The organism is Amycolatopsis sp. NPDC114504, assembly GCF_055633595.1.
On record NZ_JBVKDU010000003.1, the window covers coordinates 1,344,772 to 1,399,908 of the forward strand.

General features: G+C 69.8%; 57 protein-coding genes and 1 pseudogene (2 of these 58 cut by a window edge). 31 read left to right on the plus strand and 27 right to left on the minus strand.

Translation table 11 applies throughout. The features are described from left to right. Positions 1-197: the final stretch of a MarR family winged helix-turn-helix transcriptional regulator gene (locus tag ACZ7PG_RS27810; protein ID WP_470241992.1), read on the plus strand. The gene continues 268 nt to the left of window position 1, outside the view; only the last 197 of its 465 coding nucleotides appear in the window; the start codon falls outside the window, past its left edge; it ends in the stop codon at positions 195-197. Between the two features lies 1 nt (position 198). On the opposite strand, the gene ACZ7PG_RS27815 is transcribed toward ACZ7PG_RS27810, so the two are convergent. Genes ACZ7PG_RS27815 through ACZ7PG_RS27825 form a run of 3 tightly spaced genes read right to left on the minus strand, consistent with a single transcriptional unit; the run spans position 199 to position 1,994 of the window. Next, positions 199-558: a PLDc N-terminal domain-containing protein gene (locus ACZ7PG_RS27815; RefSeq protein WP_470241993.1), complete on the minus strand. Its 360-nt coding sequence runs from the start codon at positions 556-558 to the stop codon at positions 199-201. A gap of 60 nt (positions 559-618) precedes the next feature. Next, positions 619-1,275: a cytochrome P450 family protein gene (locus tag ACZ7PG_RS27820; protein ID WP_470241994.1), complete on the minus strand. Its 657-nt coding sequence runs from the start codon at positions 1,273-1,275 to the stop codon at positions 619-621. A 44-nt stretch (positions 1,276-1,319) separates the two neighbouring features. After that, positions 1,320-1,994, minus strand: a complete 675-nt coding sequence (locus ACZ7PG_RS27825) for a GNAT family N-acetyltransferase (protein ID WP_470241995.1) — start codon at positions 1,992-1,994, stop codon at positions 1,320-1,322. Positions 1,995-2,046: 52 nt separating this feature from the next. Between ACZ7PG_RS27825 and ACZ7PG_RS27830 the strand changes: the two genes are divergently transcribed. After that, positions 2,047-2,889 carry a PaaX family transcriptional regulator gene (locus tag ACZ7PG_RS27830; RefSeq protein ID WP_470241996.1) on the plus strand — a complete coding sequence of 281 codons (843 nt, stop codon included), beginning with the start codon at positions 2,047-2,049 and terminating at the stop codon, positions 2,887-2,889. Here the strand turns inward: ACZ7PG_RS27830 and ACZ7PG_RS27835 are convergent. Next, positions 2,876-3,271: a RidA family protein gene (locus tag ACZ7PG_RS27835; RefSeq protein ID WP_470241997.1), complete on the minus strand. Its 396-nt coding sequence runs from the start codon at positions 3,269-3,271 to the stop codon at positions 2,876-2,878. The two genes, ACZ7PG_RS27830 and ACZ7PG_RS27835, sit on opposite strands and share 14 nt — an antisense overlap. A 67-nt stretch (positions 3,272-3,338) precedes the next feature. Between ACZ7PG_RS27835 and ACZ7PG_RS27840 the strand changes: the two genes are divergently transcribed. Then, entirely contained in the window at positions 3,339-5,681 is a 2,343-nt protein-coding gene (locus ACZ7PG_RS27840) for a bifunctional salicylyl-CoA 5-hydroxylase/oxidoreductase (protein ID WP_470241998.1), read from the plus strand. Then, positions 5,678-6,844: an acyl-CoA dehydrogenase family protein gene (locus ACZ7PG_RS27845; RefSeq protein ID WP_470241999.1), complete on the plus strand. Its 1,167-nt coding sequence runs from the start codon at positions 5,678-5,680 to the stop codon at positions 6,842-6,844. Before ACZ7PG_RS27840 ends, ACZ7PG_RS27845 begins: the two co-directional genes overlap by 4 nt. Here the strand turns inward: ACZ7PG_RS27845 and ACZ7PG_RS27850 are convergent. The 9 genes from ACZ7PG_RS27850 to ACZ7PG_RS27890 all read right to left on the minus strand — a co-directional run bounded on the left by ACZ7PG_RS27850 (position 6,789) and on the right by ACZ7PG_RS27890 (position 16,865). Next, positions 6,789-7,415 carry a DUF2306 domain-containing protein gene (locus tag ACZ7PG_RS27850; protein ID WP_470242431.1) on the minus strand — a complete coding sequence of 209 codons (627 nt, stop codon included), beginning with the start codon at positions 7,413-7,415 and terminating at the stop codon, positions 6,789-6,791. The two genes, ACZ7PG_RS27845 and ACZ7PG_RS27850, sit on opposite strands and share 56 nt — an antisense overlap. A 44-nt stretch (positions 7,416-7,459) precedes the next feature. After that, complete coding sequence (locus ACZ7PG_RS27855; RefSeq protein WP_470242000.1) at positions 7,460-8,179, minus strand: DUF2306 domain-containing protein; 720 nt, start codon at positions 8,177-8,179, stop codon at positions 7,460-7,462. Positions 8,180-8,303: 124 nt separating this feature from the next. After that, a complete protein-coding gene (locus ACZ7PG_RS27860; protein ID WP_470242001.1) occupies positions 8,304-9,707 on the minus strand; it encodes a GH1 family beta-glucosidase in 1,404 nt (467 codons plus the stop codon). A gap of 41 nt (positions 9,708-9,748) precedes the next feature. Next, positions 9,749-10,744, minus strand: coding sequence for an ABC transporter ATP-binding protein (locus tag ACZ7PG_RS27865; protein ID WP_470242002.1), 996 nt, complete (start codon positions 10,742-10,744; stop codon positions 9,749-9,751). Next, the gene (locus tag ACZ7PG_RS27870) at positions 10,741-11,724 is read right to left on the minus strand and encodes an ABC transporter permease (protein WP_470242003.1); all 984 of its coding nucleotides are present in this window, start codon (positions 11,722-11,724) and stop codon (positions 10,741-10,743) included. The genes ACZ7PG_RS27865 and ACZ7PG_RS27870 overlap by 4 nt, the downstream gene beginning before the upstream one ends. Position 11,725: 1 nt before the next feature. After that, positions 11,726-12,706, minus strand: coding sequence for an ABC transporter permease (locus ACZ7PG_RS27875; protein ID WP_470242004.1), 981 nt, complete (start codon positions 12,704-12,706; stop codon positions 11,726-11,728). Continuing rightward, on the minus strand, positions 12,703-13,719 hold the full coding sequence (locus ACZ7PG_RS27880) for an ABC transporter ATP-binding protein (RefSeq protein ID WP_470242432.1): 1,017 nt from the start codon (positions 13,717-13,719) through the stop codon (positions 12,703-12,705). The genes ACZ7PG_RS27875 and ACZ7PG_RS27880 overlap by 4 nt, the downstream gene beginning before the upstream one ends. 78 nt (positions 13,720-13,797) lie before the next feature. Next, positions 13,798-15,471, minus strand: coding sequence for an ABC transporter substrate-binding protein (locus ACZ7PG_RS27885; RefSeq protein WP_470242005.1), 1,674 nt, complete (start codon positions 15,469-15,471; stop codon positions 13,798-13,800). Positions 15,472-15,677: 206 nt separating this feature from the next. Beyond that, positions 15,678-16,865 (minus strand): ROK family transcriptional regulator, encoded by a 1,188-nt coding sequence (locus tag ACZ7PG_RS27890; protein ID WP_470242006.1) that lies wholly within the window; start codon positions 16,863-16,865, stop codon positions 15,678-15,680. A 132-nt stretch (positions 16,866-16,997) separates the two neighbouring features. On the opposite strand from ACZ7PG_RS27890, the gene ACZ7PG_RS27895 reads away from it, so the two are divergent. The 6 genes from ACZ7PG_RS27895 (at position 16,998) to ACZ7PG_RS27920 (ending at position 25,199) form a co-directional block, all read left to right on the plus strand. Beyond that, complete coding sequence (locus ACZ7PG_RS27895) at positions 16,998-18,233, plus strand: ROK family transcriptional regulator (RefSeq protein WP_470242007.1); 1,236 nt, start codon at positions 16,998-17,000, stop codon at positions 18,231-18,233. A gap of 480 nt (positions 18,234-18,713) precedes the next feature. Further along, complete coding sequence (locus ACZ7PG_RS27900) at positions 18,714-19,949, plus strand: family 16 glycosylhydrolase (RefSeq protein WP_470242008.1); 1,236 nt, start codon at positions 18,714-18,716, stop codon at positions 19,947-19,949. Positions 19,950-20,134: 185 nt separating this feature from the next. After that, positions 20,135-21,094: an RICIN domain-containing protein gene (locus ACZ7PG_RS27905; RefSeq protein ID WP_470242009.1), complete on the plus strand. Its 960-nt coding sequence runs from the start codon at positions 20,135-20,137 to the stop codon at positions 21,092-21,094. Next, complete coding sequence (locus ACZ7PG_RS27910; RefSeq protein ID WP_470242010.1) at positions 21,091-22,956, plus strand: ricin-type beta-trefoil lectin domain protein; 1,866 nt, start codon at positions 21,091-21,093, stop codon at positions 22,954-22,956. Before ACZ7PG_RS27905 ends, ACZ7PG_RS27910 begins: the two co-directional genes overlap by 4 nt. Next, the gene (locus ACZ7PG_RS27915; RefSeq protein WP_470242011.1) at positions 22,953-24,317 is read left to right on the plus strand and encodes a ricin-type beta-trefoil lectin domain protein; all 1,365 of its coding nucleotides are present in this window, start codon (positions 22,953-22,955) and stop codon (positions 24,315-24,317) included. Before ACZ7PG_RS27910 ends, ACZ7PG_RS27915 begins: the two co-directional genes overlap by 4 nt. Before the next feature lie 222 nt (positions 24,318-24,539). Next, the gene (locus ACZ7PG_RS27920) at positions 24,540-25,199 is read left to right on the plus strand and encodes a DNA alkylation repair protein (RefSeq protein WP_470242012.1); all 660 of its coding nucleotides are present in this window, start codon (positions 24,540-24,542) and stop codon (positions 25,197-25,199) included. On the opposite strand, the gene ACZ7PG_RS27925 is transcribed toward ACZ7PG_RS27920, so the two are convergent. Continuing rightward, a complete protein-coding gene (locus ACZ7PG_RS27925; RefSeq protein WP_470242013.1) occupies positions 25,200-25,931 on the minus strand; it encodes a GntR family transcriptional regulator in 732 nt (243 codons plus the stop codon). Positions 25,932-26,045: 114 nt separating this feature from the next. On the opposite strand from ACZ7PG_RS27925, the gene ACZ7PG_RS27930 reads away from it, so the two are divergent. From ACZ7PG_RS27930 to ACZ7PG_RS27950, 5 genes are read left to right on the plus strand one after another with little or no spacing between them, the layout of a single operon-like run. Further along, the gene (locus ACZ7PG_RS27930; RefSeq protein ID WP_470242014.1) at positions 26,046-27,290 is read left to right on the plus strand and encodes an MFS transporter; all 1,245 of its coding nucleotides are present in this window, start codon (positions 26,046-26,048) and stop codon (positions 27,288-27,290) included. A 10-nt stretch (positions 27,291-27,300) separates the two neighbouring features. Then, on the plus strand, positions 27,301-28,095 hold the full coding sequence (locus ACZ7PG_RS27935; RefSeq protein WP_470242015.1) for a putative hydro-lyase: 795 nt from the start codon (positions 27,301-27,303) through the stop codon (positions 28,093-28,095). Between the two features lies 1 nt (position 28,096). Next, on the plus strand, positions 28,097-28,846 hold the full coding sequence (locus ACZ7PG_RS27940; RefSeq protein ID WP_470242016.1) for a LamB/YcsF family protein: 750 nt from the start codon (positions 28,097-28,099) through the stop codon (positions 28,844-28,846). Next, complete coding sequence (locus ACZ7PG_RS27945) at positions 28,843-29,454, plus strand: 5-oxoprolinase subunit B family protein (protein ID WP_470242017.1); 612 nt, start codon at positions 28,843-28,845, stop codon at positions 29,452-29,454. Before ACZ7PG_RS27940 ends, ACZ7PG_RS27945 begins: the two co-directional genes overlap by 4 nt. After that, positions 29,451-30,284, plus strand: a complete 834-nt coding sequence (locus tag ACZ7PG_RS27950) for a 5-oxoprolinase subunit C family protein (RefSeq protein ID WP_470242018.1) — start codon at positions 29,451-29,453, stop codon at positions 30,282-30,284. Before ACZ7PG_RS27945 ends, ACZ7PG_RS27950 begins: the two co-directional genes overlap by 4 nt. 15 nt (positions 30,285-30,299) lie before the next feature. Here ACZ7PG_RS27950 and ACZ7PG_RS27955 read toward each other — a convergent pair whose 3' ends face one another. Beyond that, positions 30,300-30,479: a hypothetical protein gene (locus ACZ7PG_RS27955; protein WP_470242019.1), complete on the minus strand. Its 180-nt coding sequence runs from the start codon at positions 30,477-30,479 to the stop codon at positions 30,300-30,302. Then, positions 30,472-30,825, minus strand: a complete 354-nt coding sequence (locus ACZ7PG_RS27960) for a hypothetical protein (protein ID WP_470242020.1) — start codon at positions 30,823-30,825, stop codon at positions 30,472-30,474. Before ACZ7PG_RS27960 ends, ACZ7PG_RS27955 begins: the two co-directional genes overlap by 8 nt. Before the next feature lie 76 nt (positions 30,826-30,901). Here ACZ7PG_RS27960 and ACZ7PG_RS27965 point away from each other — a divergent pair, with 76 nt between their 5' ends. After that, positions 30,902-31,483 carry an ArsR/SmtB family transcription factor gene (locus ACZ7PG_RS27965; RefSeq protein WP_470242021.1) on the plus strand — a complete coding sequence of 194 codons (582 nt, stop codon included), beginning with the start codon at positions 30,902-30,904 and terminating at the stop codon, positions 31,481-31,483. 22 nt (positions 31,484-31,505) lie between these two features. Here ACZ7PG_RS27965 and ACZ7PG_RS27970 read toward each other — a convergent pair whose 3' ends face one another. The 5 genes from ACZ7PG_RS27970 to ACZ7PG_RS27990 form a co-directional block, all read right to left on the minus strand. After that, entirely contained in the window at positions 31,506-32,483 is a 978-nt protein-coding gene (locus ACZ7PG_RS27970; protein WP_470242022.1) for a hypothetical protein, read from the minus strand. Between the two features lie 860 nt (positions 32,484-33,343). Beyond that, entirely contained in the window at positions 33,344-33,970 is a 627-nt protein-coding gene (locus ACZ7PG_RS27975) for an alpha-ketoglutarate-dependent dioxygenase AlkB family protein (RefSeq protein WP_470242023.1), read from the minus strand. Between the two features lie 247 nt (positions 33,971-34,217). Further along, a complete protein-coding gene (locus ACZ7PG_RS27980) occupies positions 34,218-35,276 on the minus strand; it encodes a zinc-binding dehydrogenase (protein WP_470242024.1) in 1,059 nt (352 codons plus the stop codon). 46 nt (positions 35,277-35,322) lie between these two features. Next, entirely contained in the window at positions 35,323-35,667 is a 345-nt protein-coding gene (locus ACZ7PG_RS27985) for a transcriptional regulator (protein WP_470242025.1), read from the minus strand. A 72-nt stretch (positions 35,668-35,739) separates the two neighbouring features. After that, the gene (locus ACZ7PG_RS27990; RefSeq protein ID WP_470242026.1) at positions 35,740-36,558 is read right to left on the minus strand and encodes an LLM class flavin-dependent oxidoreductase; all 819 of its coding nucleotides are present in this window, start codon (positions 36,556-36,558) and stop codon (positions 35,740-35,742) included. Between the two features lie 160 nt (positions 36,559-36,718). Between ACZ7PG_RS27990 and ACZ7PG_RS27995 the strand changes: the two genes are divergently transcribed. Further along, the gene (locus ACZ7PG_RS27995) at positions 36,719-37,216 is read left to right on the plus strand and encodes a hypothetical protein (protein ID WP_470242027.1); all 498 of its coding nucleotides are present in this window, start codon (positions 36,719-36,721) and stop codon (positions 37,214-37,216) included. A gap of 28 nt (positions 37,217-37,244) precedes the next feature. Here ACZ7PG_RS27995 and ACZ7PG_RS28000 read toward each other — a convergent pair whose 3' ends face one another. Both ACZ7PG_RS28000 and ACZ7PG_RS28005 read right to left on the minus strand, forming a co-directional pair. Next, entirely contained in the window at positions 37,245-37,928 is a 684-nt protein-coding gene (locus tag ACZ7PG_RS28000) for a metal-dependent transcriptional regulator (RefSeq protein ID WP_285476768.1), read from the minus strand. 39 nt (positions 37,929-37,967) lie between these two features. After that, entirely contained in the window at positions 37,968-38,408 is a 441-nt protein-coding gene (locus ACZ7PG_RS28005; RefSeq protein ID WP_364622494.1) for a GNAT family N-acetyltransferase, read from the minus strand. A 55-nt stretch (positions 38,409-38,463) separates the two neighbouring features. Between ACZ7PG_RS28005 and ACZ7PG_RS28010 the strand changes: the two genes are divergently transcribed. After that, on the plus strand, positions 38,464-38,811 hold the full coding sequence (locus tag ACZ7PG_RS28010; RefSeq protein ID WP_470242028.1) for a hypothetical protein: 348 nt from the start codon (positions 38,464-38,466) through the stop codon (positions 38,809-38,811). A gap of 4 nt (positions 38,812-38,815) precedes the next feature. On the opposite strand, the gene ACZ7PG_RS28015 is transcribed toward ACZ7PG_RS28010, so the two are convergent. Then, entirely contained in the window at positions 38,816-40,411 is a 1,596-nt protein-coding gene (locus ACZ7PG_RS28015) for an amidohydrolase (RefSeq protein ID WP_470242029.1), read from the minus strand. A gap of 47 nt (positions 40,412-40,458) precedes the next feature. Between ACZ7PG_RS28015 and ACZ7PG_RS28020 the strand changes: the two genes are divergently transcribed. The 4 genes from ACZ7PG_RS28020 to ACZ7PG_RS28035 are packed head-to-tail and all read left to right on the plus strand — an operon-like array spanning position 40,459 to position 43,727. Further along, positions 40,459-41,196: an enoyl-CoA hydratase/isomerase family protein gene (locus ACZ7PG_RS28020; RefSeq protein ID WP_470242030.1), complete on the plus strand. Its 738-nt coding sequence runs from the start codon at positions 40,459-40,461 to the stop codon at positions 41,194-41,196. Beyond that, positions 41,193-42,716 (plus strand): ATP-dependent acyl-CoA ligase, encoded by a 1,524-nt coding sequence (locus ACZ7PG_RS28025; protein WP_470242031.1) that lies wholly within the window; start codon positions 41,193-41,195, stop codon positions 42,714-42,716. Before ACZ7PG_RS28020 ends, ACZ7PG_RS28025 begins: the two co-directional genes overlap by 4 nt. Beyond that, on the plus strand, positions 42,713-43,348 hold the full coding sequence (locus tag ACZ7PG_RS28030) for a TetR/AcrR family transcriptional regulator (RefSeq protein ID WP_470242433.1): 636 nt from the start codon (positions 42,713-42,715) through the stop codon (positions 43,346-43,348). The genes ACZ7PG_RS28025 and ACZ7PG_RS28030 overlap by 4 nt, the downstream gene beginning before the upstream one ends. A gap of 58 nt (positions 43,349-43,406) precedes the next feature. Next, positions 43,407-43,727: a hypothetical protein gene (locus tag ACZ7PG_RS28035; protein WP_470242032.1), complete on the plus strand. Its 321-nt coding sequence runs from the start codon at positions 43,407-43,409 to the stop codon at positions 43,725-43,727. Positions 43,728-43,793: 66 nt separating this feature from the next. Here ACZ7PG_RS28035 and ACZ7PG_RS28040 read toward each other — a convergent pair whose 3' ends face one another. After that, entirely contained in the window at positions 43,794-44,963 is a 1,170-nt protein-coding gene (locus tag ACZ7PG_RS28040) for an acyl-CoA dehydrogenase family protein (protein ID WP_086680388.1), read from the minus strand. Between the two features lie 128 nt (positions 44,964-45,091). Between ACZ7PG_RS28040 and ACZ7PG_RS28045 the strand changes: the two genes are divergently transcribed. Then, entirely contained in the window at positions 45,092-45,778 is a 687-nt protein-coding gene (locus tag ACZ7PG_RS28045; protein ID WP_470242033.1) for a 4'-phosphopantetheinyl transferase family protein, read from the plus strand. Positions 45,779-45,799: 21 nt separating this feature from the next. After that, positions 45,800-45,964: pseudogene (locus tag ACZ7PG_RS28050) on the plus strand (DUF6247 family protein); the annotation flags it as partial. A 46-nt stretch (positions 45,965-46,010) separates the two neighbouring features. On the opposite strand, the gene ACZ7PG_RS28055 reads toward ACZ7PG_RS28050, so the two are convergent. Together ACZ7PG_RS28055 and mihF are read right to left on the minus strand one after the other, a co-directional pair. Further along, positions 46,011-47,162: an isochorismate synthase gene (locus ACZ7PG_RS28055; protein WP_470242034.1), complete on the minus strand. Its 1,152-nt coding sequence runs from the start codon at positions 47,160-47,162 to the stop codon at positions 46,011-46,013. 82 nt (positions 47,163-47,244) lie between these two features. Next, positions 47,245-47,556, minus strand: coding sequence for an integration host factor, actinobacterial type (gene mihF, locus ACZ7PG_RS28060; protein ID WP_026468624.1), 312 nt, complete (start codon positions 47,554-47,556; stop codon positions 47,245-47,247). Between the two features lie 435 nt (positions 47,557-47,991). Here mihF and ACZ7PG_RS28065 point away from each other — a divergent pair, with 435 nt between their 5' ends. The 7 genes from ACZ7PG_RS28065 to ACZ7PG_RS28095 form a co-directional block, all read left to right on the plus strand. After that, the gene (locus tag ACZ7PG_RS28065) at positions 47,992-49,620 is read left to right on the plus strand and encodes a long-chain fatty acid--CoA ligase (protein WP_470242035.1); all 1,629 of its coding nucleotides are present in this window, start codon (positions 47,992-47,994) and stop codon (positions 49,618-49,620) included. Between the two features lie 100 nt (positions 49,621-49,720). Next, positions 49,721-51,007 carry an ABC transporter substrate-binding protein gene (locus ACZ7PG_RS28070; protein ID WP_470242036.1) on the plus strand — a complete coding sequence of 429 codons (1,287 nt, stop codon included), beginning with the start codon at positions 49,721-49,723 and terminating at the stop codon, positions 51,005-51,007. Then, positions 51,004-51,900 carry a carbohydrate ABC transporter permease gene (locus ACZ7PG_RS28075; RefSeq protein ID WP_470242037.1) on the plus strand — a complete coding sequence of 299 codons (897 nt, stop codon included), beginning with the start codon at positions 51,004-51,006 and terminating at the stop codon, positions 51,898-51,900. The genes ACZ7PG_RS28070 and ACZ7PG_RS28075 overlap by 4 nt, the downstream gene beginning before the upstream one ends. Beyond that, on the plus strand, positions 51,897-52,715 hold the full coding sequence (locus tag ACZ7PG_RS28080; RefSeq protein ID WP_470242038.1) for a carbohydrate ABC transporter permease: 819 nt from the start codon (positions 51,897-51,899) through the stop codon (positions 52,713-52,715). The genes ACZ7PG_RS28075 and ACZ7PG_RS28080 overlap by 4 nt, the downstream gene beginning before the upstream one ends. Before the next feature lie 55 nt (positions 52,716-52,770). Next, complete coding sequence (locus ACZ7PG_RS28085; RefSeq protein WP_470242039.1) at positions 52,771-53,205, plus strand: DUF4190 domain-containing protein; 435 nt, start codon at positions 52,771-52,773, stop codon at positions 53,203-53,205. Between the two features lie 58 nt (positions 53,206-53,263). After that, positions 53,264-53,668, plus strand: a complete 405-nt coding sequence (locus tag ACZ7PG_RS28090; RefSeq protein WP_470242040.1) for a DUF4190 domain-containing protein — start codon at positions 53,264-53,266, stop codon at positions 53,666-53,668. Between the two features lie 149 nt (positions 53,669-53,817). Next, positions 53,818-55,137: the 5' portion of a TIGR03767 family metallophosphoesterase gene (locus ACZ7PG_RS28095; protein WP_470242041.1), read on the plus strand. 405 nt of this gene lie beyond the right edge of the window; 1,320 of the gene's 1,725 nt are visible here — the first part of the coding sequence; the start codon lies at positions 53,818-53,820; its stop codon lies beyond the right edge, outside the window.

A 55,137-nucleotide genomic window follows, 5' to 3' on the forward strand; every position in this document is an offset into this window, starting at 1 on the left:
ACGAGGACCCGGCGGACCGTCGCCGCACGATCGTGAGCATCACCCCGGAGCGGCGCCCGGCGGTGGACGCGTGGCTGGCCCGCGGCGCGCAGGCGTGGAGCAACGCGCTGGCGCCGCTGACGCCGGCCGAGCGTCAGCTGGTGATCTCGACGCTGGAGGCCTACGAACACGGCACCTGCGAAGGCCCCGTCTGCTAGCTCAGTCCTCGGTGCCCTTGTCCCGGGCCAGCTTCCGCTGCGCCTCCGCGCGCTCGCGGCACTTGCGCAGGAACTCGTCGTCGTCGTCCGCGCTGCCGGCCGCGAACCGGCCCGGGCGGTCGTACTCCGGGTACGCCGGGGCGTTCCGCTCGTACGGGCCGCGAGCCCGCGTCACCTGCTGCGGCCGCCCCGCGACCAGCCAGATGATCGAGCCCACCAGCGGCAGCACCAGCACGACGAGCAGCCACAGGCCCTTCGGCAGGTTGCGGCAGGACGACTCGTCCGTCGTGATCACGTCGACCAGGCAGAAGATCCACAGCCCGAGCGTGACGATGCCCAGCAATCCATCGAAATACAGCATTCCGCGCGCCTTCCCCCAAGAAGATGAACGCGGTAAGTAGTAGCAGAACCCCGCCGCGGGTCAGCCGCGGGTCGCCCGCAGCGCGCCGGTCGCGAGCGCGATCGCGTGTGCCGGCCCCGGGCACTCGCGCGCGCCCGCCCCGAACGGCCTCCCGGCCAGCGGCACCAAGACGTCTTCGCCGTTCACCCGGCGCCGGGTGTGCGACACGGGCGGGTCCGCGTCCAGCACTTCCGCCACCGCGTCCTCGGGCGTTTTTCCCTTTCGCACCAGCGGAATCGCGGTGCCGATCAGCTTGGCCGTGGCTTCGCAGGCCTGGATCAGCAGGCCGATCCGCGCGGCGACGAGCTCGTCGGTGGTCCCCCCGCACGCCGCGACCAGCCGTCCCAGCGCGGCTTCGGCTTCGGTGGTGCCTTCGGACGGCGTCACGTGCGGGTGGTAGACGGCCGCGACCGCGACGACGTCCGAAGGCACCACCGGCAGGCCCAGCTCGCCCGCCAGCACGCCGACGACGACCGAGCGGGCATCGCCGGCCGTCTCGGATGCCTTGCGCCGCAACACGTCCGGATCGACGTCGGCCAGGAGCGACACGGCGAGCGCCCGCCGCCGGACGTGGTCGGCACCGTTGCTGAACCGGCCGACCGAAGCGCGCAGCCACGCGACGCTCCCCGGAACGACATCAGTGGGCACCGGCGGAACGGGAGCGGAAAGCGAAGTCATGCGGCGAAGGTAGCCACGGGAAACGTCGGCGGCGGCCGAAGTGTCTACAGCAGCGAAGTCGGGAACCAGGTCGCCTGCGGACCAGCGCAGCGCGTGGTCCGCGGGACGGCGTGCTGGAACCACCACGCCTCGGTGACGCGGCCGTCCGGCAGCCGGTACGTCGGCGGCCCGCCGACGCGGGCGAGACCGGCGGCGAGCAGCGACCGCGCGCTCGCGACGTTGCCGACCTCGGCACCGGCCCGCACCCGCGGCAGGCCGAGGTGCTCGTGCGCGAGGGTCAGCCCGGCCGCGAACAGCACCCGGCCGTTGCCGCGCCCGCGGTAGTCCGGCGCGAGGTAGCCGCCGGTCTCGGGGCCGCCGTCCTCCCCGGTGTGCACGCTCACCAGCCCGACGCACCGGTTGGCCTCGACGTCGATCATCACGAGGTCGAGCGACTGCGGATCGGGCGAAACCCAGTCCGGTCCGGTCCCGGGCACGACGCGCAGCGCATCAGCCCGCGCCGACTTGGCGACGATCGAGTCCTGCTGCCAGCCGAGCCACCGCTGAGCGGCCGGATCACTACCGCAGGCAACGGCGGCGGCGTACTCCCAGGCGGTCGGCGTCCGGAACAGGAAACGCCCCCGACGCAGCACGTGGCCCTGCCGGTCGCAGGTCCGCTTGGTCATCAGACGCCCGCGGCGGGTGAGCCGGTCGAAGATCCCCTTGGTGGCTGGCAGCATCGCGGCGAAATCGTAGCGGAGCGATCGCCACGGGAGGCGTTATTGTGGCCCGATGACGGCCGTACCCGAGGCAACCGAACTGGACGGCTCCGGCCGTGCGGCCCAGCCTCGACAGCTCATCGTGACGGTGTACGGCCTCTACTCGCGTACCGAAGGCGGCTGGCTCTCGGTCGCTTCGCTGATCGACCTGCTGGCCGCCGTCGGTGTCGACGAGCCCGCCGTGCGCTCCTCCATCTCGCGGCTGAAGCGGCGCGGGATCCTCGAAGCCGTGCGCCGCGGGGCGACCGCCGGTTACGAGCTGTCCGACGACGCGCGCGAGATCCTGCGTGAGGGCGACGAGCGGATCTTCCGGCGCGGGCGCGCGACCGCCGCCGACGGCTGGCTGCTCGCCGTGTTCTCAGTACCCGAGACCGAGCGGCACAAGCGGCACCTCCTGCGCACCCAGCTCGCGCGGATGGGCTTCGGCACCGCCGCCTCCGGCGTCTGGATCGCGCCGGCGCACCTGCACGCCGCGACCGCGGAGGCGCTGACCCGGCTCGGCCTGGCCGGGTACGCCGACCTGTTCCGCGCCGACCACCTCGCCTTCGGCGACGTCCGGGCGAAGGTCCGCGACTGGTGGGACCTCGACCGGCTCGACGGGCTGTACACGACCTTCCTCGACGAGCACGGCCCCGCGCTGCGCCGCAAGTCCGGGACCGACGAGCAGGCCTTCGCCGACTACGTCCGCGTGCTGACCGGCTGGCGGCGGATGCCCTACCTCGACCCCGGCCTGCCCGCGGAGTTCCTGCCCCGCGACTGGTCGGGCATCCGCGCGGCCGAGCTGTTCTTCGAGCTGCACGCGAAGCTGGAGGGTCCGGCCCGGGCGTACGTCGCGAGGTCGATCAGCTTCGGCTGACGACCGCGAAACCCTGCACCTCGACCAGGGCCTCTTCGTCCCAGAGCCGGTCGACGCCGATGCCTGCCATCGCCGGGTACTCGGTGCCCGCGAGGCGCTTCCAGACCCGGCCGATCTCGCGCGCGTGCGCCCGGTAGTCCGCCATGTCGACGATGTAGATCGTCACGCTGCACAGGTCCTCCGGCGCACCTCCGGCCGCGCGCAGCGACGTCAGCAGGTTGCCGAGCGCGCGTTCGAACTGCTCGACCACGCCGTCACCGACGATCTTGTTCGACGCGTCCAGCGCCGTCTGCCCGGCCAGGAAGACGACGCGCCCCTCGGCCACCACCGCGTGCGAGAACCCGGACGGCTTGCCCAGCTCCGGCGGGTTGATGCGTTCCATGCGGGACACCGTACGCCATCTATCGCGTTATTGACGGTCGTAGAGGTGACGACATACCCTGGTCGGCGTGCGTATCGCGGTCATCGGTGGCGGCCCGGCGGGTCTGTACTTCGCCGCGCTGGCGAAACAGCTCGGTCCCGGACACGAAATCACCGTCTGGGAGCGCAACGCGCCGGACGACACGTTCGGCTTCGGCGTCGTGTTCTCCGACGAGACGCTCGGCGGCATCGAGCACGCCGACGCGGCGGTGCACGAGGCGATGCGCGCCGAGTTCGCGCGCTGGGACGACATCGACGTCCACTACCGCGGCACGGTCACCACCTCGGGCGGCCACGGCTTCGCCGCGATGAGCCGCAAGCGCCTGCTCGGCATCCTCCAGAACCGCTGCGCCGAGCTCGGCGTCGGACTGCGCTTCCGCGAAGAGGCGCCCGCCGACCTCTCGGGCTACGACCTGGTCGTCGCCGCCGACGGCGTCAACTCCGCGGTCCGCGCCAAGCACGCCGAAACGTTCCGGCCGAGCGTCGAGACCCGCCGGTGCCGCTTCATCTGGCTGGGCACGGACCTGGTGTTCGACGCCTTCAAGTTCTACGTCCTCGACACGCCGGCCGGGATCATGCAGATCCACGGCTACCCGTACGGCCGCGACGGCAGCACGTTCATCCTCGAGGTGCAGGAAGACGTCTGGCAGCGGACGTTCGGGCCGATCGCGGCGGCGTCGCTGCCTCCTGGCCAGAGCGACGAGAAGTCCATCGCGCTGATCCGCGAGCTGTGCGCCGACGTCCTCGGTGGACACCGGATCATGGCGAACAACTCGAAGTGGATCTCGTTCGGCACCGTCCGCTGCGAGACGTGGGTGCACGGCAACGTCGTCCTCCTCGGCGACGCCGCGCACACCGCGCACTTCTCGATCGGCTCGGGCACGAAGCTGGCGATGGAGGACGCGCTCGCGCTGGTCGCCTGCCTGCACGAAAACGACGGCGTCGCCGAGGCGCTCAAGGCGTACGAGCTGGAACGGCGTCCGGTCGTCCAGTCGACGCAGCGTGCCGCGCAGGCGAGCCTCGAGTGGTTCGAGAACATCGCGCAGTACGCCCACCAGGAGCCGCCGCAGTTCGCGTTCAACATCCTCACGCGCAGCCGCCGCGTCACCTACGACAACCTGCGCCTGCGCGACCCGGAGTTCGCGGCCGAGCTCGACCACTGGTTCGCGGCGTCGCTCGGCACGACGTCGCGGCCGCCGATGTTCCAGCCGTTCAAGCTCGGTTCGCTGGAACTGCCGAACCGGATCGTGGTGTCCCCGATGGACATGTACTCCGCTGTGGACGGTGTCCCGGGCGACTTCCACCTGGTACACCTGGGAAGCAAGGCGCTCGGCGGCGCCGGGCTGGTGATGACCGAGATGGTCTGCGTCTCGCCCGAAGGCCGGATCACCCCCGGCTGCGGCGGGCTGTACACCGCGGAACAGGAAGCCGCGTGGAAGCGCGTCGTCGACTTCGTGCACACGCAGTCCCCCGCGCGCATCGGTGTCCAGTTGGGACACTCGGGACGCAAGGGCTCGACGAAGCTCATGTGGGACGGCATCGACGAGCCGCTTCCCGCGGACAACTGGGAAGTCTGCGCGCCTTCCGCTTTGGCGTACTCCGACCGCAACCAGATCCCGCGCGAGCTGTCCACTTCGGACATGGCGGCGATCCGCGACGAGTTCGTCGCCTGCGCTCAGGCTGCCGCCCGTGCCGGGTTCGACGTCCTCGAACTGCACTGCGCGCACGGCTATCTGCTGTCGTCGTTCCTCTCGCCGCTGACCAACCAGCGCCGTGACGACTACGGCGGCTCGCTGGAGAACCGGCTGCGGTTCCCGCTCGAAGTCTTCGACGCGGTCCGCGCCGCCTGGCCCGCCGAGCGGCCGATGACCGTCCGGATCTCGGCGACCGACTGGGCGGAGGGCGGCATCGACGCCGACGACGCCGTCGAGATCGCCCGCGCCTTCGCCTCCCACGGCGCGGCCGGGATCGACGTCTCGACCGGCCAGGTCGTCTGCGACGAGAAGCCGCAGTACGGCCGCAGCTACCAGACGCCGTACGCGGACCGGATCCGCAACGAGATCGGCGAGGAGTACGGCATCGCGGTGATCGCGGTCGGCGCGATCTCCTCCTACGACGACGTCAACTCGCTGATCCTGGCCGGACGTGCGGACCTCTGCGCGCTGGGTCGCACGCACCTCTACGATCCACAGTGGACGCTTCACGCAGCGGCCGAGCAGGGCTACGCGATGCCGTGGCCGAAGCCGTTCGCGGCGGGCAGCCGGAAGCCGCAGTCGGGCCGCACCGACGGCCCGGAGCCGCGGCTCGACCTCGTCCGGTCGGGGCCGACCGGCACGTCCCATGCACGCTGGCGACCGGGAGCTTCGTCATGACTTTCGCCCTCGACGCCGGCCAGCGGACCTTCGCCGCGGACGTCCGGCGCCTGGCCGAGGACCGGTTGCGCCCGCTCGCCGAATCCGGTGCGGAGGGTGCGGTCAACCGCCCGCTGCTCAAGGAGATGGGGTCGCTCGGCCTGCTCGCGCGGCTCTTCCCCGGCGTCGCCGAAGGAACGCCGTCACGTCAGGCGGCCGCGACCGACCTGTGCATCCTGCGCGAGAACCTCGCCACGGTGAACACCGAGGCCGAGACCGCGTTGGCCTTGCAGGGACTGGGAAGTTACCCGATCCTGCAGTCCGGACAGGACAGTCAGGTCGCGAAGTGGCTGCCCGCGGTGGCGGCCGGTGACGCGGTGGCGGCGTTCGCGCTGACCGAGCCGGACGCCGGTTCGGACGCGGCCGCGCTGTCGCTCTCGGCGGAATCCGACGGCGACGGCTGGCGCCTCACCGGCGAGAAGATGTGGATCTCGAACGCGCCGGAAGCCGACTTCTACACGGTTTTCGCGCGCACCACGGAAGGCGCGGGCTCGCGCGGCGTCAGCGCGTTCGTCGTCCCCGCCGACCGGCCGGGACTCGGCGGCGAACACCTGGACCTGGTCAGCCCGCACCCGATCGGCACGGTGACGTTCGACGGCGTCGAGGTCCGGCGCGAGGAGCTGCTCGGCGAGGAGAACCGCGGCTTCGCGGTGGCGATGCGGACGCTGGACCTGTTCCGCCCGAGCGTCGGCGCGTTCGCCGTCGGGATGGCCCAGGCGGCGCTCGACGCCACTGTGGACTACACCGGGCAGCGGGAAGCCTTTGGTGGCCCGCTGATCAAGCAGCAGGCGGTGGCGCACGCGCTCGCCGAGATGGCCACCCGCACCGAAGCGGCCCGGCTCCTGGTCTACGCGGCCGCGGGCGCGTACGACGCCGGCGAACAGAACCTCGGCGGCCGCGCCGCGATGGCGAAGCTGTTCGCCACGGAAGCCGCGCAGTTCGTCGTCGACTCGGCGGTCCAGCTGCACGGAGCCCGCGCCTTGCGACGCGGGCACCTGCTCGAACACCTCTACCGCGAGGTCCGCGCGCCGCGCATCTACGAAGGCGCGTCGGAGATCCAGCGGACGATCATCGCACGGTGGCTGGCTTCTTCGCGGGCCGGCGGTCCAGCCACCACTGGCTGAGCAGCAGCAACGTGAGCACGCTCATCGTGCCGGCCAGCGTCGAGGCGGTCTGGAAGAGCACCGCGTCGTCGGGGTAGTGCGGGGCGAGGGCGATGAACGCGATCGGGGCGTAGACCCGGCTGAGCAAGGTGTTCATGGCCATCGCGAAGCTGCGGATCATCCACCGCCGGTGGTCGGCGTACCGGTGCTGCCGGATCGCGCGGAAGCCGGCGATGGTGAACCCGAGCCACAGCAGCGCCGCGACGACGTTCAGCACGCCGGCCGCCGGGCCGAACGGGCTGAACAGGGCGATGGTCAGCGCCATCAGCGCGGACGGGATCGCGCCGCCGAAGACGTAGACGCGGCCGATGCGGCGGTGGGCGACCGGGTGCGTGCGCCGCAGCCACGGCCAGACCTGCAGGATCACGCCGACGATGGCGATCGTGCCGAAGAGGATGTGCGCGACCAGGAACCCGTAGTGCGCGGCGAACCCCGGCGGCGCGGGAACGCGGGACTGCGCCGGATCCAGCGTGAGGTAGGGCGGCACCGAGAAGGCGAGGAAAGCGGCGACCAGCAGCGCCAGCGGCGCGATCCACGGCCGCCGCCACCACGTTTTCGTCTCGGGCAGGACGGTCGTCATCGCACGCTCACCTGCTTCTTCGCGGGCCGCCGCTCCAGGATCAGCTGGCTGACGATCAGCGCGAACGCCAGCCCGCCCCAGGACGAGAGGGCCCCGACGCTCTGGCCGTAGGCGAGTTCGCTGCCGCCGAAGGTGGTCGGGATCTGCGGTTCGAGCACGATCATCGCGATCGGCGAGATCACGCGGTTGACGATGATCGAGAAGGTCAGCGTCACGCTGCGGATCATCCACTTGCGGTGGTCGCCGAAGCGGCGTTCTCGTACGGCTCGCCAGCCGGCGAGGGTGCACCCGATCCACAGCACCGCGGCGAGCACGTCACTGACCCGCGTGACCGGGCCGAACGGGCTCTGCGACCCGATCGTCAGCGCCATCAGCCCGGAGGGCAGCACGCCGGCGAAGACGTACGCGCGGCCGGCGTAGCGGTGGACCACCGGGTGCGTCCGGCGCAGCCACGGCCAGATCTGCAGGACGGCGCCGATCATCGCGACCGAGCCGAAGACGACGTGCCCGACGAGGAACCAGTAGTGCGCCGGAAACCCCTCGGGCGCCGGCACCCGCGACTGCGCGGGGTCGAGCGCCAGGTAGGGCGGCAGCGAGAAGGAGAGGAAGGCGAGCACGACGAGGGCCAGCGGGCCGATCCACGGCCGTCGCCACCAGGCCTTCGTGGCCTTCGTCGTCGTGCTCGGAACGGGCCTGGCCGCTGTCCGGACCGCCATGGTTCCCCCTGTCCGTGGTTCGGGATCTTGCCCGACCGACGTTAGGGGTGTTCAGGGGTGGCCAACCATGGTGCCGACCACCGGCGCGGGGGTGGGGCCTACCCCACCCCCGACCGGGTGACCGTCAGCTACCGCGGACCCGCCGCACGGTGTCGCGGTAGAAGTAGCCGCTCTGCTTGATCGTGCGCTCCTGCGTCTCGTAGTCCACGCGGATCAGGCCGAACCTCTTCGCGTACCCGTACGCCCACTCGAAGTTGTCCAAAAGGGACCATGCGAAGTACCCGCGCACGTCCGCCCCCGCCGCGCGGGCCGCCGCCACGGCCGCGATGTGCGAGGCCAGGTACGCCGTGCGCTGCTCGTCGCGGACGAAGCCGGCCGAGTCCGGGTCGTCGTCGAACGCCGAGCCGTTCTCCGTGATGTACATCGGGAGGCCCGGGTAGTCGCGGCCCAACCGGGTCAGCAGCTCGGTGAACTTGTCCGGCAGGATCTCCCAGCCCATCGCCGTCGTCGGTTCGCCGAACGGGACCGTCCGGGATGCCGGGACACCCTCGTCGTCGACCGCGTTGCCGGACTCGTCCACGCCCGAGAACTGCTGGCCGAAGTAGTAGTTCACGCCCAGGAAGTCCAGCGGCGTCGAAATGACCGAAAGGTCGCCATCCTGAACCGGAAGACGAACCCCGCGCGAAGCCAGGTCCTCGACCACGTCCGCCGGGTACTCGCCGCGCACCAGCGGGTCCAGGTAGATCCGGACGCCGAGGCCGTCGGCCTGACGGGCGGCCCGGACGTCCTCCGGGGAGTCCGTCGCCGGGTCGGCCGTGCACATGTTCAGCGTGATGCCGAACTCCGTGTCCGCCGGGGCGGCCTCACGCATCCGCTGCGTCGCGAGACCGTGGCCCAGCAGCAGGTGGTGCACCGCGTGCAGCCCGGCCGTGTAGTCCCGCCGCCCCGGCGCCATCACGCCGTGCACGTACCCGTGCATCGCCGAGCACCACGGCTCGTTCAGCGTCGTCCAGTGGCGCACTCGATCGGAAAGCCGGTCGAACACCAGCATCGCGTAGTCGGCGAACCGGTACGCCGTGTCACGCGCCGGCCAGCCGCCCGCGTCCTCCAGCTCCTGCGGCAGGTCCCAGTGGTACAGGGTCAGCCACGGCGCGATGCCGCGCTCGAGCGTCTCGTCCACCAGCCGCTCGTAGAAGCCGATGCCCGCCTCGTTGACGCCGCCGCGGCCCCGCGGCTGGACGCGCGGCCACGCCACGGAAAACCGGTAGGTGTCGGCACCCAGCTCGCCGACCAGCCCGATGTCCGCCGGCATCCGGTGATAGTGGTCGCACGCGATGTCACCGTTGTCATTGTTGTCGATCGCCCACGGGACCTGGCAGAAAGTGTCCCAGATGGACGGTGTGCGCCCGTCTTCCGCGACCGCGCCTTCGATCTGGTACGCGGCGGTCGCCACGCCCCAGCGGAAGTCCGGCGGCAGCGTGTCGATCAGCGCCTGCTGTTCGGCGGTCGCGGCTGTGGTCTCGGTCAAGGCGGGTCTCCTCCAGGTGTACCGGACAGGACAGACGGCGTTCAGTGGGTGGTGACCGGGTGCAGGAAGCAGGCCACTTCCCGCGAGGGGTCACCGCCGGGCAAGCCCAGCTCGGGCACCTTCGAGTCGCACGGCTCGAAGGCCTTGGGACACCGCGGGTGGAACGCGCAGCCGGCCGGCATGCCGCGCGTGTCCGGCGGGGAACCCGGGATCCCGGACAGCTCGCGGCGCGGCCCCCGCAGGGCGGGGAACGAGTTGAGCAGGCCGAAGCTGTACGGGTGCAGCGCGTCCCGGTAGAGCGCCGACGCCGGCGCCTGCTCGACGATCCGGCCGCCGTACATGATCGCGATCCGGTCCGAGAACTCCACCAGCAGCGAAAGGTCGTGCGTGATGAACAGGACCGAGAACCCGAGCCGCTCGCGCAGTTCCACGAGCTGGCCGAGGATCTGGCGCTGCATCACGACGTCGAGCGCGGTGGTCGGCTCGTCCATGATGACGACCCGCGGCTCGAGCGCCAGCGCCATCGCGATCATCACGCGCTGGCGCATGCCGCCGGAGAGCTGGTGCGGGTACGCCTCCAGCCGGTCGGCCGAAATCCCGACCAGCTTGAGCAGGTCGCGAGCCCGCGCCACCCGGCCCGCGCGAGTCGACTTCGGCTCGTGCGCCTTGATGACGTCAACGAGCTGGGTGACGACCTTGTGCACCGGGTTCAGCGAGTTCATCGCACCCTGGAACACGATGGACGTCTCCGCCCACCGGAAGTCGCGCAGCTGCTTGTCGGACAGTCGAAGGACGTCGTAGGGCTCGCCGCCCGCCGGGTGATAGATCACTTCACCGCCGCGGATCACACCCGGCGGCGCGAGCAGCCGCGTCAGCCCGTAGGCCAAAGTGGACTTCCCGCTGCCGCTTTCCCCGGCCAGGCCGAGGACTTCGCCGCGGTGCAGCGTCAGGTGCACGTCCCGGACCGCGCGCACGGCCTCGTCGCCGACGCCGTAGTCGACGTCCAGGCCCTTGATCTCCAGGACCGGGTCCATCATGGCTGTTCCTCCCGCCCGAGCACGGGCGTGAAGCCCACGCGCATGCGATGCGTCCGTCCGTCGGCGCCCTTGACGCGCGCCTTGCCGCTGCCGCGCAGCCGCGGGCTGACGAACTCGTCGATGCCGAAGTTGAGCAGGGACAACGCGGTGCCGAGGATCGCGATCGCCAGACCGGCGGGCACGAACCACCACCACGCGCCCTGCGCGAGGGCCTGCTGGCTCTGCGCCCAGAACAGGATCGTGCCCCAGTTCCAGTTGGACAGTCCCGAGACGCCGACGAACGCGAGCGTGATCTCCGACATCACCGCGAAGATCACCGTGCCGACGAAGCTCGACGCGATCACCGCGGTCAGGTTCGGCATGATCTCGAAGAAGATGATCCGCCACGTCGACTCGCCGGTCGCGCGGGCCGCTTCGACGTATTCCCGGCCTCGCAACGAAAGTGTCTGGGCCCGCAGGACTCGCGCACCCCACGCCCACGACGTGAACCCGATGATCACCGCCACCAGGTAGTCGCCGCCGGTGGGCACCGCGCTGCCGATGATGATGATCAGCGGCAGCGCCGGGATCACCAGGAACACGTTGGACAGTGCGGAAAGCCCTTCACCGGGCGTGCCACCGAGATAACCGGACGTCACGCCGACGATCACGGCGAGGATCGTCGCCACGATCCCGGCGGTCAGTCCGACCAGCATGACGCTGCGCGTGCCGACCACCACCTGGCTGAAGATGTCCTGGCCGAGGTGGGTGGTGCCGAACCAGTGCCGGCCCGACGGCCCTTCCAGCAGATCGTTGCTGCGCGCCGACGGGTCGTACGGCGCGATCCACTCCCCGATGACCGCGATCAGGACGAAGAAGACGATGACGGCGAGGCCGGTGACGGTCTTGCCGCCGGTGAGGAACCGGAACCGGCGCCGGCGGGCCGGTGTGGCGACCGGCAGGGCCTGCACGGCCTTGACGTCCGCCGCGGGTACGGCCATGTCAGCCCTCCTTCCGGGTACGCGGGTCGAGCGCGAGGTACGCGACGTCGGCGAACAGGTTCGCCACCAGCACCGACAGCGTGATGATCAGGAAGATGCCCTGCATCAGCGGGTAGTCCTGCGAGCCGACCGCCTGGAACAGCTGGTAGCCGACGCCCGGGTAGGAGAAGACGATCTCCACCAGCAGCGTGCCGCCGACGATGAACCCGAGCGCCAGCGCGAAGCCGGACACGCTCGGCAGCAGCGCGTTCCGGGCGGCGTACCCGACCATCACCCGGCGTTCGGGCAGGCCCTTGGCGTGCGCGACGGTGACGTAGTCCTCCGACGCGACGGTGACCATCATGTTGCGCATGCCCAGGATCCAGCTGCCCATCGAGCTGATCAGGATGGTGATCGCGGGCAGCAGGCTGTGCTGGATCGCGCTGCCGATGAACCCGCCGTCCCAGCCGGGCACCACGCCGGGGTCGTAACCGCCGGACGACGGGAAGAAGCTGCCCGGACCGGCCAGCAGAGCCAGCGCGATCAGGCCGAGCCAGAAGTACGGGATCGACGAGAGGAACGTCGTCACCGGCAGCAGGCCGTCGACCCACGAGCCGCGCTTCCAGCCGGCGACCACACCGAGCCCGGTGCCGAGCGCGAAGCCGACGATCGTGGTGATGCCGACCAGGATGATCGTCCACGGCAGACTGTCGCCGATCAGCTCCGACACCGGCGACGGGAAGAACGTGAACGAGATCCCGAGGTCGCCCCGGAAGAGCTGGCCCCAGTAGTCGAAGTACTGGGAGATCAGGCTTTCGTTCTTGTCCAGTCCGAAGAGCGTGTACAGCGACTGCATCGCTTCCGCGCTGATCATGCCCTGGTTCTTCGCGATCAGCGACTGCACCGGGTCACCCGGGATCAGCCGCGGGATGAAGAAGTTGATGGTGACGGCGGCCCACGCGGTGAAGAGGTAGAAGGCCAGCCGTTGCAGCAGGAACCTCATCGGGCGACTCCGTCGTACAGCCAGCACGCGGCCCAGTGGCCGGGCGCGTCGTCGACCTCGAACCGCGGCGGCAGGTCGGTCTTGCACCGCTCCATCGCGACCGGGCAGCGCGGGTGGAACCGGCAGCCCGACGGCGGGTCGATCAGGCTCGGCGGCTCGCCGGCCCCGCGCTCGGCGGGCACCTCACCGGGTGCGAGCTCGCTGTCGTCGACCTGCAGCCGGTCCGGGTCGGGCGCGGAGTCGATGAGCAGGCGCGTGTACGGGTGCGCCGGGTTCTGCGTGATGGTCTCGCTGTCGCCGCCTTCGACCATCCGGCCGGCGTACATCACCATCGTCTCGTCGGCGAAGTAGCGCGCCGACGCGATGTCGTGGGTGATGTACAGGATGGCGAGCTGCAGGCGTTCCTTGAGGTCCCGCAACAGGTTCAGCACGCCGAGCCGGATGGAGACGTCCAACATGGACACCGGCTCGTCGGCCAGCAGCGCCTCCGGGTCGGCGCCGAGCGCCCGCGCGATCGCGACGCGCTGGCGCTGCCCGCCGGACAGCTCGTGCGGGAACTTGTCGACGTACCGCTCGGGCGGCGTCAGCTGGACGCGGGAGAGCAGGTCGTGCAGCGACTTCTCGAGGTCGTCGCCCGCCCGGCCGTGGATCTTCAGCGCCCGCGTCAGGTGGTAGCGCACGGTGTGCACCGGGTTCAGCGACGCGAACGGGTCCTGGAAGATCATCTGGACCCGCCGGGCGTACGCGCGGAACGCCCGGCCCCGGTGGATGTTCACGGTCTCGCCGTGCAGCCGGATGTCGCCGCCGGTGCGCGGGTAGAGGCCCGCGAGCAGGCGGGCGACCGTCGACTTGCCCGAACCGGACTCCCCGACCAGCGCGGTGACCCGGCCCCGGCGGAGCGTCAAGGTCACGTCGTCGACGGCCTGGACGGCACGTCGCGGGCCGGTGAGGGCCGCGCGCCCGCGTCGCCGCACCGGGAAGTGCTTGGTGAGGCCCGCGGCCTCGAGGACCACGGGGAGGTCCCCCTCCGACCCGACGGCGATGGGGTCGGAGGGGGACTGCTCGGTCGTTGCCACGGACTCCGCCATCGATCAGGCCGCGGGCTTCAGGTGCAGAACGATGTCGAGCGCGTTGCGCAGCGTGGGCTGCGCCGGGCCGTACGGGTTGGCCTCGTCCGGCCAGCCGACCCAGTTCTTCGTGCTGTACTCGCCACCGGAGTTGGCCGCCGAGGTCGGGACCATCGGCTGCTGGTCGATCATGATCTTCTGCAACGTCGCCATGGCGGCGGTGCGGGCGGCGTCGTCCTCGGCGTTGGCGTAGGTCTCGAGCGCCTTGGTCGCCTCGTCGTTCTTGAAGCGGCCGTAGTTGCCGTTGATGCCACCCTGGCCGGTCGGCTTGTAGCGGCTGCCGTCCATGACGTCGCGGTACATGTCGTACGGCGTCGCACCGTCGTTGGTCCAGTGCATCAGGCCTTCGAAGTCACCGGTGTCGACCGACTTGATCCACGCGTCCTGGTTCATCTTCTCGACCGTGGCGGTGATGCCGATCTGCGAGAGGTTGTCCTTGATGATCTCCAGGTCGGTGATGTAGTCCGACCAGCCGGACGGGACCGTCAGCTTGAGGGTGACCGGCTTGCCGCTCGGGTCGGCCAGCTTGTCGCCGTTGAACTTGTAGCCCGCGCCGGTGAGCAGCGACTTGGCACCCGGGACGTCGACCTGGACCGTCTGGCCCTTGTACTGCGGCGCGATGAACGGGTCGCCCGCCGGCGTCGGGATGCCGGTGACCTGGTCGTTCTTCGGGTAGAAGTAGCCGGCCTCACCCTGGTTGAAGATGTCGTCGCGGTTGATCACCTTGCTGACCGCCTGACGCAGCTTCGCGTCGTTCCAGGGCGCCTTCTCGGTGTTGAACCACAGGCCGTGCACGGCCAGCTGCGCGGGGAACCACAGCTTGTAGTGCTGCGGGTCCTTGTTCGTGTAGACGGCCTTGTAGTTCGGGATGAAGACGAAGCTCCACTCCGACGCCCCGCTCACCAGCGCCGCGACCTGCGCGTTGTTGTCGGTGTAGGAGGTGTAGCGGATCTCCTTGACCTTCGGCGCTTCCTGCCAGTAGCCGCTGTCGCGCCGGGTGACGATCATCGTCTGCGGCGTGGCCGACTTGAGCGTGTACGGCCCGGTGCCGATCGGGTTCTTCACGGTGTCGAGCGCCGGGTCCTTGACGGACTGCCAGGCGTGCTTCGGCACGACGAGCGTCTGCAGGATCTTGACCTGGTTGACGAACTGCGAGTTGTCGAAGCCCAGCGTCACCTGGTTGCCGGCCGCGGTGATGTCCTTGTACGGGACGGCGTCGACGTTCAGCGCCTTGTTGTCGCGCAGCAGCTGGAACGTGTAGGCGACGTCCTCGGCGGTCATCGGCTGGTTGTCGGAGAACTTGACCCCGTCACGGACGGTCAGGACCAGCTTCTTGTAGTTGTCCGACCAGTCCCACTTCGTCGCGAGCCACGGCTTGCCGGGCTCCTGCGGCTTGACGCGGTTGAGCATGACCAGGGGCTCGTAGATCATCCACCGGTACCCCATGTTCGACAGGGCGGACGTCTCGAGGAACGGGTTGTTGTTCTCCGACTGCGGGCCGTCGGGCTTGCCCACGTTCAGCACCTGGTCCGGGTTGCTCTGAGCGGCGTTCGACGAGCTTCCGCCCGAACACGCGGTCAGGCCTCCGAGGGCCATCACGGCCACCAGCGCTGCGACGATGGAGCGCTTGACTCGCATCGTTCCTCCTAGTCATCGACGACGTGCGTAGGTGTCGACTGGTAGCGAGCCCCGACCGCCGGCGACCGAACGACGTCCCGAAGTCAACCCGGGTGACTCGGGTCACGTCAATAACACGGCGGTAACGTTTTGTACCTAAGTTTAAGTAATAAAAGAACTGGCGGTCTGGACCTGTCGGCCGCACTACTCCTTGCGACGCAAGGGAATCAGCCGGTCCGTCCCCCGTTCGCGAGCAGCTGCGCGATGGGCAGGGTGGCCGCGCCGAGCGCGACCGCCTCCGGCCCGAGCCGGCCCAGGACGACCTCGGTGTGCCCGGCCAGGTAGTCGAGCGCGTGCCGGCCCACCGCGTCGCGCACCGCGGGCAGGATCGCCGGTCCCATGATCGCCCCCGCGGAGCCGGAAAGCACCACCCGATCCGGGCTGAGCAGGTTGATCAGGTTCGCGATGCCGATCCCGAGGTATTCGGCGGCCTCGGCGAGCACGTCGGCGGCCGGGCCGTCGACGGCCGCTTCGGCGACGATGTGCGCCAGCTCGACGTCGCTTTCGTCCCCGATGACCGGTTCCTTGCCGACCCGGTCGGCGTAGTGGCGGACGACCGCCTCGGTGCCGACGTAGGCCTCCAGGCAGCCGTGCGAGCCGCAGCGGCAGGCCGCCCCCGCCGCCTTGACGACGGTGTGGCCCCACTCGCTGGTCGTGATGTCCGGGTGCGAGCGCCCGGCGGTCGCGACGGCGGCCCCGACTCCGACGCCGAGCAGGGCGACGATGGCCCGTTCGGCGCCCCGGCCGGCACCGCGCCAGGTCTCGGCCTGCCCGAGCGTGCGAGCGCGGTTGTCGAGATGGAGGGGCGCTTGGATGTGCGGGTGGATGAGGTCCGCGAAGGCCACCCCGCGCCAGCCGAGGGTCGGCGCGTGGACGATCCCGCCGTCGCGGACCGCGCCGGGCACGCCGATGCCGACGCCGAACACCGCGCCCGGTTCGCCGCCTTCGAGCACTTCCGCGATGCCGGTTCGCACCAAACCGGCCACTTCGTCCGGATCCAGCCGCGTGCCGACGAGCGGGTGACGCACGGTGCCGAGCGTCCCGAGCGCACAGTCGAACAGGCCGACCTCGACGTGCGTCTCGCCGACGTCGACGCCCACGACGTGCCCGAAGTCCGGCCGCACGGCCAGCAGCGTCCGCGGCCGTCCGCCGTCGGATTCGACCGATCCCGCCTCCGCGACGACGCCGTCGGCGATGAGCTCGGAGACGACGTTGGTAACGGTGGCGGCCGATAGTCCCGATTCAGCTACTAGTTCCAGTCTGCTGACGGGGCCTCGGAGGTAGAGGGAGGAGAGGAGTGCCGCGCGGTTGTGCCGCCGGAGGTCTCTGGTTGTCTGGCGTACCACCTGGGTCACCTGGGGGATTGTGCCAGAGACTGTCCGTGCGACCATCAGTTCGGGACTTAGTTCATCACTTAATACATAGCCACAACTTACGGCGATCAGGCATTCTGGCAGTGAGCCGGTAAGAGTTCAGATGGGTTGCCCATGGCGAGCAAGCGCACCACCGTCCGTGACCTGCGGAGGCACAACCGTTCTCTGCTGCTGTCGAAACTGTACTTCGACGGCCCGCTGTCGCGGCACGAACTGAGCCAGCTCACCGGATTGAGTGCGGCAACGGTCAGCAACGTGACCGCCGAGCTGGGCGAAGAGCGGCTCATCACGGAGGCGGGCCAGGTCGAATCGGACGGCGGCCGGCCCCGGGTACTGCTGCGCGTCGACCCGGCGTACGGGCACGTCGCGGGCGTCGACATCGGCGAGACGGGAGTGAAGGTCGAGCTGTTCGACCTGGCGATGAACCGCCTGGCGACGGTAGAGCACCCCCTCCCGAAGGCCCCGGACCCGGCAACGGCGGTCGAGCAGGTGACATCCGGCCTGCGCGAGGTGTTCGCGAGCGCGGGCATCGAGGATTCGGCGGTACTGGGCGTCGGCATCGGCGTACCGGGCATGGTCGAGCAGGGATCCCGGGTACTGGTGCACGCACCGACGGTCGGCTGGGAGGCGGTGCCCCTGGTATCCCTGCTGCGCGACGCCGGAGTGGGGCTACCGCTGTTCGTGGACAACGGAGCGAAGACGCAGGGCCAGGCAGAGATGTGGTTCGGAGCAGGCCGCGGAGCCCGCCACGCGGTGATCGCCCTGATCGGTTCGGGCGTCGGCGCCGCGGTGGTAACGGACGGGACGACGTACCGAGGGTCGACGAGCAGCGCGGGCGAGTGGGGCCACACAACGATCGCGTACGGCGGAAACGACTGCCGCTGCGGAGCACGCGGGTGCTTGGAGGCGTACATCGGCGCGGCCGGGGTACTGGCCCGCTACCGGAAGGTGCGAGGCAAGGAAGTCCCGGGCGAAGACGAGCAGGCCCAGTTCGCGGCCCTGCTGGAGGCGGCCCCGAAGTCCAAGACGGCGGCCCGCGTACTCGAGGAGACAGCGGGCTACCTGGGAGCAGGCATCGCGAACCTGATCAACTTGTTCAACCCGGAGCGCATAGTAATCGGCGGCTGGGCCGGCCTGGCCCTGGGAGAGCAGCTCCTACCCCGCATCCGCGAGGCAGCGGGCGAGCACGCCCTGAGGCACCCATTCAGCCAGACATCAATCCAGCTGGGCTCCCTGGGCTTGGACGCAGTGGCAACGGGAGCGGCAACCCTGCCAGTAGCAGACCTACTGGACCAGGGAGCAACATCGAGAATCGTGAAGCCAGGAGCACCGGACTCAGACGCAGCCTGAGCAAGCAAGGGGACACGAGAACCCACACCGACGAGAACCCAGACTCCCCCCGCGCACCCCGATCCGAAGCCAGAACACGGCCGGCAGCGCCGGGTCAAGGCATCTTTCCCGCCTTGACGCGGTGTTGCCGGCCGTAGTCACAATGAGGGCTTCGGGGTGCCGGAAGGCCCCAACGGGGACACCGTCGGCCCATGCCCCACTCACCGGGAACCGCCGACCCTGTCACCCACCCACCCTTAATTCGGGTTGAAAAAAAATGACCGGCCGACGGTTGCCCGGCTTGTCTGGACCATGCATACTTTGTTGCCAAGCACAACAAAGACCCGCCGCCGCCCGTAGTCCCCACCCCGCCCAGGGAAGACGAGCGCCGGCGTAACGGTCGCGCCTGCCGCCGCCCCGGCATGCGAGGCCACCTCCCCTCCTCGCGGTCCGTGCTGTGCGCGGAACGCCCGTCCCCCCACGGTGAGAGAGGCGACAACGATGTCCACCTCGTTCCGCAAGTTCCGCAAGTTCCGAAGAGCAGCGGCCCTCTTCGCCGCCGCTTCCCTCCTGTTCGCCGGGCAGCAAGCGCTGACGGCTCCCGCGGCCGAAGCCGCGGCCACCTTCACCGACGACTTCAACGGGCCTGCCGGCTCGGGCGTCGACGGGTCGAAGTGGCAGCTCGAAACCGGCGACAACGTCAACAACCACGAGCGGCAGTACTACACGTCGGGCACCAACAACGCCCAGCTCGACGGCCAGGGCCACCTCGTCATCACCGCGAAGCGCGAAAACCCCGGCAACTACAACTGCTGGTACGGCCGCTGCGAGTACACCTCCGCGCGGATGAACACAGCCGGCAAGTTCAGCCAGGCCTACGGTCACTTCGAGACGCGCATGAAGCTCCCGCGCGGGCAGGGCATGTGGCCGGCGTTCTGGATGCTCGGCGGCGGCAACTGGCCCACCGACGGCGAGATCGACATCATGGAGAACGTCGGGTTCGAGCCGAACACCGTGCACGGCACCATCCACGGCCCCGGTTACTCCGGCGCCGGCGGCATCGGCGCGGCCTACAACGGCCCGAACTTCTCCGACGACTTCCACACCTACGCCGTGGACTGGTCGCCCAACCAGATCAAGTGGTACGTCGACGGGAACCTCTACCAGACGCGCACGCCGTCCGACCTGAACGGCAACCGCTGGGTCTACGACCACAACTTCTTCATCATCCTCAACCTCGCCGTCGGCGGGTACTGGCCCGGCGACCCCAACAGCAGCACGCAGTTCCCGCAGCAGCTGGTCGTCGACTACGTCCACGTCACCAACGACGTCGGCGGCGGCACCCCGCCGAGCGGGCGCACCGGGCGGATCACCGGCATCGGCGGCAAGTGCGTCGACGTCGCGGGCGCCAGCACCGCCAACCTCACGCCGATCCAGATCACCGACTGCAACAACAACGCGGCGCAGAACTGGACCATCGGCACCGACGGCACGATCCGCGCCCTCGGCAAGTGCATGGACGTCAACGCGGCCGGCACCGCGGACGGGACCGTCGTGCAGCTCTACGACTGCAACGGGACCGCCGCCCAGCAATGGGTCGTGACCGGCGCCAAGGACATCGTGAACCCCAACGCGAACAAGTGCCTCGACGCCACCGGCAACAGCTCGGCGAACGGCACCCGCCTGCAGATCTGGACCTGCGGCGGCGGCGCCAACCAGAAGTGGACCACTCCCTGATCCACCACATCGGGTAGGCGGACCCCGCCCGGTTCGCCTACCCGGCACTCTTTCCTTCCCCCACAAGGAGAACTCAAGTGCGGCGATTCCTCGTCGCGCTAATGGGGTGTGCCCTGTTAGCGCTTTCTTTCCTGACCACCGGCTCCGCCCAAGCCGCCGTCGAAGCCGGCCCCAGCGCCAGCCAATTGCTCGCTAAGACGACTTCCTGCCAGCAGATCTCGAACGGCAAGTACTCCTTCGACGAAGGCGGCGCGGCCACCGTCCCTGTCTGCCAGGCCAACGGCGCGGTCTTCTTCAAGGCCGACATGGACATCGACTGCGACGGCGTCCGCACGTCGCAGTGCAACGAGCAGACCGACTGCTGCTTCTACCCGGACACGGCGTTCCACACCTCGACCGACCAGCCGCTCAACGCGGCGCAGCTGCCCTACATCGTGCTGCCGCAGCCGACGTCCACTTGGGACTATCGCAACTACGGCATCGACGGCGGTTCCGTCGTGGCGGTGATCTACAACAACCAGGTCACCTACGCGGTGGTCGGCGACACCGGCCCGACGAGCATCATCGGTGAGGCGTCCTACGCCACCGCCGTCAACCTCGGCATCAACCCCGACCCGTCCAACGGCGGCACCGAGGGCCCGGTGACGTACATCGTGTTCCCGAACACGCACGTCAACCCGATCGAGAACCACGCCAACGCCACCAGCCTCGGCGAGCAGGTCGCGACGCAGTTCGCCGGTGGCACCACCACCCCGCCGCCCGCGGGTGGCGGCCGGATCACCGGCATCGGCGGCAAGTGCGTCGACGTCGCGGGCGCGAACAACGCCAACGGCACCGCCGTGCAGCTCTACGACTGCAACGGCTCCACCGCTCAACAGTGGACAGTCGGTTCCGACGGCACGGTCCGCGCGCTCGGCAAGTGCCTCGACGTCACCAGCGCCGGCACGACCAACGGCACACCGATCCAGCTGTACGACTGCAACGGCAGCAACGCGCAGAAGTGGTCGGCCAACGGGTCGCAGAACCTCGTGAACGCCGGCTCGGGCAAGTGCCTCGACGCCACCGGGAACTCGAGCGCCAACGGGACCCGGCTCCAGATCTGGACCTGCGGAACCGGTGCGAACCAGAAGTGGACGCTGTCATGAGAAAACGCTCTCTGCTCGGCATGCTCGGTGTGACCGCGCTCGCCGCGGCCACCTTCGCCGTGCCCGCGCAGGCCGCGGGCGAGACCGTGAACGTCTGGCTCACCACCACCGACGACGCCAAGGGCGTCAACGTCACCCGCGGTCTGCAGCAGCAGACGCCGATCAGCTTCACCGCGGGCACCGGCACCGGCGGCCAGACCATCAACGTCAACGAGAACACGACCTACCAGCAGTTCGAGGGCGCCGGCGCGTCGTTCACCGACTCCGCCGCGTGGCTGCTCAACTCGAGCAACCTGCTCAGCGCCAGCACCCGCAACTCGGTGATGCAGAAGCTGTTCGACCCCAACGCCGGCATCGGCATCAGCTTCCTGCGCAACCCGATCGGCGCGTCGGACATCGCGCGCTACAGCTACACGTTCGACGACGTGCCGGCCGGGCAGACCGACCCGAACCTGACGAAGTTCTCCATCGCGCACGACCAGACCGACGTCCTGCCGCTGACCAAGCAGGCGCTGCAGCTCAACCCGCAGATCAAGGTCATGGCGTCGCCGTGGAGCGCGCCACCGTGGATGAAGGACAACGACAGCTACCTGCTCGGCTGGGTGGAGTCGCAGTTCTACCCGGCGTACGCGCAGTACTTCGTCAAGTACGCCCAGGCCTACCAGGCCGCCGGCGTGCCGATCAACTACCTGTCCGTCCAGAACGAGCCGACGTGCTGCGCGAGCTACCCGTCGACCAACTGGAACGGCGCCGGGCTCGCGTACTTCACCAAGAACAACCTGCTGCCCGCACTGCAGAACGCCGGACTGTCCACAAAGGTCCTCGCACTCGACTGGAACTGGGACCAGTACCAGTCCTTCGCGGCGCCCACCATGGACGACGCGGCCATCCGCAGCCACCCGAACTTCGGCGGCATGGCGTGGCACGGCTACGGCGGCAACGTCTCGCAGCAGACGACCGTGCACAACCAGTACCCGAGCGTGAACGCGTACTCGACCGAGCACTCCGGCGGCACCTGGGTGTCGAACCAGCAGGCCGAGGACATGACGAACATCGTCGACTACACGCGCAACTGGAGCCGCACGGTCACCAAGTGGAGCCTGGCGATGGACCAGGCGCACAACCCGCACAACGGCGGTTGCGACACCTGCACCGGCCTGGTGACTGTCCACAATGGAGACGGCCGCAACGGCCAGGTCGACTACACCGTCGAGTACTACACGATGGGTCACCTGACGAAGTTCGTGAAGCCGGGCGCGTACCGGATCGACTCGAACGACAATTCGGCCGTGCGCAACGTCGCGTGGAAGAACCCGGACGGCTCGAAGGCGCTCATCGCGTACAACACCGGCTCCGGCAGCCAGAGCGTGCGCGTGAACTGGGGCAACTCCTCGTTCACCTACAACCTGCCCGGCCACACGTCGGCGACGTTCACCTGGGCCGGCACCCAGGGCACCGGCGGCGGTGGCGGCACCGGCAAGACCGGCCCGATCACCGGCCTCGGCGGCAAGTGCCTGGACGCGGCGAACGCCAGCAGCGCGAACGGCACCGCGGTCCAGCTGTACGACTGCAACGGCTCCGGCGCCCAGCAGTGGACGGTCGGCACCGACGGCACGATCCGCGTGCTGGGCAAGTGCCTCGACGTCACCGGACAGTCCACAGCGGACGGTGCGCAGCTGCAGCTGTGGGACTGCGGCGGGACGGCCAACCAGAGATGGGCGGCGACGGCGGCCAAGGACATCGTCGGGTCGGCGTCGAACAAGTGCCTCGACGCGACCGGCAACTCGAGTGCGAACGGCACCCGGCTGCAGATCTGGACCTGCACCGGCGCCGCCAACCAGAAGTGGAACGTGCCCGCATGAAGAAACTGGCAGCATTCGGTGCTCTCGTAGCCGCGGCGTCGGCGTTGGTGCTGGCCCCGGGCGTCGCGCAGGCGGCGACCGGGCCGATCACCGGCCTGGCCGGGAAGTGCGTCGACGTCAACGCGGCGAGCAGCGCCAACGGCACCGCGATCCAGCTCTACGACTGCAACGGCAGCGGCGCCCAGCAGTGGACGGTCGGATCCGACGGCTCCCTGCAGGCGCTGGGCAAGTGCCTCGACGTCACCAGCGCCGGCACGGCCAACGGCACCACGATCCAGCTCTGGGACTGCAACGGCTCCACCGCCCAGAAGTGGACGGCCAACGCGGCGAAGAACCTGGTCAACACGGGGTCGGGCAAGTGCCTCGACGCGACCGGCAACTCCAGCGCCAACGGGACGCGCCTGCAGATCTGGACGTGCGCCACCAGCGCCAACCAGCAGTGGACGCTCCCGTCCGGCGGCACGACCCCGCCGCCGTCCGGCCCGGGCGTGATGGCCGTCGCGCCGTACCTCTACAACGGCTGGGGCAACCCGCCGAGCCCGCAGACGATCCAGAACGCCACCGGCGTCAAGTGGTTCACGCTGGCGTTCGTCCTGTCCAACGGCTACTGCAACCCGCAGTGGGACGGCGGCCGGGCGCTCACCGGCGGCGTCGACCAGAACACGATCAACGCGGTGCGCGCGGGCGGCGGCGACGTCATCCCGTCGTTCGGCGGCTACTCCGGCAACAAGCTGGAGTCGTCGTGCGGCAGCGCGGGTGAGCTGGCGGCGGCGTACCAGAAGGTGATCAACGCCTACGGCCTCAAGGCGATCGACATCGACATCGAGGCCGACGCCTACAGCAACCCGACGGTGCAGCAGCGCACGGTCGACGCGCTGAAGACGGTCCGCGCGAACAACGCGGGCATCAAGCTGTACGTCACGTTCGGCACCGGGCAGTCCGGTCCGGACAACAGCCTGGTGAACCGGGCCGCGCAGTCGGGGCTCACGGTCGACGGCTGGGTGATCATGCCGTTCGACTTCGGCGGCGCGGGCCAGAACATGGGCACGCTCACGCAGCGCGCGGCCGAGGGGCTCAAGAACGTCGTCAAGTCGGCCTACGGCTACGACGACGACACGGCCTACCGGCACATGGGCATCTCGTCGATGAACGGCATCACCGACAACAGCGAGACGGTCACCCTGAACGACTTCACCACCATCCTGGCCTACGCGAACCAGCACCACCTGGCCCGGTTGACGTTCTGGTCGGCCAACCGCGACCGCCCCTGCCCGGGCGCCTACCCGAACGACGACACGTGTTCGGGCGTTTCCCAGCAGGCGTGGGACTTCACGAGGATCTTCGCCCGCTACGCCGGCTGACGGCGTGAAGCGACAGGCCCGGCCGGGACTCCGGCCGGGCCTGTTCGCGTCGGTAGGGCTGCCGGGCCGCGACACTGGGGAGGCCACGGCCCGGCAGCTGGGTGGTTCCGCCTGCCGCTGGGGGTCTCCGGCGGCGAAACCGCTCAGAGGTTATCCAGCCGGGAACGCTTTTGGGGAGTCCGGATTCCAGAGATGCCCGAAGGGGCACCTTAGACTGCCGTCGTGGCCGAATCCGAGCTGAACGACGTCCTGGCCGAGCTGGCCGCGCTCGAGGACCCCAGGGCCCGCGCGGTGAACGAGAAACACGGCGACGACCACGGCGTGAACCTGAGCAAGCTGCGCGCTGTCGCGAAGCGCTTGAAGACGCAGCACGACCTCGCGCGCGAGCTGTGGGCCACCGACGACACGGTGGCGAAGCTGCTGGCCACCCTGATCTGCCGGCCGAAGGCGTTCGAGCGCGGCGAGCTGGACGCCATGCTGCGGACCGCGCGCGTCCCGAAGGTCCACGACTGGCTCGTCAACTACGTGGTCAAGAAGAGCCCGCACGCCGAAGAACTGCGCCGAAGCTGGTTCGCCGACCCGGATCCGGTGGTCGCGAGCGCCGGCTGGGCGCTGACCACCGAGCGCGTCGCGAAGCAACCCGAAGACCTCGATGGCCTGCTCGACGTCATCGAGAAGGAGATGAAGGACGCGCCGGACCGCCTGCAGTGGGCGATGAACCACTGCCTGGCCCGGATCGGGATCGAACACGTCGAACTCCGCGCCCGCGCCATCGAAATCGGCGAACGCCTCGAGGTGCTCAAGGACTACCCGACGCCGCCGAACTGCACGTCGCCGTTCGCGCCCACCTGGATCGCCGAGATGGTGCGCCGCAAGCAGTAGTCAGTCCACCGCGACGGCCGCGCGGGCCGCCTCGGCGCGGTCGGCGTACGCCTCGACCAGCTGCTCCTCGGCGTCCTCGAGGTACTTCATCAGCAGCTGCTCCGCGCCCGGCCCGTCGCCCGCTTCGATGCGGTCGAGGATCTCGTGGTTGCGCGGCAGGTAGCGCTCGTGGAAGCGGCGGGGCTCGGCCATGATGTGGAAGACCAGCCGCAGCTCGGCGGTCAGCCTGCCGACCAGCTCGTTGACGCGCTCGCTGCCGGACAGCGCGGCCAGCTCCTGGTGGAACCACACGTTCGCGGTGCCGAGGTCCTTCCAGTTGCCGGTGCGCGCGGCCTCGTCGCCGATCTCGACCTTCTCCTTGATCCGCGCGAAGGAGGCGGGCTTCGCCGTCACCCCGCGGACCGCGGCGCACTCGATGATCTTGCGGACGCGGTAGATGTCGACGACGTCCTCGACGCTCGGGATGCGGACGAAGACCCCGCGGTTGAGCTCGTGGGCGAGCAGCCGTTCGTGCGTGAGCAGCCGGAACGCCTCGCGCAGCGTGTTGCGTGAGACGCCGAGCGCGTTGCCGATGTCCTGCTCCGAGAGCCGGCCGCCGGGCAGGAAGAAGCCCTCGGCGATGCGCTTGCGCAGGACGCCGGCGACCCGCTCGGCCGTGCTCTTGCGGCTGACCAGGCCTCGGTCGGCTTCCAGGCCCGGAAGGCCCGGGACGTCGCTGTCTTCGATGACCACGTGACCGATGGTACCCGTCACACTGAGGACGATGTAATTGCCGTCTTGTGGAATTGTTCAACAATCCCTAGTGTGTGAGGCACGCCACGATGAGACACTGGCCAGGAGGTGCCCATGACTGCGACAACTGCTACCGAGGCCCGGCCGTTCGACTGGTTCCGCACGCTCGGCAAACGCGGACGCCGCGCCTTCGTGGGCGCGTTCGGCGGCTACGGACTGGACTCGTTCGACTACCAGACCCTGCCGCTCGGCCTGGCCGCGATCACCGCGTACTTCGGCATTTCGAGCGGCGAAGCCGGCCTGCTCGGCACGACGACGCTGGTCGTTTCGGCCGTCGGCGGGGTCGGGGCCGGCATGCTGGCCGACCGGATCGGCCGCGTCCGCACGCTCCAGATCACCATCGCGATGTACACGGTCTTCACGGTGCTCTGCGGGTTCGCCCCGAACTTCGAGACGCTGCTGATCTTCCGCGCCCTGCAGGGCCTGGGCTTCGGCGGCGAGTGGGCGGCCGGTGCCGCGCTGGTCGCGGAGTACTCCTCGGCCAGGTACCGCGGCCGGACCGTGGCGTTCGTGCAGAGCGCGTGGGCGGTCGGCTGGGGCCTGTCGGTGATCGTCTACACCGTGGTGTTCAGCGTCGCGAGCCCCGACGTGGCCTGGCGCGTCATGTTCTGGACCGGCGTCATCCCGGCCCTGTTCGTGCTCTGGATCCGCCGCAGCGTCAAGGACGCCCCGCGCGCCGAGGAACGCCTGAAGGCCGAACGCCCGAAGGGCACGCTCGTCCGGATCTTCCGGGGCGACCTCCTGCGCACCACGTTCTTCGCCGCGCTGCTCGCCACCGGCGTCCAGGGCGGGTACTACACGATCTCGACGTGGCTGCCGTCCTACCTGAAGAAGACGCGCGAGCTGACCGTGATCGGCACCGGCGGCTACCTCGCGTTCCTCATCACCGGGGCGTTCGTCGGGTACGTCTGCGGCGGCTACCTCACGGACCTGATGGGGCGCAAGAAGACGTTCCTGACGTTCGCGCTGCTCTCGGCCGCGCTGATCGTCGCGTACACGCAGATCCCCAAGGGCGCCAACGGGCTCGTGCTGGTGCTCGGCTTCCCGCTCGGCTTCTCGATGTCCGCGATCTTCAGCGGCTTCGGCGCCTACCTCGCGGAGCTGTACCCGACGTCGCTGCGCGGCACGGGACAGGGCTTCACGTACAACTTCGGCCGTGCGGTCGGCGCGATCTTCCCGACCGTCGTCGGCTTCCTCGGCGCCGGTGGGGCGATCGTGTTCGGCGCGATCGGCTACGGCATCGCGGTGCTCGCCTTGCTGGGACTGCCCGAAACCCGGGGGATCGAACTCGTCGATTGAGGGGGAACTCATGACGACCTTTGACGAACCCGCGACGTTCACGCCGGCGCAAGCGCGCGAAGCGTTCCGTCGCGGCACCGCCCACCCGACCACCGGCTGGGCCAACGGCTTCACCCAGACCAACCTGATCGCCGTGCCCGAGGACTGGGCCTACGACGTCCTGCTGTTCTGCACCCGCAACGCGCAGCCGTGCCCGCTCCTCGACGTCACCGACCCCGGCGACCCGGAAACCCGGCTCGCCGCGGGCGCGGACCTGCGCACCGACCTGCCGCGCTACCGGATCTGGCAGAACGGCGTGCTGGCCGGCGAGGTGTCCGACGCGACCGGCCTCTGGCGCAGCGACATGGTCGCCTTCTCCATCGGCTGCAGCTTCACGTTCGAGACGGCACTCGCCGCCGAGGGCGTCCCGCTGCGGCACGTCGACCAGGGCCGCAACGTCGCGATGTACGTGACGAACCGGCAGTGCGAGCCCGCCGGGCGGCTGTTCGGGCCGATGGTCGTGTCGATGCGGCAGATCCCGGCGGACCGCGTCGACGACGCCATCCGGATCACCCGCGCGATGCCGGCCGTGCACGGCGCGCCCGTGCACGTCGGCGACCCGCGCGCGCTGGGGATCGACGACCTCTCGCGGCCGGACTTCGGGGATCCGGTGGACGCGGAGCCCGGTGACGTCCCGGTGTTCTGGGCCTGCGGGGTCACGCCGCAGGCGGCGCTGATGGCGTCCCGGCCTCCCTTTGCGATCACGCACGCACCGGGGTACATGTTCATCACGGACCGGCTCGACAGCGAATACCGGGTGGGCTGAAATGGATCTGAACAGCGATCTCGGCGAGGGCTTCGGCGCGTGGAAGATGGGCGACGACGAAGCCATGCTCGACATCGTGACCAGCGCGAACATCGCGTGCGGCTTCCACGCCGGCGACCCGTCGGTGATGCGGCGGGTGTGCGACCTGGCGGCCGAGCGCGGGGTCGCGATCGGCGCGCACGTCGGTTACCACGACCTGGCCGGGTTCGGCCGGCGCGCGCTCGACATCGCGCCGGCCGACCTGGCGAACGAGGTGCTCTACCAGATCGGCGCGCTCGACGCGTTCGCCCGCGCGGCCGGCAGCCGCGTGACGTACGTGAAGCCGCACGGCGCGCTGTACAACACCGCGGCGGTGGACGTCGCGCAGGCCGCGGCGATCGTCGACGGCCTGCGCCGGTACGACCCCGCGCTCGCGCTGCTCTGCCTGCCGGACTCGGAAATGCAGCGGCAGGCGGAGAAAGCGGGTGTGGTGGCGTACGCGGAGGCGTTCGCCGACCGGGCGTACACCGCCGACGGCAAGCTCGTCTCGCGCAAGAAACCGGGCGCCGTGCTGCACGACGCCGACGCGGTGGCCCAGCGCGCGGTCGGCATGGCGACCGGCGGCGTCGTCACCGAGGACGGCACCAAGCTCGAGCTGCGGCCGGACTCCCTGTGCGTGCACGGGGACACGCCGGGCGCGGTCGAGCTGGCCAAGCGGATCGAGGCGGCGCTGACCGAGGCCGGCATCGAGCTGGGCGCGTTCACCGGATGACCGTCCGGCTGCTGCCCTGCGGACGGCGCGCGGTGCTGGTGGAGCTGGACGACGTACTCGGCTTCCAGGCCGCTTTGTCCCGGCTCGCGCCGGCCGGCGTCGAGGAGCTGGTCCCGGCGGCGCGGACGCTGCTGGTCCGCTTCGACCCGGAGGTGACTGACGCCGGCCGCCTGGGCGCGATCCTGCGTGAAGTGTCCCCTGTGGACAGTGCGATGGCCGCTTCGGCCGAGGTGGTGGTTCCCGTGGTGTACGACGGCGAGGACCTCGCCGACGTCGCGGCTTCGACGGGGATCACCGTGGCTTCGGTGATCGAGCGGCACAGCTCGGGTGCGTACGTCTCGGCGTTCTGCGGGTTCGCGCCGGGGTTCGCGTACCTGTCCGGGCTGGACCCGGCGCTGCACGTCTCGCGCCGATCGACGCCGCGGACGCGCATCCCGGCGGGTTCGGTGGCGATCGCCGGGGAGCACAGCGCGGTGTACCCGAGCGCGTCACCCGGCGGCTGGCAGCTGCTCGGCCGGACGGACGTGCCGGTCTGGGACGTCGAACGCGACCCGCCGAACCTGCTGCCGCCGGGCACGAGGGTGCGGTTCGAGGCGGTGACGACGTGAAGCTGGAAGTCGTGCGGCCGGGGTTCACGACGACGGTCCAGGACCTCGGCCGGCCCGGGCACGCGGCGCTCGGCGTCGGCCGGTCCGGCGCCGCCGATCGCGGGTCGTTCCGGCTGGCGAACCGGCTCGTCGGGAACCCCGCCGGTGCCGCGGCCCTGGAGGTCACGCTGGGTGGGCTGGTGCTGCGCGCTTCGGCCGTCACGACGGTGGCGGTGACCGGCGCGCTTTGCCCGGTGTCGCCGGGCGGCATGAACGCGCCGATGACGTTGTGGCCGGGCGACGAGCTCGTGCTCGGCACGGCCACGGCCGGCTTGCGCTGCTACGTCGCGGTGCGCGGCGGGATCGACGTCGCGCCGGTGCTCGGTTCGCGGTCGACCGACACGCTCGGGAAGCTGGGGCCGCCGCCACTCACCGCCGGGATGCTGCTGCCGGTGGGCACCCCTCTTGCTTTCCCGGTGGCCGACTTGGCGCCACGCCCGGCTTTGCCGTCGTCGCCGGTCCTGCGCGTGACGCCGGGACCGCGTCGCGACTGGTTCGCCGCGCCGGACCAGCTGTTGTCCACTGTGTACACGGTCTCGCCGGACTCGAACCGCGTCGGCATCCGGCTGACCGGGCCGCCGCTTTCCCGCTCACGCGAAGGGGAGCTGCCGTCCGAGGCGTGCGTACCCGGGTCGCTGCAGGTACCGCCGTCGGGCCGGCCGATCCTGTTCCACGCGGACTCCCCGACGACGGGCGGCTACCCGGTGATCGCCGTCGTCGAAGAAGAGGACCTGGACGTCGCGGCGCAGCTGCGGCCGGGTCAGACAGTGAGCTTCCGTCCCGCGTCGTGAGTGAGAAACAGTGTTCTAACCCTGTTTCTCACTCACGACCACCAGCAGCCAGACGACGTTCGTGAGGACGATCGCGACCCACAGCGGCCACAGGCGCGGGCTCCGCGGCCGGCCCGGCTCGGCCAGGTAGGCGTCCAGCGCCTCGGCGACCTGGTCGTCGATCTCGTCCCGCAACCGCGGGCTCAGCTCAGACATGCGCCGGCACCTGCCGTGGGACCGCCACCGACAGGCACGCCAGCGCCAGCGGGACCTCCAGACCGGCCATGAGCAGCGAAAACCCGACGTCGCTGCCGGCCGTGACGACGTCGAACCAGGCGTCGGTGAGCAGCAGCGTGGCCGTGCCGATCGCCGCGAACGGCATCCGCGGGTCGTCGCGCCCGAGCAGCCACGCCGTGAGCAGCAGGCCGATCGCCTCGGCCGCGTCGAAGCCCGTCCAGGCCAGCCGCCAGTGCTGAGCCGCGTAGACGTCCGGCAGCGTCGTCCCCAGTACCGCGATCCACGGCAGCAGGCACAGGCCCGCCGCCCAGAAGAGTCTTTTCATCGAGAACCCCCGTTCGCCGACCACGGTAGCGATTGCAGAGATTCTTTGCAAACATTCTCTGTAGTACGCTCCGGCCATGGTCGAACGTCCCGAACGGCGCGTCCTCACCGGCGCGGATCTCAAGGCCTTCTACAAGGCCCTGGCCAACCCCGTGCGCCGCGACATCCTGTCCTACCTGGGCAAACACGGCGAGGCGAACTCGACGAGCGTCGCGAAGGCCCTCGGCGAGAGCACCGGGACGACCAGCTACCACCTCCGCAAGCTCGCCGACCTCGACCTCATCGCGGAGATCGAAGACCGCGGAGACGGCCGCGAGCGCTGGTGGAAGTCGCTGATGAAGGACATCTACACCCCGCCCGGCCTGGAGATGACGCCGGACGAGCGCGAGGCCGCGCGCAAGCTCGGCACGCTCAAGATGAGCCACGACCTCGGGCTGGTCGCGCGCGCGTACGCGGGCTACGACGACGCGAAGGGCTGGACCCAGATCTACCGCGGCGGCCTGACGCTGACGAAGGAGCAGATCACGTCGTTCGTCGAGGAGTACCAGACCCTGCTCTGGAAGTACGTCACCGAGCCGGGCCACCACCCGCCGGGCTCGCGCGCGGTCGCCGTCCGGCTGATCGTGGTGCCGGACGAGGAAGAGTCCACAGAGGATTAGCGGGCCCTAAGGCCAGTTCCGCCTAATGAGTTTGAACCCCTTCAGTCGGACCAGCAGGTTGCCAGCGAATCCCGTAAGCGAAGCCCGGAGCGAGATGGCGGAACCGGGCGTGGACCTCACCCACATCGTCGACCTCCAACACGGCCCCTCGTGGCGAAAGCGTGTCGTTTTGAAAGGCCTTTTCCAGCCGCACGATGCGGTCCGGCACTCGGTCGCCAAACCGGACGTGCAGTTCGAACAGGTCGCACGGGTGCCGCGGTACGCAGACATAATGCGGTTCCTGCATGTTCGCCCGAAATCGCAGACCGATGTCGTGACGCTCACCCCGCCGCAGCGGTTCCGGCAACCGCAATGCCAGCCCGATGCGATCATTCGACTCCATCGTCCGGCCGACGAGTGCGCCACCGTGGAACACGTCGACTTCGAGATCGGACTCGCGCACCGGATCGCCGGATTCGCCGGTCGCGGTGAGTGTGAGCGCCAAGTCCAACTCGGCGATGCCGTCGGCATCGGCGACAACCCGGCGGAATTCGAACGCCTCGGCCACCGACTGGTCGAGTGCGAGCGTCACGCGCAACTCTTCGGTGTGCCAACTGCGGCTCGGGTAGCGCGGCCGCAGATCGGACGCACCGGCCGCCACGGCCATCGCCGCGACCTGCTCGATTCCTTCGTCGATCCGACGCCGGACCGTACGGGTGTCGCGGTCGAGCGTAGTCGCCGCCCAAAGCACCCGTTCCTGATAGAACGGGTTTCGCGCCCGCTCGTCCAGCGCAAACGCTGCCCGCAAAGCGATCTTCAGATCATCGGGCAGCGACTCGACGAGCGGACGCAACCGGTCGGTGAGCTTGCGCCGTATCTCAACAGTGTCGTCACCTTCCGAGATACCGCACACAGTACGCAAGGCAGGCCCGACGCGGTCCACGAGCGGCGCTGAGAAAACACCCCGCCCCTTGCGAAGGACCTTTAGCTCACCGACCACATCCGCCGCAGCGAGATCCACCGTTCAAGCCCTCCGTGCATCGTCAGGCTCACGACCGACAGACCAACCGAACGGACGCTTGTTCCGCTGATTCTTCTCCGTCGACGCAAGCGATCGACGTTTCTGCACGGCAGCTTTCAGGCAACCCAAAGACGTCGAGCCTTACCGGTCCGGTGCCGCTCGATCTGACCGGCAAGCACACAGGTGGTGCTAGATGCAGCGAGGGCCGCCTCCAGGGTGTAGCCGCGGATAATCAAGAAAGCCGTGAAGACCTGGATTACGACGGCGATGACAATCGTCCGACGCGAAGGTCCGTCGACACCCAGCGAGTCAAGGCCGGGAGTACAGGGCTTACCTCTGCGAAGTGGTGACACTGAGTCACAATCCTTTCTGTCCGTCAGCCCGGGCGTTGTCCGCTAGATGCGTTTGGAGTTGCAGCCCCAAGCCGCGCGAACGTGCTGATTCTCACCCAAGGCGAGCAGAAAGGGAAGCTTGACTACTTAGCGTAGTTGAAGTGTGACATACTTGAGGGGGCCGCCGGCTGCAACCGAAGACCCCCTCCGCGAGACCACCCGGGCCAACAGGCAGACCTCTAGAATCAAGAGTTACGGCAGAGCGGCGCCTTCATGCAGGGTTTGACCAAGTACTGACCATAATCTGTCCAGTATTTGTCCAGTTTTACCGGCTTCGGTTGCTCGCACCTGGCAAGGCCCTGGTCAAGAGCCTGAGCCGGATCTACCGAACTCCGTCCAGGCCAGCCTATCCAGGATAGCCACAAAGTGCTCAAGCGAGCCAGGACAGATTACTCAGAAAAGCTCAAGTGGCGCATCTACTGTTTACAGCAATTTGCCAGCGAATATCTTGGTTGTTCTAAAACAGGACTAGAGACCGGACACCCGCAGCGTGATGTTCAGCCGCCCGGCCAGGCCCAGCGCCGGGTCGGCCGTGCCCGCCAGGGTCTTCGGCACGCCGTGGTAGGCGAACCGGGACGGGCCGCCGAACACGAAGACATCGCCCGAGTGCAGTTCGACGTCGGTGTACGGCTTGCCGCGCGACTCGGTGTTGCCGAAGCGGAACACGCACGTGTCGCCGAGGCTGAACGACACCACGGGCGCCGAGCTCCGCTCGTCCTTGTCCTGGTGCTGCCCCATCTTCGTCTTCGCGGCGTAGAAGTTGACCAGCGCGGTGTCCGGCTCGTAGCCGTCGGCCGGCTCGCCGTACGCGTCCGCGAGCGCGCAGCGGCCGAGGTCGCCGAGCCAGTCCGGGAACGGCAGCACCGGCTTGCCCTCGTCGGTCGTGCGCGAGTAGCCGTTCGGGTACCAGTGCCAGCCGAGGCAGACGGTCTTGACCGACATGACGCCGCCGTTGGGGTACGTCGTGTGGCGGTAGCCGGGCCAGCCGCGGCAGGCGGCGACGAGCTCGCGCTGTTCGTCGAAGCCGAGCCAGTCGGGCACGTGCACGGCACCGGGCGCGAGTTCGGCGCGCGGGCGCGGCAGGAGGGCGTCCATCACCTCGATTGTGCCGGAGACTCCCGCCGCACACGTTCGGTGATCGTCGACGGGACGACGTGGTGACCGCGGAACGTCACGCCGGACCTGGTGAACAGCCGCAGGAGACGTCCCAATGGACCAACGGGACGCTCCTGCGGCCGAATCCCCTCGCTTTGGGCCACCATCGCTAGACAGTCGCACACCTGAATGTCACAAGCCAGCGTGGATCAGCTACGAACCGGTCACTTGACCTCGCCGACGCGGATCAGTCACGAAACGTCACGACGGTGACGCCCGCCTGAGCCGGCACCGGGTCGTTCATCGCGGCCAGCGCGGCCGGGACGTCGTCGAGGCCGATCCGGCGCCCGATCAGCGCGGCGAGGTCGATCCCCGCCGTCTCGACGACCCGCAGCAGCTCCGGGTACTCGTGCGCCTGCAGCCCGTGGATGCCGACCAGCTCCAGCTCGCCGCCGATGACCCGGTGCATCGGGATCGGCGCGACGCCCTGCGCGGGCGGCATCAGCCCGGCCTGGACGTGCCGGCCGCGCTTGCGGAGGCTGCCCACGGACGCCGCGCAGGTCGACGGCGCGCCGAGGCAGTCGAGCGAGACGTGCGTGCCGCCGCCGGTCAGCTCGCGCACGTGCGCGGCGACGGCTTCCGGGCCGTCGAAGGCCGACGAGTCGACGGTGAGCGCGGCGCCGGACTTCGCCGCCAGCGCGAGTGCGGCCGGCGAGACGTCGACGGCGACGACCTTCGCGCCCGCCGCGACGGCCAGCAGGACCGCGGAGATTCCGACGCCGCCGCAGCCGTACACCGAAACCCACTGCCCCGCGGTGACGCGCCCCTGCCGCAGGACCGCGCGGAACGCCGTGCCGAACCGGCAGCCGAGCGCGGCGGCTGCGGCGGCGCCGAGCGAGTCCGGCAGCGCGACGAGGTTCGTCTCGGCGTGCTCGATGGCGACGCGCTCGGCGAAGGAACCCCAGTGGGTGGCGCCGGGCTGGAACTCGCGGTCGCAGATCTGCTGGTCACCGCGGGCGCACTGGGGGCACGTGCCGCAGGCGCAGACGAACGGCACGGTGACGCGCGCGCCGAGCTCCCACCCGCGCACGCCCGCGCCGAGCGCGACGACGCGGCCGGCCAGCTCGTGCCCGGCAACGTGCGGCAGCGTCACCGCGGTGTCGTGGCCCTGCCACGTGTGCCAGTCGCTGCGGCAGACGCCGGTGGCGTCGACCTCGATCACCGCGCCGCCGGGCGGTGCGACCGGCTCCGGTACCTCCCGCACGACCGGCGGGACGCGGAACTCCTCCATGACCACAGCTCGCATGGTCCGAGCCTACGTGCTCACCTGAGCGGTTTTCCGTTGGTACCGCTCAATTGAGCGGCGGCGGCTGCGCGTGGAAGCGCGTTCGTCCCCGCGGCGGCCCGAGGAGCTTGCTGAGCGCGCCGTCCGGCACGTTCAGGATGTCCTCGAGATTCCGCAAGGCCTCCAACGACTCCGCCCGTTCGGGCCGGCACCGCCCCGACTGCCAGTGGCTGAGGGTGGCCAGGCTGACCGTGGTTCCCCTGCCGCGCAAGCGATAGCGGATCCGATCGAGCCCGAGCCCGCGGGCCCGGATCGCCGCCCGCAGGGCCACGTCGAACGGCCCCGCGGCGAGCAGCTGGCTCAGCTCCGCCTGTTCCCCCCGGTCGATGGTGCGTGTTCGCTGACCGGTCATCACAACGCTCCGAAGCACTCCCGAGTACGAAAATTGGAGCGTAGGCCCAGCTTCGCAAGATCGGAAGGGCCCTCACCCACCTGCGAGCCGCACCTTCTCCGCGATCGCGGCGAACGGTTCCGCGTAGCCCGAGTTGATCGTGACGTAGGAAATCCCCCACCGCTCCCGCCAGCCGAGAAGCCTTTCCGCCGCTTGACCTGGATCAGCGGGCAGCACGGTGACGGCACCGGCGGCGGCGAGCTCCGGGACGTCGACCCCGGCCCACCGCGCGATTCCGGGCGACGGCGCGTCCCCGACGGCCATGAGGTTCAGCCCGAGTTCGATGTCCGGCAACCTTTCGTCAGCAAGCTTACGGAATCGATCCACAATGGACTCGGCTTCGGCCTCGGTGGTCTTCGGCATCCAAGTGAAGCTGACGGTGTCGGCTTCTTGCGCGGCGAGCGCCAGCATTTTCGGCCCACCGGCGGCGAGCATCAGCCGAGGACGGTCGACCGATCGTTTGAGGTGCGCGATCGTCTCCGCCATCCGTGTGATGCGCTCACCCGGTTCGCCGAACTCCCGGCCGAGGGCCTCGGTATGCGCCTTCGCACCGGGCCGCCCGACCCCGAGCCCGAGCTCGAACCGGCCCCCGGTCAGCCGGTGCAGGGTCTGGACCTGCCAGTCGAGCGCCTTGGCATCCCGGAAGGGATCGGCGAGCACGAAGGTGCCGACGGTGAGGTCCAGAGTGACCGCGGCGGCGGCCCCGAGCAGCACGAAGGGATCAGCCTGACCGACGGGATCGGTGGCGAGCAGGGTGTCGAAGCCGAGCTTCTCGACCCGTTCGGCCTGAGCGGTCCACGAAACGAGGTCAGGCGCATGACCGGCGACGACACCGAAGCGGAAGGGTTTCATGCCAGCCATGGTCGAGGTGGCGGGCCGGTCACCACATCCGCTTCACGACGTCACTCGCGCGTACGCACCCTGACGTCATCACGGCTTGGTCACCTTCCGTAACAGCGGCCATGGCGCGGCCGTCTGAACGCACATCCGGCGAGGAGAGCGAGAACGGCAAATGACCACCGAAGCGAATACCGACCAGGTGCCGCAGCCCGAACCCGTTCCACCGCCTGTGTCACGAAGCCGCAAGCCGCTCGTCTTCGTCGTCGTCGGCGGCGTTGTCGCCGCGGCAATCGCGGCTGTCGTTGCCGTCGTCCTCATGACGTCGGGCAGCACGTCGGTCAACGGCACCCTGTCCCTGCTGTGCGACATGCAGTGCACCAAGTCCACAGCCAACGGTTACGACGGCTACACCGACCTGAGCAATGGCTCGCAGGTCACCCTCGTGAACGAAAGCGGCAGAGTCGTGGCGACCACGGAACTGCACCGGACTCCCGGCGAAGAGACGAAGATCGTCGACGGGATGTGGGTGCGCACGTTCACCTTCACGTTCGCCGACGTGCCGAGCGCCGAACGCTACGGGGTTCACGTCGGCAACAGCAACCGCGGCACGTTGTGGAAGGACGCCGACGAAGCCGAACGCGCCGGTTTCCAGCTTTCGATCGGCGGGTGAACCCACAGGTCGCCGGCGCGGGGCGGGCTCAGCGCAGGGTGACCGACAAGGCCTGAGCGATCTCCTTGCCGATGGCGTGCGTGGCCACCTCTGGCGGCGAACCCACCTTCACCACCATCGGTCCCCCGAACGGCTGGCGCTCGACGACCTCGATGCGTTCGCCCAGGTTGATCGCGTGCTCCGTCAGGTAGCGCAGCAGCTCCGGGTCCGTGTCCCAGACCCGGACGATCTCGCCCACCGCGCCCGGCTCGAGGTCGTCCAGGATGCGGACCGAAAGTTCCTCGACGCTGCCGTCGGCGGCCGGGATCGGGTCGCCGTGGGGGTCGCGGACCGGGTTGCCCAGCTTGGCCGCGATGCGCTCGACCAGCCGGTCCGACACCGCGTGCTCCAGCGCGTCCGCCTCCGCGTGGACCTCGTCCCACGTGTAGCCGAGCTCGGACACCAGGTACGTCTCGATCAGCCGGTGCCGCCGCAGCACCGAGCGCGCCAGGAGGCGGCCGTCGGCGGTGAGCTCGATCCCGCGGTAGGGCACGTGGGTGACCAGCCCGAGCTGGGACAGCTTCGTGACCATCCCCGACGCCGAGGACGGGCTGACCTCCAGCCGGCCGGCGAGCGAGGTGTTCGTGACCGCCTCGCCCCGCTCGACCAGCCCGTAGATCACCCGGACGTAGTCCTCGACGGACGAGGACCTCCGGACCGAACCATCTCCCATGCCGCATACTTTACGGTGCTACGTACTTTCTCGTGAAAGTCACGGCCGCCAGCGGTAGCGGATCCAGCCTGGTACGGGCTCGGCGCCCAGCTGCGCGTAGAACGCCTCGCCTTTCTCGTTGCCCGCCTGCATGTCCCACTCGACCCGCCCGGTGGTGCGGGTGCGCAGCTCGTCGAGCAGCTCGCCGCCGAGGCCGTGGCGCCGGTGGGCGGGGCGGACGAACAGGTCGTCCAGCCAGATCCCCGGCCGCGCCTCCCACGTGGAGAAGTTCCAGCTGCAGAACGCGAAGCCGGCGACGGTCCCGGGCTCGCCGGGCGGGGTCGCGATCAGCACCCACGCCTTGGGATCGGGCCCGAACAGGTGACCGCTCATCTCGGCGCGGTCGAGCTTGAGGTCGTGGTTGTCCTCGTAGACGGCGTGCTCCTCGATGAGCGCGCAGATTTCCTCGATGTCTTCGAAGACGGCGTCCCGGACGGGCATCGTGCCTCCCGTTTCTGTCGGTGGTGGTCGTTACGGTCGTGGTCGGAGGTGGTCGATGTCACCAGAGGACAAGTTCGAGGACCTGGTCGAGCAGTTCACCGGACGGCCGGGCGTCACGCCACCCGGCGCGACCGGCGGGTTCGGCCGCACCGCCCTGCGCGCGGACGGGCGCATCTTCGCGATGTTCGTCCGCGGGGAGCTGGTGCTCAAGCTGCCCAAGGCGAGGGTGGACGAGCTGGTCGACGGCGGGCACGGGGTGCGCTTCGACGCCAACAAGGGCACCCCGATGAAGGAGTGGCTGGCACTGGATGTGGCGTCACCGCGGCCGTGGGGCGAGCTGGCCGAGGAGGCGCTGGAGTTCGTGGCGGCCGCGCCGATGTCACGTCGCGCCGGGAAGCGGTGATGCCTCACGACAGCTGAGCCTGGTAACGCAGTTCGCCGCCGACGGCCGTGCCTTGCACGCGCACGTCGTCCAAAGCGGACTCGTCCAGCGGCGACCCCGAAAGCACGGCGAAGTCGGCGAGCTTCCCGGGCTCGAGCGTGCCCAGATCGCGCTCCGCGAAGGTCGCGTACGCCGAGCCGTACGTGTATGCGCGCAACGCCTCCTCCGGCGTCAGCGCCTCTTCGGGCGAGAAGGGCGCTCCGGACACCGTCCGCCGGCGCACCATGTCGGCCAGGGCGAGCAGCGGAGCGCCGTCGACGACCGGGCGGTCCGAAGACGCGGGAAGCACGCAACCCGCGTCGAGGACGCTTCGCAGCCGGTAGCACCACGGCACGCGAGACTCGCCGAGAGCGGCGCGCATGCCGTCGCCGAGCTCGTTGACGAAACGGCCCTGCGGCGAAGCGAGCAACCCCAGCGAAGCGAGCCGAGTCAGCTCCGCGGGCTGAAGTACCGCGCAGTGCTCGATGCGGTGGCGGTGGTCCGAACGCGGCGAAGCGGCCAACGCGGCTTCGTACGCGTCGAGCACGACGGTGATCGCGCGGTCGCCGATCGCGTGCGTCGCGATCTGCCAGCCGGCGTCGTGCGCACGGCGGATCGTGCGAGCCAGCTCATCCTCCGGGACCTGGAAGTACCCGCGGTTGCCCGGCTCGCCGTCGAACGGCTCGTGCATCGCGCAGGTGCGCCCGACCAGCGAACCGTCCGCGAACAGCTTCATCGGGCCGACGCGCAGCCACTCGTCGCCGAGACCGGTGCGCAGGCCCAGGTCGAGGCCGAACCCGGCACCGTCGGGCAGGTCGTGCAGCACGCTCGCGGCGACCATCACCGTGGTCCGGACGCGCAGCACCCCGGAGTCGCGCGCCTCCTGGTAGGCGGCCAGCTCCGCGGGTGTCTCGCCGACCAGCCCGCCGCCGATCCCGGCCTCCTGGACGCTGGTGATGCCCTCCGACAGGTACCGCTCGGACGCCCGGTCCAGCCCGCGCACGACACGCGAAACCGGCGTCGGGTACGTGAGCGGCCGCAGCAGCAGCTGGGCCTGCTCGCGCAGCAGCCCGGTCGGTGAGCCGTCGGACGAGAGCACGACGTCGCCGCCGACCGGCACGTTCGCCAGGTCCAGCTGGTCGAGGACGGCCGAGTTCACCACGGTCATGTGCCCGGACGTGTGCTTCAACCGCACCAGCATCCCGGGCGCGGCGCGGTCCAGGCCGTGCCGGTCCGGGTGCCCGCCGGCGAGCTTGTTCTGGTCGTACCCGCTCCCGACCACCCAGCTCCCGGCCGGCAGCGTCGCGGCCCGCGCGGCGACGGCGTCGTAGACCTCCTCGACGCTGCGGCAGCCGCCCAGCGCGACGTCGTCGAGGCCCATCCCGAACCACGCCATGTGGTTGTGCGCGTCGTGGAACCCGGGCACGACGAACCCGCCGGCCAGGTCGACCCGCGAGCGCGCGGACAGCGAAACCGCGTCGTCCCCGAGCGCGACCACCCGGCCGTGCAGGACAGCAAGGGCGCTGGTCACGCCCACACCCGTCCACACTGTGGCGTTCTCGTAGACCGCATCAACCCGCATGACGCCAAAGGCTATCGATCGATCGATCGAACGTCTAGCATCGGCGCATGCCCACCGTGGAGTTCGCCGTCGAGGACGGCATCGCGCACATCCGGCTGAACCGGCCCGAGCGGCTGAACGCGGTCGCCGCCGTCCTGGTCGACGACTTCCTCACCGCTCTCGACGACGCCGCGCGCAGCGACGCCCGCGTCGTCGTGCTGTCCGGCACCGGCCGCGCCTTCTGCGCCGGCCACGACCTCAAGGAACCCACCCCCGAGGGTGACTCCCGGGCGCGGCTCGACCGGCTCCAGGACGTCACGCGGCGGCTGCGCGGGCTCCGCCAGCCGGTGATCGCGGCGGTGCACGGCTACGCGATCGGCGCCGGCGCGGAGTTCGCGCTCGGCTGCGACCTGATCCTGGCCGCCGAGGACGCCGTCTTCGCGTTCCCCGAGGTCTCGCTGGGCCTGAGCGTCACCGGCGCGGCGTCGCGGCTGCTGCCGCTGCTCGTCGGCCCGCTCAAGGCGAAGGAGCTCCTGCTGCTCGGCGAGCGCTTCGACGGCCGGAAGGCCGCGGAGCTGGGCATGGTCAACGCCGCCGTGCCCGCCGAGCGGCTCCGGGCCGAGGCGCTCAGCTGGGCGAAGCGGATCGCCGAGCACCCGCCGGCGGCCGCGGCGATGGCGAAGCGCGTTCTCGACGCTCCGATCGACGTCGAGCCGGCGCTCGAGCTCGAGGTCAGCCACGCCCTCATCACCGAAACCTCGGCCGCGGTCGCCGCGTCCACGGAGGCTTTCCGGAGCCGGACGTGACCCCGCTCGCCGAGCTCGGCACCCTGGATCAGCTCGTCACGCGGGCCGCGCGGCTCTGGCCGTCGCGCACCGCGTGGATCTTCGACGAGGGCGACCAGCGCTTCACCTTCGCCGAGGTCGATCGCGAAAGTTCACGGATCGCGGCGGCCCTGGCCGAGCGCGGAATCGAGCCCGGCGACCGGGTCGCGGTGATGCTGCGCAACGTGCCCGCGTTCCCGCTCATCTGGCTGGCACTGGCCAAGATCGGCGCGCAGCTGGTGCCGGTCAACACGAACTACCGCGAGTTCGACGGCGCCCACGTCCTCCGCCACTCGGGCGCGAAGCTCGCCGTCGCCGCCCCGGAGTTCACCGAGCTGCTCGGCCGCATCGGGCTGACCGAAGTGATCACCCCGGACCAGCTCCGCTCCGACGCCGAGCCGCCGGACTTCACGCCGGTGCCGGAACTGCCGGTCAACATCCAGTACACGTCCGGCACCACCGGCGCGCCCAAGGGCTGCGTCCTGCCGAACCGGTACTGGACGACCCTGGCCGTCGGCCTCGCCACCGACTTCCCGGCCGTCGGCGAGGACGACGTCATCCTGACCGCGCAGCCGTTCCACTACATCGATCCACAGTGGAACGTCGCGTTGGGACTCGCCGCCGGCGCCACCCTCGTCGTGCTGGACCGGTTCCACCCGAGCACGTTCTGGGCGAAGGTCCGCGAGCACGGCGTCACCTGGTTCTACTGCCTCGGCCTGATGCCGACGCTGCTGCTGCGGCAGGAGCCATCGGAAGCCGACCGCGACCACCGCGTCCGCGCGATCTGCGCGTCCGCGATCCCGCACGAGCTGCACGCCGAGCTCGAGACGCGCTGGGGTGCGCCGTGGTACGAGGCGTTCGGGATGACCGAGACCGGCGGCGACATCCGGATGACGGCGGCCGACCACGACGAGACCGTCGGCACCGGCTGCATCGGACGGCCAAGCCGCGACCGCGAGGCGATGATCGCCGGTGAGGACGGGAAGCCGTTGCCGCGCGGGGAAACCGGCGAACTGCTGCTCCGCGGGATCGGGCTGATGCACGGCTACCACGACGACCCCGCGGCGACGGCGAAGGCGTTCCGCGACGGCTGGTTCCACACCGGCGACCTCGCGCGGATGGACGACGCCGGCCGCGTCTACTACATCGGGCGCACGAAGGACATGATCCGCCGCAGCGGCGAGAACGTCTCCGCCGACGAGGTCGAGCGCGCGCTGCTGCTGCACCCCTCGGTCAAGCTGGCGGCCGTCGTGGCGGTGCCCGACGAACTGCGCGGCGAGGAGATCAAGGCGTACGTCGTGTGCGACGGCGAGCGTCCGGAGCCGGCCACCCTGGCCGCGTTCTGCGCGGAAAAGCTGGCCTACTTCAAGGTTCCGCGCTTCTGGGCGTTCGCCGACGGACTGCCGATGACGCCGTCCGAGCGCGTCGCCAAGGGCGAGCTGCGGAAGGTCGCCGACCCGCGCGCCGGGTCGTGGGACGCGAAGGCGGCGGCATGGCTGTGACCAGCCGGGAGCGCGTCCGCGCGGCGGCGGTGAAGCTGTTCGCCACCAAGGGTTTCCACGGTACCGGCATCCGGGATCTGGCGCAGGAGGCGGAACTTTCCTCGGCGAGCCTCTACCACTACATGGGCACCAAGGAGGATCTGCTCGCCGAGATCATGCACACGGCGCTGAACCGCCTGCTGGACGCGGCCCGCGAAGCGACGGCCGGCAGCGCGGACCCGGTGCACCGGCTGCGCACTCTCGTCGTGCTGCACGTGCTCGCGCACGCGGTCGGCCCGGCGGAAACCCGCGTGGTGGACAACGAAGTCGACGTGCTTTCGCCGGCGGCACGCGAGCCGGTGGTGGCATTGCGGGACGCGTACGAACACCTGTGGGCGGCGGCGATCGAAGAAGGCGTGGCGGCCGGGGTGTTCCACACCGAACACCCGGCCGTGACCCGGCTCGCGCTGCTGGAGATGTGCAGCGGCGTGGCGAGGTGGTATTCACCACGAGGTCCGCTGGCGCTGGACCAGCTCGCCGAGCACTACGCGGAGCTGGTGTCGAGGGCCCTGGGCTGCGCGTCTCCGCCCGGCGTGGCCGACTTGCGGCGCTGCCGGGAAATCGTCGCGAAAGAGTGGGGCATGTCCGTTTAGCGGCGCTTTTACCTGTGTACGCCTTGCCCAGACGGCGTGCGTGGGGGACGCTCGAAGGGTGACTGAGGAAACGATCCAACTGGAACTGGACGACTCGGGTCTCGCGCCGGGCCTCCCGGCGCCGGCACACCCCCGCGATCAGGTGCAGGATGTCCCCTATCGCCCCGTCGAGTTCCGCGATGACGATCTCCCCACCGCCCTGGAGCGGTGCTCGAAGTGGCTACGGCAGGCGCAGGAGTGGCTCGGCGAGCCGGTCGACGTCCTGGCCATCCACCTCGACTACGACGACCGCCAGGGTTCGCCGTACTACGACGTGAAGCTCTTGTGCAACGAAGAGGACCTGGCCGGCGTCCCGATCGCCATCCGCGACAAGAAGTAACCACTGGTACTGCCGAGGCCACCTCCCGGATGTCCGGGAGGTGGCCTCGTTCGCGTCGCGGGGACCTCAGCCGAGCACGCCGCCGACCTTCACGTGTCCCTTGAGCAGGTTGCGCGCGATGGTGCGGCGCTGGATCTCGTCGGTGCCTTCGTAGATGCGCAGCAACCGCAGCTCGCGGTACCAGCGCTCGACCGGCAGCTCGCGCGTGTAGCCCATGCCGCCGTGGATCTGCAGGACGCGGTCGACGATTTCGTTGGCCTTCTGGCCGCCGTAGAGCTTCGCCATCGACTGCGCGTGCCGCGAGTCGACGCCCTGGTCGACCTGCCAGGCGGCGTTGAGCACCAGCCAGCGCAGCGCTTCCAGCTCGACGCCGGAGTCGGCGATCATCCACTGGATGGCCTGGCGTTCCGCGATCTTCTGCCCGAACGTCTCGCGCGTGTTGGCGTGCTCGATGGCCATCGAGATCAGCCGCTCGCACGAACCGATCGCGCGCGCCGGCAGGAGGTAGCGGCCCTGGCCGATCCACTGCATGGCGAGCTCGAAGCCGCGGCCCTCCTCGCCGAGGATCTGCGTCTCCGGGACGCGGACGTCCTGGAAGATCAGCGAAGCCGGGCCCCACTCGCCCATGGTGTCGATGTACTCGGACTTCCAGCCGGCCTCGCGGTCGACGAGGAAGCACGTGACGCCGCCGTTCGCGCCCTTCTCCGGGTCGGTGATGGCGAAGACCATCGTGAAGTCGGCTTCGTTGCCACCGGTGATGAAGGTCTTCTCGCCGTTGATGATCCAGTCGGTGCCGTCCTTGCGGGCGGTGGTCCGGATGGCCTTGGCGTCCGACCCGGCGCCCGGCTCGGTGATCGCGAAGCACGACTTGCGTTCGCCCGAGATGGTCGGCAGCAGGTAGGTCTGCTTCTGCTCCTCGTTGGCGTGGAACAGGATGTTGTCCGCGGCGCCGCCGAAGCGGAACGGCACGAAGGTGCGGCCGAGCTCGGCCTCCAGGAGCGCGGCCATCACGGCGGACAGGCCCATGCCGCCGTACTCCTCCGGCGTGAAGACGCCCCAGAAGCCGGACTCCTTCGCCTTCAGCTGGAGGTCCTTCAGCTCCTCGCCGGTCAGCCCGGGCTGGTGGGCGCGCTCGCGCCGGAGGACTTCCTGCTCGAGCGGGATCAGCTCCCGCTGGACGAACGTGCGGACCCAGTCGCGCACTTCACGTTCTTCGGTGCTGAGTGAGAAATCCATCCGAGCTGCTCCTCCGACACTGGCTAAGCGCTTGCTTAGCTCAGGGTACCTCGTGAGAGCGTGATTACCCCAGACCTGTCCCCGAATTCGTGACAAGCGCTTCGGCGCCCGGAAGGATCGGCGGGGTGATGGAGATCGTGGTCCGCTGGTCGTCCCCGTTGCCCGCCGAAGAGCGTTTCCTGCGCCTGCTGGACGACGTCGAGCAAGGCCGGTTCGAGGCGTACCGCCAGGACGCGGACAAGCGGCGCTTCCTCACCGGCCGTGCGCTGGCGAAGACGGTGGCGGCGGAGCGGCTCGGCGTCCCGGTGGACTCGGTGAAGTTCGACGCGACCTGCGAAGACTGCGGAAAGCCGCACGGCAGGCCGCGGATCCCGGGCGCGGACCTGACGCTGTCGATCTCCCACTCGGGCGAGCTGATCGGCGTGGCGGCGACCCCGTCGGTCCCAGTGGGCCTGGACGTCGAGACGGCCGGCCGTCGCGCGGACGACGGTTTGATCGAGTACGCCCTGAGCCCGGCCGAGACGGCGCACCTGGCGGGCCTGACCGACGAGGAGAAGGCGGCGGCGTTCTTCGTCTACTGGACGCGCAAGGAAGCCGTGATGAAGGCCACGGGCAAGGGCCTGCGCATCCCGCTGAAGAGCATCACGTTCTCCCGCTACGACGAACCGGCCCGGCTGGTCTCGTCGGGCGACCCGGCACTGGACCCGGCGACGACCCGCCTGGTGGACCTCAAGGCAGCGGACGGCTACCGGGCGGCCATCGCGGTCCTGACCACCGACGAACTGTCGGTGACCGAGGAACTCTGGGTCCCCTAGACGCGGTAGTCACCGGCGGCGATCCGGGCGGGCGTTGCTCCCCGAGGACGCACCCCGGTTCGGCCAGGACTTCCCCGGCGTGCCCTCGATGTCGCCCGGGAAACACTGAGCCTCACCGACCTCGTCGAAACGCCGGAATCGTGGCAGCGGATCGCTCGGAGCACCCAGGCCGACCCGGCCGCGCACCGGCGCGTGGTCCAGGCGGCCGAACACGCCGAGTCCTCCGGGTCCCCTAGACGCTGTCCTCCAGGCCCATCGCGCTCAGCAGCGTGCGGAACTTCGCCGTCGTCTCGTCCAGCTCCGACTGCGGGTCCGAAGCCGGGACGATGCCGCCGCCCGCGTACAGGCGCATCGACGTCGACGCGATCTCGGCGCAGCGGATCGCCACCGCCCACTCGCCGTCGCCCGCGGCGTCGACCCAGCCGACCGCTCCCGCGTAGTAGTCGCGGTCGAACGGCTCCAGCTCCTGGACCAGCTCGCGCGCTCCCTCGGTCGGGGTGCCGCAGATCGCCGGGGTCGGGTGCAACGCCGCCGCGAGGTCGAGGGCCGTCACGTCCGGGTCGGCCAGCTCGCCCGTGATCGGGGTGCGCAGGTGCCAGATCGCCGGGGTCGTGACCAGCTCCGGCTCCGCCGGGACCTCGAGGGTCCGGCAGAACGGCCGCAGCGCCTCGACCAGGTAGTCGATCACCACCGCGTGCTCCAGCTGGTCCTTGCGGGACGCCCGCAGCGCCTCGCCGTTGGCGCGGTCGGCCACCGGGTCGGCCGAGCGGGGCATCGAGCCCGCGTGGGGCGATGAGAAGACCGTGCGGCCGGTGCGGCGCAGCAGCAGCTCGGGCGTGGCGCCGATGAGCGAGCGCCCGCCGGGCAGCTCGGCCGCGTACGTGAAGTGCCGGGGGTTCCCGACCGCCAGGTTGCGCACGATGCTCTCGGCGGACACCGGCAGGTCGAACTCCAGGTCGAGAGCGCGGGCCAGGACGGCTTTGCGCAGGTCACGCGCTTCCAGAGCAGCCACCGCAGCGCGCACAGCCTCCATGTGCCGCGCAGGCGAAGGCACCGCACGCACCCGCACGGGCGCGGGCAGGACCTCACGCGGCAGCGACGGGGCCCCTTCCGACCGGTGAACGGTCCGGGGCACGACGAGGTGGCCCGGCACCTTCGTGTCGGGCCCGGTGTCGAACGGGAGGACACCGACGGCCAGCGGGGCACCGGTCGCGGCCAGCACGCCGGGGATCGCCGAGGCGAGCCGGCGGGGGTCCGTCTCGGTGACGGTCCGGATGGTGCCCTGCGCCAGGAGCGCGCGCGAGGCCGTCGTGAACAAGAAGTCGCCACGCTGGTAGCGGGCGGCGAGGTCGAGTGCCGGGGTCGCCGGATCAGGTGAGCTCACCTCACCAGCGTCCCAGGCTTCGGGAGATCCGCGAGGGGAGTGTCACGAGCGACACTCCCCTCGCGGGAGCTCCTGATGACGGCTACTTGAGCGCGTCGATGAGCGCCTCGCGCTGGCGCTCGCCCAGGCCGGCGGCGCGCCGGTCCGGGTCGATGCCGGCCTGCTCGAGCAGGGCGGCGACCTTCACCGCGCCGAGACCGGGGACGGCCTTCAGCAGCTGGGTGACCTTCGTCTTCCCGATGGTCTTGTTCTCCTTGGCCTGCTTGAGCACCTTTTCGATGCTCTCCTTGCCGGACTTGATCGACGCGAGCAGCTCCGAACGCGCCTTGCGAGCCTCGGCGGCCTTGGCCAAGGCGTCAGCGCGCTGCTCCGGAGTCAACGTAGGCAGAGCCAACGTAGTAGTCCTTTCCTCTCAGGTCTCCGCTTTCGCGGCCGACGGCTTTTCGACGTGCTTGCTGATGCAAGCGCTGGCCAGCCGTCTCTTACCACGGCCCCAGTAAACGCCACCGGCTTCACGGCCGTGCAACCGACACGCACTTATTACCCCCCGAGGTGATACCGGGCAACCCGCTCCGGCCTGCGGAAACGCTCCCAAGAACCGGCCGGCGTGGCTCAACTCACCCGGAAGGGGAGCCTCCGTTACAGCGTGCATTTACTTGCATATAAGGAAAGGGCGGAAAATTGATGATCATGATCACCGTCCGGTTGTCGCCCGATCGCGGGACGACCGTGACCGAACGGAGCCGTTGTTGACCATGCCCGCTTCACCCGATCCGCACTAGAGTCGGCCCAACCCCAGTTCACCGGCGAACAACCCCCGGGAGCGACCATGTTGAGCACCATGCAGGACGGCCAGCTGTCGCTGGCGAACCTGCTCCGCCACGGCACGTCGGTGCACTCGGCGAGCGAAGTCATCACCTGGACCGGTTCAGAAGCCCGCCGCGAAAGCTACGGCGAGCTCGGCAAGCACGCCGCGCGGCTCGCGAACGCGCTCCGGAGCCTCGGCGTGACCGGCGACCAGCGCGTCGGCACGTTCATGTGGAACAACGCCGAGCACCTGGCGGCCTACCTGGCCGTCCCGGCGATGGGCGCCGTGCTGCACACCCTGAACATCCGCCTGTTCCCCGAGCAGCTGACGTTCGTCGCCAACCACGCCGAGGACCAGGTCGTCATCGTCGACGGCACGCTGGTCCCGCTGCTGGCCAAGCAGCTGCCGGAGTTCAAGACGGTCCGGCACGTCATCGTGGCCAACGGCGACGCGTCGGCCCTTCAAGCACCGGACGGCGTCCAGGTGCACTCCTACGCCGACCTGCTGGCCGGCCAGCCGGACACCTTCGACTGGCCGGAGATCGACGAGCGGTCCGCGGCCGCGATGTGTTACACCTCGGGCACGACGGGTGACCCCAAGGGCGTCGTCTACTCGCACCGGTCGATCTGGCTGCACTCGATGCAGGTCTGCATGAGCGACAGCATGAACCTCGCCCAGCACGACAAGGCGCTGGCGATCGTGCCGCAGTTCCACGCGATGGCGTGGGGCCTGCCGTACGCGGCGCTGATGGTCGGCGCGTCCCTGGTCATGCCGGACCGCTTCCTCCAGCCGGCCCCGCTCGCCGCGCTCCTGGCCGCCGAGAAGCCGACGTTCGCGGGCGCGGTCCCGACCGTCTGGCAGGGCCTGCTCGCCCACCTCGAGGCCAACCCGCAGGACATCTCGCACCTGCGTGAGGTCGTCGTCGGCGGGTCGGCGGTGCCGCCGTCGCTGATGCACGCGTTCCAGGAGAAGCACAAGGTCTCGATCCTGCACGCCTGGGGCATGACGGAGACGTCGCCGCTGGGCAGCGTCGCGCGGCCGCCGGCGTCCGCGACCGGCGACGAGGCCTGGCCCTACCGCTACACGCAGGGCCGCTTCCCGGCGGCCGTCACCGCGCGGCTGATCGACGACGACGGCGCGGTGCTGCCCTGGGACAACGAGGCCGTCGGCGAGCTCGAGGTCCAGGGCCCGTGGATCGCCGGCGCGTACTACGGCGGCGCCGAGGTCGACCCGGACAAGTTCCACGACGGCTGGCTGCGCACCGGCGACGTCGGCAAGATCAGCGCGGACGGCTACCTCACGCTGACCGACCGCGCGAAGGACGTCATCAAGTCCGGCGGCGAGTGGATCTCCTCGGTCGACCTGGAGAACCAGGTCATGGGCCACCCGGCGGTGGCCGAGGCCGCGGTCGTCGGCATCCCCGACGAGAAGTGGGACGAGCGGCCGCTGGTCGCCGTCGTGCTCAAGGAGGGCCAGACGGCCACGCCCGAGGAGCTGCGCGACTTCCTCAGCGACAAGGTCGCGAAGTGGCAGCTGCCGGAGAACTGGACGTTCGTGGACGAAGTGCCCAAGACGAGCGTCGGCAAGTTCGACAAGAAGCGGATCCGCGCGTCCTACTCCGAGGGAAAGCTCGACATCGCCCAGCTCTAACGGGTAAATCTCCGGCGAGTCTTCACGCTCGAGACGGCCACCATGAGGGAATCTAACGCCTTCATGGTGGCCTTCAGAGCACGTCGGAGGGGTTCTGGGGATGCATAACAGGCGCAAGTTCTTGGCGTTGGCGGGAGCCGGCGCGCTGACCGCGGCGTGCGGGTCGAACACCGGGCGGCAGGGCACCGCGCCCCCGTCGACGGCGTACTCGGCGGGTCCGCCGCCCTCGGACGCGCCCAAGGTCACGCTCCAGCAGTGGTACCACGCGTACGGCGAAGACGGCGTCCAGGAAGCGGTCAAGCGCTACGCCGCGACGTACCCGGGCGCGGCCGTGAACGTCCAGTGGAACCCGGGCGACTACGACTCGAAGATCGTCACCGCGCTGCAGAACAGCAAGGTGCCGGACGTCTTCGAGGCGCAGGTCAAGATCGACTGGGTGCGGCAGAACCAGGTGGTCTCGCTCGATGACGTCGTCGGGCCGGCGAAGGGCGACTTCAGCCCGGCCGTGCTCGCCGCGCAGACCGTCGAGGGCAAGGTCTACGGCGTCCCGCAGGCCATCGACACGCAGGTGCTCTTCTACCGCAAGAGCCTGCTGCAGGCCGCGGGCGTGCAGCCGCCGCAGACCGTCGACGAGCTGGTCGACGCGGCCGCCAAGCTCTCGAAGGACGGCGTCAAAGGCCTCTTCGCGGGCAACGACGGCGGCGTCGGCGTGCTCACCGGGCCGCTGCTGTGGTCGGCCGGCCTCGACTACCTGAAGAACGGCAACCGCGAAGTCGGCTTCGACGACCCGCGCGCGGCGACCGCGCTGGCCAAGCTGCACACGCTCAACTCGAACGGCTCGCTGCTGCTCGGCGCGCCCGCCGACTGGTCGGACCCGGGCGCGTTCACCGACGGGCTCGCGGCGATGCAGTGGACCGGGCTGTGGAACGTGCCGAAGATCCGCGACGCGTTCGACGACGACTTCGGCGTGCTGCCGTTCCCGCGGCTGGACGGCAGCGGCGCGCCGTCGGTACCGGTCGGCGCGTACAGCGCGATGGTCAACGCCAAGAGCGAGCACGTCGCCGAGGCGAAGGCGTTCGTGAAGTGGCTGTGGATCGACCGGACCGACTACCAGCTGGAGTTCGCGACGAAGTTCGGCTTCCACGTCCCGGCGCGCCAGAGCCTCACCGGCCGCGCGGACAGCCTCAAGACGGGCCCGGCCGCGGACGCCGCGAAGTTCGTCAAGGAGAACAGCCACCTGGTCGGCGGTCCGGTGTGGACACAGCAGTCGAACACGGCGCTGTCCGACGCGGTCGCGAAGATCGCGAAGGAAGGGGCGGATCCGGTCGCGCAGACCAAGACGGCCGTCGAGGTGGCCAAGTCCGAACTCAAGCGCCTGTTCGGATGAAGGGGCGCGACGCACGCGCGTTCTGGCTGTTCGTCGGGCCGTTCCTGCTGGGGCTCGCGGTGTTCGCGTACCTGCCGATCGGCTGGAGCGCGTACCTGTCCTTCTTCGACGCGCGCAACACGGTCACGCCGACGGACTTCGTCGGGCTGGACAACTACGGGCACATGCTCACCGACGAGCCGTTCCTGTCGAGCCTGGGGACGTTCAGCGTGTTCGCGGTGTTCATCGTGCCGCTGACGTTCGTGCTGTCGCTGGCCCTCGCGCTCGGGGTCAACCGGCTCGAGTTCGCGCGGGCGTTCTTCCGGTCGGTGTTCTTCCTGCCGTTCGCGTGCTCGTACGTCGTCGCGTCGCTGATCTGGAAGACGTCCCTGTTCTCGGGTGTCCGATATGGACTGGCGAACACGGTGCTCGGCCTGTTCGGCGCGGACCCGGTGGCCTGGACCGGGACGGTGAACCCGCCGCTGTACTGGATCGTGCTCGTGACGGCGCGGCTGTGGCTGCAGCTCGGGTTCTACATGATCCTGTTCATCGCGGCGCTGCAACGGATCCCGCACCACCTGTACGAAGCGGCGTGGCTCGACGGCGCGAAGCCGGGGTGGCAAGTGTTCCGGTACATCACGTTGCCGCAGCTGCGCGCGACGGCCGTGGCGGTGCTCCTGCTGAACCTGATCAACGCGTACCAGGCGTTCGACGAGTTCTACAACATCATGGGCGACGCCCGCGGCTACCCGCCGTTCGCCCGGCCGCCGCTGGTGTACCTGTACTACACGTCGCTGGGCTCGGGCGGCCAGGACCTCGGCCGCGGCAGCGCGGGCGCGCTGATCCTGGCGCTGATCATCGCGCTGGTGACGTTGCTGCAGGGCCGCGTCTTCCGCTTCGGACGTGCGTCATGAGGGCCTTCTTCCGGTGGACGGCGCTGATCATCGCGGCGGTGCTGTTCCTGCTGCCGTTCTACCTGCTGGTGCGCAACGGCCTGGCGTCGCGGGCGGAGCTCACCGCTCCACAGTGGACGTTCTTCCCGTCCACTGTGCACTGGGAGAACTTCTCGCGGCTGTTCGCCCTGGACGACGTCCCCTTCGCGCGGAGCCTGCTGAACTCGGCGATCGTGGCGGTGCTGCAGACGGTCGGGCTCCTCGTGCTCTGCTCGCTGGCGGGCTACGGCCTGGCGCGGATCCCGTACCGGCATTCCGGGATCGTGTTCTACGCGGTGCTGGCGACGCTGATGATCCCGACGTCGGTGACGTTCGTGCCGAGCTTCGTGGTCGTCTCGACGCTCGGCTGGCTGTCGGACTTCCGCGGCCTGGTCATCCCCGGGCTCTTCAGCGCGTTCAGCGTGTTCCTGTTCCGGCAGTACTTCCTGGACTTCCCGCGTGAGCTGGAAGAGGCGGGACGGGTCGACGGGCTGACGCGCTGGGGCGTGTTCTGGCGGATCGTCGTGCCGAACTCGCGGGGGTTCTTCGCGGCGATCGCGGTGATCACGGTGATCGGCAGCTGGAACGCGTTCCTGTGGCCGCTGATCATCGCCCAGTCCCCCGACTCGTGGACCGTCCAGGTGGCGCTGTCGGGACTGCTGACGGCGCAGAACCCGCAGCTCGACCTGCTGTTCCTGGCGGCGGCGGTGTCGATCCTGCCGATCGTGCTGCTGTTCGCGTTCCTGCAGCGGTACCTGGTGCGCGGAGTGACGGAGTCCGGTTTGGGCGGGTCGTAACACGTCGCGGGCAGCGGCCGACTCCGGGAACGTCCCGAAGGAAGCAGGTGCTCGAATGACCACGCCCGACCACTACCCGCCGCTGCACCCGGAAGACCCGGCGGCGAACGCGCCGATCCCGGTCCAGCCCTCCTGGCAGCCCCAGCAGAACCCGATCTCCGCGCCCTTTCCCGCGCAGCCGTACGCCGCGGTGGCGGTCCCCTACCCGATGCTGCGCACCAGCGGGCTGTGCGTCGCGGGCATGGTCGTCGGCATCCTCGCCCTGCTCGGGTTCTGGATCCCGTTCGGCGACGTGCTGATGGGCCTGCTCGCGATCGGGCTGTCCTGGGCCGGCCTGACGCAGGCGGCCAAGCCCGGGTACACCGGCCGCGGCATGGGCATCGCGGGCCTGGTGACCGGCATCATCGCGATGATCCCCGCGATCATCTTCATGGTCATCTTCTTCACCGCCGCGGCGACCGTGACGACGACCTGCGGTTTCTACTGCTGACGCAACGCCCGGACCCGGAGCGCCGACGACTCCGGGTAACGGCGGGAACAGGTTCGCGATGACCGAGTTCGCCCCCTACCGGCAGCCGGACCAGGCCCACCCGCCTTCGGCGCCGGGCTCGCGGCCGGGCCAGGCGCCGCCGTACGTCCAGCAGCAGTGCGCCCAGTGCCCGATGACCGCGTCCCGGCCGAACACCAGCGGGTTAGCGGTGGCCGGCATGGTCGTCGGCATCGTCGCCCTGGTCCTGTTCTTAGTCCCGTTCGTCAACCTGGTCCTCAGTTTCCTGGCGATCGGCCTCTCGTGGGGCGGCCTGGCCCAGGCCTACCGCCCGGGCTACACAGGCAAGGGAATGGGCATCGCGGGCCTGTCCTGTGGCATCATCGCGGTGGTCCCGGCGGCGATCGTGATCCTGTTCTACTTCCAAGTCGTGAGTGCACCTGCCGGGTTCGGCCTCTACTCCTGAGCGTTCCCCGGCGGAATTGACCACGACCTTCGGCGGTACACCCCACCCCGACACCTGTGACAAGGTGGCTCGAAACGTCACGTTCACCGCCCGGACACCGGCGTCCGGCACGGTGCTGGGCAACCGAGAAACTGGGGAGCGAAACAACCATGGCCGAACTCACCCGGCGCACCTTCGCCACCGCGGGCGCCGCCGGTCTCGGACTGCTGCTGTGCACGCCCACCGCCAACGCGCTCGACCGCGCACTGCGGCTCACGAGCACCCGCTCGGTCAGCACCGCCGGCACGACCCTCGAGCAGGTCGCCACGGGCGGCGGCACCGCGAGCTACAGCCGCCTGTCCGCCGGACCCGGCTGGCCGCTGGCCGTCCGGAGCGATCTCGCCGCCCCGCAGACCGGCCGCGACGACCGGCGCCGCGCCCTCAGCGCGTTCGTGCAGTTCACCGACCTGCACATCACCGACACCGAAAGCCCCGCGCGCTTCGAGTACCTGCACCCCTTCATCGGCTCGGCGCACCGCCCGCAGGAGGCGCTCGGCACCGTCGCCACCAGCGCGCTGGTCGAGCGCGTCAACAGTGTGCGGCAGGGCCCGTTCACCGGGCGCCCGTTCGACCTCATGGTCACCACCGGCGACAACACCGACAACCACGAGCTGATCGAGCTCGACTGGTTCCTCAAGGTCCTCAACGGCGGGACCGTCACGCCGAACTCCGGCGCGACCAACGCCTACGAAGGCGTCCAGAACTCCGGCAACCACGAGTTCTGGAACCCCGGCAAGCCCGGTACCGACGACTACACGGCCAAGGGCTTCCCGCAGATTCCCGGCCTGCTCGAAGCCGGCATCCAGACGTTCACCGCGCCCGGCCTCGACGTCCCGTGGTTCTGCACCTTCGGCAACCACGACGACAGCATCGTCGGCTCGCTGCCGGCGCAGATCCCCGGCATCGACGCCTGGTACACCGGGAAGTACAAGGTCATCGGCAAGGACGAGAGCACCGCGAAGAAGCTCGCCGACGCCATCAAGAAGCCCGGCTCGAGCGTGCCGATCGCCGAGCTGTTCGGCGGCAGCGGCACGATCCGCGAGATCACGCCGGACGCGCGGCGCCGCCCGTTCGACACCGGTGAGTTCGTCCGCGCGCACCTCGACTCGGCCAACACCGGCCCCGGTCCCGTCGGGCACGGCTTCACCAGCTCGAACGCCGACGGCAAGAACGTCTACTACACGTTCCGGATCGCGCCGGGCATCACCGGGATCAGCCTCGACACGACGACCGACGCCGGGTTCGCCGACGGCTCGATCGGCCTCGCGCAGTACAACTGGGTCGAGGCGACGCTGAAGCGCAACAGCTCGACGTACTACGACTTCTTCGGGCGCAGGACCACCCATGCCGTCACCGACGAGCTGTTCCTCCTGTTCAGCCACCACACGAGCGGCTCGATGGGCAACGTCCTGCCGGACTCGCGCCACCTG

What these genes read in the sequence shown, in the direction of transcription:
- ACZ7PG_RS27815 (WP_470241993.1), bottom strand. Translation starts at nt 558, where the DNA reads ATGCTGTATTTCGATGGATTGCTGGGCATCGTCACGCTCGGGCTGTGG.
- ACZ7PG_RS27820 (WP_470241994.1), bottom strand. Translation starts at nt 1,275, where the DNA reads ATGACTTCGCTTTCCGCTCCCGTTCCGCCGGTGCCCACTGATGTCGTT.
- ACZ7PG_RS27825 (WP_470241995.1), bottom strand. Translation starts at nt 1,994, where the DNA reads ATGCTGCCAGCCACCAAGGGGATCTTCGACCGGCTCACCCGCCGCGGG.
- ACZ7PG_RS27830 (WP_470241996.1), top strand. Translation starts at nt 2,047, where the DNA reads ATGACGGCCGTACCCGAGGCAACCGAACTGGACGGCTCCGGCCGTGCG.
- ACZ7PG_RS27835 (WP_470241997.1), bottom strand. Translation starts at nt 3,271, where the DNA reads ATGGAACGCATCAACCCGCCGGAGCTGGGCAAGCCGTCCGGGTTCTCG.
- ACZ7PG_RS27845 (WP_470241999.1), top strand. Translation starts at nt 5,678, where the DNA reads ATGACTTTCGCCCTCGACGCCGGCCAGCGGACCTTCGCCGCGGACGTC.
- ACZ7PG_RS27855 (WP_470242000.1), bottom strand. Translation starts at nt 8,179, where the DNA reads ATGGCGGTCCGGACAGCGGCCAGGCCCGTTCCGAGCACGACGACGAAG.
- ACZ7PG_RS27865 (WP_470242002.1), bottom strand. Translation starts at nt 10,744, where the DNA reads ATGATGGACCCGGTCCTGGAGATCAAGGGCCTGGACGTCGACTACGGC.
- ACZ7PG_RS27870 (WP_470242003.1), bottom strand. Translation starts at nt 11,724, where the DNA reads ATGGCCGTACCCGCGGCGGACGTCAAGGCCGTGCAGGCCCTGCCGGTC.
- ACZ7PG_RS27875 (WP_470242004.1), bottom strand. Translation starts at nt 12,706, where the DNA reads ATGAGGTTCCTGCTGCAACGGCTGGCCTTCTACCTCTTCACCGCGTGG.
- ACZ7PG_RS27885 (WP_470242005.1), bottom strand. Translation starts at nt 15,471, where the DNA reads ATGCGAGTCAAGCGCTCCATCGTCGCAGCGCTGGTGGCCGTGATGGCC.
- ACZ7PG_RS27895 (WP_470242007.1), top strand. Translation starts at nt 16,998, where the DNA reads ATGGCGAGCAAGCGCACCACCGTCCGTGACCTGCGGAGGCACAACCGT.
- ACZ7PG_RS27900 (WP_470242008.1), top strand. Translation starts at nt 18,714, where the DNA reads ATGTCCACCTCGTTCCGCAAGTTCCGCAAGTTCCGAAGAGCAGCGGCC.
- ACZ7PG_RS27910 (WP_470242010.1), top strand. Translation starts at nt 21,091, where the DNA reads ATGAGAAAACGCTCTCTGCTCGGCATGCTCGGTGTGACCGCGCTCGCC.
- ACZ7PG_RS27915 (WP_470242011.1), top strand. Translation starts at nt 22,953, where the DNA reads ATGAAGAAACTGGCAGCATTCGGTGCTCTCGTAGCCGCGGCGTCGGCG.
- ACZ7PG_RS27930 (WP_470242014.1), top strand. Translation starts at nt 26,046, where the DNA reads ATGACTGCGACAACTGCTACCGAGGCCCGGCCGTTCGACTGGTTCCGC.
- ACZ7PG_RS27935 (WP_470242015.1), top strand. Translation starts at nt 27,301, where the DNA reads ATGACGACCTTTGACGAACCCGCGACGTTCACGCCGGCGCAAGCGCGC.
- ACZ7PG_RS27940 (WP_470242016.1), top strand. Translation starts at nt 28,097, where the DNA reads ATGGATCTGAACAGCGATCTCGGCGAGGGCTTCGGCGCGTGGAAGATG.
- ACZ7PG_RS27945 (WP_470242017.1), top strand. Translation starts at nt 28,843, where the DNA reads ATGACCGTCCGGCTGCTGCCCTGCGGACGGCGCGCGGTGCTGGTGGAG.
- ACZ7PG_RS27955 (WP_470242019.1), bottom strand. Translation starts at nt 30,479, where the DNA reads ATGTCTGAGCTGAGCCCGCGGTTGCGGGACGAGATCGACGACCAGGTC.
- ACZ7PG_RS27960 (WP_470242020.1), bottom strand. Translation starts at nt 30,825, where the DNA reads ATGAAAAGACTCTTCTGGGCGGCGGGCCTGTGCCTGCTGCCGTGGATC.
- ACZ7PG_RS27965 (WP_470242021.1), top strand. Translation starts at nt 30,902, where the DNA reads ATGGTCGAACGTCCCGAACGGCGCGTCCTCACCGGCGCGGATCTCAAG.
- ACZ7PG_RS27975 (WP_470242023.1), bottom strand. Translation starts at nt 33,970, where the DNA reads ATGGACGCCCTCCTGCCGCGCCCGCGCGCCGAACTCGCGCCCGGTGCC.
- ACZ7PG_RS27980 (WP_470242024.1), bottom strand. Translation starts at nt 35,276, where the DNA reads ATGCGAGCTGTGGTCATGGAGGAGTTCCGCGTCCCGCCGGTCGTGCGG.
- ACZ7PG_RS27985 (WP_470242025.1), bottom strand. Translation starts at nt 35,667, where the DNA reads ATGACCGGTCAGCGAACACGCACCATCGACCGGGGGGAACAGGCGGAG.
- ACZ7PG_RS27990 (WP_470242026.1), bottom strand. Translation starts at nt 36,558, where the DNA reads ATGAAACCCTTCCGCTTCGGTGTCGTCGCCGGTCATGCGCCTGACCTC.
- ACZ7PG_RS27995 (WP_470242027.1), top strand. Translation starts at nt 36,719, where the DNA reads ATGACCACCGAAGCGAATACCGACCAGGTGCCGCAGCCCGAACCCGTT.
- ACZ7PG_RS28000 (WP_285476768.1), bottom strand. Translation starts at nt 37,928, where the DNA reads ATGGGAGATGGTTCGGTCCGGAGGTCCTCGTCCGTCGAGGACTACGTC.
- ACZ7PG_RS28005 (WP_364622494.1), bottom strand. Translation starts at nt 38,408, where the DNA reads ATGCCCGTCCGGGACGCCGTCTTCGAAGACATCGAGGAAATCTGCGCG.
- ACZ7PG_RS28010 (WP_470242028.1), top strand. Translation starts at nt 38,464, where the DNA reads ATGTCACCAGAGGACAAGTTCGAGGACCTGGTCGAGCAGTTCACCGGA.
- ACZ7PG_RS28015 (WP_470242029.1), bottom strand. Translation starts at nt 40,411, where the DNA reads ATGCGGGTTGATGCGGTCTACGAGAACGCCACAGTGTGGACGGGTGTG.
- ACZ7PG_RS28020 (WP_470242030.1), top strand. Translation starts at nt 40,459, where the DNA reads ATGCCCACCGTGGAGTTCGCCGTCGAGGACGGCATCGCGCACATCCGG.
- ACZ7PG_RS28040 (WP_086680388.1), bottom strand. Translation starts at nt 44,963, where the DNA reads ATGGATTTCTCACTCAGCACCGAAGAACGTGAAGTGCGCGACTGGGTC.
- ACZ7PG_RS28045 (WP_470242033.1), top strand. Translation starts at nt 45,092, where the DNA reads ATGGAGATCGTGGTCCGCTGGTCGTCCCCGTTGCCCGCCGAAGAGCGT.
- ACZ7PG_RS28065 (WP_470242035.1), top strand. Translation starts at nt 47,992, where the DNA reads ATGTTGAGCACCATGCAGGACGGCCAGCTGTCGCTGGCGAACCTGCTC.
- ACZ7PG_RS28070 (WP_470242036.1), top strand. Translation starts at nt 49,721, where the DNA reads ATGCATAACAGGCGCAAGTTCTTGGCGTTGGCGGGAGCCGGCGCGCTG.
- ACZ7PG_RS28075 (WP_470242037.1), top strand. Translation starts at nt 51,004, where the DNA reads ATGAAGGGGCGCGACGCACGCGCGTTCTGGCTGTTCGTCGGGCCGTTC.
- ACZ7PG_RS28080 (WP_470242038.1), top strand. Translation starts at nt 51,897, where the DNA reads ATGAGGGCCTTCTTCCGGTGGACGGCGCTGATCATCGCGGCGGTGCTG.
- ACZ7PG_RS28085 (WP_470242039.1), top strand. Translation starts at nt 52,771, where the DNA reads ATGACCACGCCCGACCACTACCCGCCGCTGCACCCGGAAGACCCGGCG.
- ACZ7PG_RS28090 (WP_470242040.1), top strand. Translation starts at nt 53,264, where the DNA reads ATGACCGAGTTCGCCCCCTACCGGCAGCCGGACCAGGCCCACCCGCCT.